General features: G+C 39.9%; 46 protein-coding genes, 2 tRNA genes and 1 other annotated feature (2 of these 49 only partly in view). Of the genes, 33 read left to right on the top strand and 15 right to left on the bottom strand.

What is annotated here, in order from left to right; translation table 11 throughout:
* Positions 1 to 95, top strand: the 3' end of a protein-coding gene (locus CGICJO_RS12105) for a recombinase family protein (RefSeq protein ID WP_486499092.1). Its footprint begins 1,408 nt before the window's first position; the window shows 95 of its 1,503 coding nt (coding positions 1,409–1,503); the start codon falls outside the window, past its left edge; its stop codon occupies positions 93 to 95.
* Positions 96 to 189: 94 nt separating this feature from the next.
* Here CGICJO_RS12105 and CGICJO_RS12100 read toward each other — a convergent pair whose 3' ends face one another.
* Positions 190 to 435, bottom strand: coding sequence for a DUF378 domain-containing protein (locus CGICJO_RS12100; protein WP_204245164.1), 246 nt, complete (start codon positions 433 to 435; stop codon positions 190 to 192).
* Positions 436 to 512: 77 nt separating this feature from the next.
* Entirely contained in the window at positions 513 to 1,973 is a 1,461-nt protein-coding gene (locus CGICJO_RS12095; RefSeq protein WP_087377646.1) for a helix-turn-helix domain-containing protein, read from the bottom strand.
* Positions 1,974 to 2,436: 463 nt separating this feature from the next.
* On the opposite strand from CGICJO_RS12095, the gene CGICJO_RS12090 reads away from it, so the two are divergent.
* The 10 genes from CGICJO_RS12090 to CGICJO_RS12045 all read left to right on the top strand — a co-directional run bounded on the left by CGICJO_RS12090 (position 2,437) and on the right by CGICJO_RS12045 (position 16,961).
* Positions 2,437 to 2,520: transfer RNA gene (locus tag CGICJO_RS12090), tRNA-Leu, on the top strand.
* A 124-nt stretch (positions 2,521 to 2,644) separates the two neighbouring features.
* Positions 2,645 to 3,529, top strand: coding sequence for a dockerin type I repeat-containing protein (locus CGICJO_RS12085; RefSeq protein ID WP_486499091.1), 885 nt, complete (start codon positions 2,645 to 2,647; stop codon positions 3,527 to 3,529).
* A gap of 299 nt (positions 3,530 to 3,828) precedes the next feature.
* Positions 3,829 to 4,299: a YbaK/EbsC family protein gene (locus CGICJO_RS12080; RefSeq protein ID WP_486499090.1), complete on the top strand. Its 471-nt coding sequence runs from the start codon at positions 3,829 to 3,831 to the stop codon at positions 4,297 to 4,299.
* 60 nt (positions 4,300 to 4,359) lie between these two features.
* Positions 4,360 to 6,012 (top strand): putative polysaccharide biosynthesis protein, encoded by a 1,653-nt coding sequence (locus CGICJO_RS12075; protein ID WP_486499089.1) that lies wholly within the window; start codon positions 4,360 to 4,362, stop codon positions 6,010 to 6,012.
* Between the two features lie 300 nt (positions 6,013 to 6,312).
* The gene (locus CGICJO_RS12070; protein ID WP_486499088.1) at positions 6,313 to 7,368 is read left to right on the top strand and encodes a peptidylprolyl isomerase; all 1,056 of its coding nucleotides are present in this window, start codon (positions 6,313 to 6,315) and stop codon (positions 7,366 to 7,368) included.
* 22 nt (positions 7,369 to 7,390) lie between these two features.
* Positions 7,391 to 9,823 carry a discoidin domain-containing protein gene (locus CGICJO_RS12065; protein ID WP_486499087.1) on the top strand — a complete coding sequence of 811 codons (2,433 nt, stop codon included), beginning with the start codon at positions 7,391 to 7,393 and terminating at the stop codon, positions 9,821 to 9,823.
* Between the two features lie 18 nt (positions 9,824 to 9,841).
* Positions 9,842 to 12,478 carry a discoidin domain-containing protein gene (locus CGICJO_RS12060; protein WP_486499086.1) on the top strand — a complete coding sequence of 879 codons (2,637 nt, stop codon included), beginning with the start codon at positions 9,842 to 9,844 and terminating at the stop codon, positions 12,476 to 12,478.
* A 587-nt stretch (positions 12,479 to 13,065) separates the two neighbouring features.
* Positions 13,066 to 15,702: a discoidin domain-containing protein gene (locus tag CGICJO_RS12055; RefSeq protein ID WP_486499085.1), complete on the top strand. Its 2,637-nt coding sequence runs from the start codon at positions 13,066 to 13,068 to the stop codon at positions 15,700 to 15,702.
* A gap of 346 nt (positions 15,703 to 16,048) precedes the next feature.
* Positions 16,049 to 16,174, top strand: coding sequence for a hypothetical protein (locus CGICJO_RS12050; RefSeq protein WP_486499084.1), 126 nt, complete (start codon positions 16,049 to 16,051; stop codon positions 16,172 to 16,174).
* A gap of 121 nt (positions 16,175 to 16,295) precedes the next feature.
* A complete protein-coding gene (locus CGICJO_RS12045) occupies positions 16,296 to 16,961 on the top strand; it encodes a zinc ribbon domain-containing protein (RefSeq protein WP_486499083.1) in 666 nt (221 codons plus the stop codon).
* A gap of 58 nt (positions 16,962 to 17,019) precedes the next feature.
* Here the strand turns inward: CGICJO_RS12045 and CGICJO_RS12040 are convergent, their stop codons facing one another.
* Complete coding sequence (locus tag CGICJO_RS12040) at positions 17,020 to 18,375, bottom strand: MATE family efflux transporter (protein ID WP_486499082.1); 1,356 nt, start codon at positions 18,373 to 18,375, stop codon at positions 17,020 to 17,022.
* A gap of 119 nt (positions 18,376 to 18,494) precedes the next feature.
* On the opposite strand from CGICJO_RS12040, the gene CGICJO_RS12035 reads away from it, so the two are divergent.
* Positions 18,495 to 19,385, top strand: a complete 891-nt coding sequence (locus tag CGICJO_RS12035) for a LysR family transcriptional regulator (RefSeq protein ID WP_087376009.1) — start codon at positions 18,495 to 18,497, stop codon at positions 19,383 to 19,385.
* On the opposite strand, the gene bioA is transcribed toward CGICJO_RS12035, so the two are convergent.
* Genes bioA through CGICJO_RS12015 form a run of 4 tightly spaced genes read right to left on the bottom strand, consistent with a single transcriptional unit; the run spans position 19,382 to position 22,934 of the window.
* Positions 19,382 to 20,725, bottom strand: coding sequence for an adenosylmethionine--8-amino-7-oxononanoate transaminase (bioA, locus tag CGICJO_RS12030; RefSeq protein WP_486499081.1), 1,344 nt, complete (start codon positions 20,723 to 20,725; stop codon positions 19,382 to 19,384). The genes CGICJO_RS12035 and bioA overlap by 4 nt on opposite strands.
* A 1-nt stretch (position 20,726) precedes the next feature.
* Positions 20,727 to 21,404, bottom strand: a complete 678-nt coding sequence (gene bioD / locus CGICJO_RS12025) for a dethiobiotin synthase (protein WP_486499080.1) — start codon at positions 21,402 to 21,404, stop codon at positions 20,727 to 20,729.
* Complete coding sequence (bioB, locus tag CGICJO_RS12020) at positions 21,397 to 22,368, bottom strand: biotin synthase BioB (protein ID WP_087376012.1); 972 nt, start codon at positions 22,366 to 22,368, stop codon at positions 21,397 to 21,399. Before bioB ends, bioD begins: the two co-directional genes overlap by 8 nt.
* A 5-nt stretch (positions 22,369 to 22,373) precedes the next feature.
* Positions 22,374 to 22,934, bottom strand: coding sequence for a biotin transporter BioY (locus CGICJO_RS12015; protein ID WP_486499079.1), 561 nt, complete (start codon positions 22,932 to 22,934; stop codon positions 22,374 to 22,376).
* 225 nt (positions 22,935 to 23,159) lie between these two features.
* Here CGICJO_RS12015 and CGICJO_RS12010 point away from each other — a divergent pair, with 225 nt between their 5' ends.
* The 3 genes from CGICJO_RS12010 to CGICJO_RS12000 are packed head-to-tail and all read left to right on the top strand — an operon-like array spanning position 23,160 to position 24,798.
* Entirely contained in the window at positions 23,160 to 23,474 is a 315-nt protein-coding gene (locus tag CGICJO_RS12010; RefSeq protein ID WP_486499078.1) for a hypothetical protein, read from the top strand.
* A gap of 24 nt (positions 23,475 to 23,498) precedes the next feature.
* Entirely contained in the window at positions 23,499 to 23,984 is a 486-nt protein-coding gene (locus CGICJO_RS12005) for an RNA polymerase sigma factor (protein WP_486499077.1), read from the top strand.
* The gene (locus tag CGICJO_RS12000; RefSeq protein ID WP_486499076.1) at positions 23,977 to 24,798 is read left to right on the top strand and encodes an anti-sigma-I factor RsgI family protein; all 822 of its coding nucleotides are present in this window, start codon (positions 23,977 to 23,979) and stop codon (positions 24,796 to 24,798) included. Before CGICJO_RS12005 ends, CGICJO_RS12000 begins: the two co-directional genes overlap by 8 nt.
* A 47-nt stretch (positions 24,799 to 24,845) precedes the next feature.
* Here the strand turns inward: CGICJO_RS12000 and CGICJO_RS11995 are convergent, their stop codons facing one another.
* Entirely contained in the window at positions 24,846 to 25,595 is a 750-nt protein-coding gene (locus tag CGICJO_RS11995) for an EFR1 family ferrodoxin (protein ID WP_486499075.1), read from the bottom strand.
* A gap of 158 nt (positions 25,596 to 25,753) precedes the next feature.
* Between CGICJO_RS11995 and CGICJO_RS11990 the strand changes: the two genes are divergently transcribed.
* From CGICJO_RS11990 to CGICJO_RS11970, 5 genes are all read left to right on the top strand, one after another.
* A complete protein-coding gene (locus tag CGICJO_RS11990) occupies positions 25,754 to 26,641 on the top strand; it encodes a YihY/virulence factor BrkB family protein (RefSeq protein ID WP_486499074.1) in 888 nt (295 codons plus the stop codon).
* Between the two features lie 125 nt (positions 26,642 to 26,766).
* Positions 26,767 to 27,552 carry a Cof-type HAD-IIB family hydrolase gene (locus CGICJO_RS11985; RefSeq protein ID WP_486499073.1) on the top strand — a complete coding sequence of 262 codons (786 nt, stop codon included), beginning with the start codon at positions 26,767 to 26,769 and terminating at the stop codon, positions 27,550 to 27,552.
* A 105-nt stretch (positions 27,553 to 27,657) separates the two neighbouring features.
* Positions 27,658 to 27,903: a binding site (T-box leader), on the top strand.
* Positions 27,904 to 27,958: 55 nt separating this feature from the next.
* Complete coding sequence (ilvB, locus tag CGICJO_RS11980) at positions 27,959 to 29,626, top strand: biosynthetic-type acetolactate synthase large subunit (protein ID WP_486499072.1); 1,668 nt, start codon at positions 27,959 to 27,961, stop codon at positions 29,624 to 29,626.
* 36 nt (positions 29,627 to 29,662) lie between these two features.
* Entirely contained in the window at positions 29,663 to 30,868 is a 1,206-nt protein-coding gene (ilvA, locus tag CGICJO_RS11975) for a threonine ammonia-lyase (RefSeq protein WP_486499071.1), read from the top strand.
* Positions 30,869 to 30,881: 13 nt separating this feature from the next.
* Entirely contained in the window at positions 30,882 to 31,265 is a 384-nt protein-coding gene (locus CGICJO_RS11970; RefSeq protein WP_442856047.1) for a RidA family protein, read from the top strand.
* A 123-nt stretch (positions 31,266 to 31,388) separates the two neighbouring features.
* On the opposite strand, the gene CGICJO_RS11965 is transcribed toward CGICJO_RS11970, so the two are convergent.
* From CGICJO_RS11965 to CGICJO_RS11945, 5 genes are all read right to left on the bottom strand, one after another.
* A complete protein-coding gene (locus tag CGICJO_RS11965) occupies positions 31,389 to 31,901 on the bottom strand; it encodes a CarD family transcriptional regulator (RefSeq protein WP_087376022.1) in 513 nt (170 codons plus the stop codon).
* Between the two features lie 216 nt (positions 31,902 to 32,117).
* The gene (gene nadE / locus CGICJO_RS11960; protein WP_087376023.1) at positions 32,118 to 32,864 is read right to left on the bottom strand and encodes an NAD(+) synthase; all 747 of its coding nucleotides are present in this window, start codon (positions 32,862 to 32,864) and stop codon (positions 32,118 to 32,120) included.
* A gap of 62 nt (positions 32,865 to 32,926) precedes the next feature.
* Entirely contained in the window at positions 32,927 to 34,369 is a 1,443-nt protein-coding gene (purF, locus tag CGICJO_RS11955; protein WP_486499070.1) for an amidophosphoribosyltransferase, read from the bottom strand.
* 20 nt (positions 34,370 to 34,389) lie between these two features.
* Complete coding sequence (locus tag CGICJO_RS11950) at positions 34,390 to 34,980, bottom strand: ANTAR domain-containing response regulator (protein WP_087376025.1); 591 nt, start codon at positions 34,978 to 34,980, stop codon at positions 34,390 to 34,392.
* A 42-nt stretch (positions 34,981 to 35,022) separates the two neighbouring features.
* On the bottom strand, positions 35,023 to 36,228 hold the full coding sequence (locus tag CGICJO_RS11945; protein WP_486499069.1) for a glutamine synthetase family protein: 1,206 nt from the start codon (positions 36,226 to 36,228) through the stop codon (positions 35,023 to 35,025).
* A 408-nt stretch (positions 36,229 to 36,636) separates the two neighbouring features.
* Between CGICJO_RS11945 and gltB the strand changes: the two genes are divergently transcribed.
* The 6 genes from gltB to CGICJO_RS11915 all read left to right on the top strand — a co-directional run bounded on the left by gltB (position 36,637) and on the right by CGICJO_RS11915 (position 47,973).
* The gene (gene gltB, locus CGICJO_RS11940; protein WP_087376027.1) at positions 36,637 to 41,160 is read left to right on the top strand and encodes a glutamate synthase large subunit; all 4,524 of its coding nucleotides are present in this window, start codon (positions 36,637 to 36,639) and stop codon (positions 41,158 to 41,160) included.
* An 11-nt stretch (positions 41,161 to 41,171) separates the two neighbouring features.
* Positions 41,172 to 42,659 carry a glutamate synthase subunit beta gene (locus CGICJO_RS11935; protein WP_486499068.1) on the top strand — a complete coding sequence of 496 codons (1,488 nt, stop codon included), beginning with the start codon at positions 41,172 to 41,174 and terminating at the stop codon, positions 42,657 to 42,659.
* Positions 42,660 to 42,776: 117 nt separating this feature from the next.
* The gene (locus tag CGICJO_RS11930; protein ID WP_087376029.1) at positions 42,777 to 43,214 is read left to right on the top strand and encodes a potassium channel family protein; all 438 of its coding nucleotides are present in this window, start codon (positions 42,777 to 42,779) and stop codon (positions 43,212 to 43,214) included.
* A 138-nt stretch (positions 43,215 to 43,352) separates the two neighbouring features.
* Positions 43,353 to 45,254: an ABC-F family ATP-binding cassette domain-containing protein gene (locus CGICJO_RS11925; protein ID WP_486499067.1), complete on the top strand. Its 1,902-nt coding sequence runs from the start codon at positions 43,353 to 43,355 to the stop codon at positions 45,252 to 45,254.
* A gap of 235 nt (positions 45,255 to 45,489) precedes the next feature.
* The gene (locus CGICJO_RS11920; RefSeq protein ID WP_486499066.1) at positions 45,490 to 47,778 is read left to right on the top strand and encodes a hypothetical protein; all 2,289 of its coding nucleotides are present in this window, start codon (positions 45,490 to 45,492) and stop codon (positions 47,776 to 47,778) included.
* Positions 47,779 to 47,897: 119 nt separating this feature from the next.
* Positions 47,898 to 47,973 (top strand) — tRNA-Ala (locus CGICJO_RS11915).
* 39 nt (positions 47,974 to 48,012) lie between these two features.
* Here CGICJO_RS11915 and CGICJO_RS11910 read toward each other — a convergent pair.
* Positions 48,013 to 49,341 (bottom strand): MATE family efflux transporter, encoded by a 1,329-nt coding sequence (locus CGICJO_RS11910; RefSeq protein WP_486499065.1) that lies wholly within the window; start codon positions 49,339 to 49,341, stop codon positions 48,013 to 48,015.
* Between the two features lie 88 nt (positions 49,342 to 49,429).
* Here CGICJO_RS11910 and CGICJO_RS11905 point away from each other — a divergent pair, with 88 nt between their 5' ends.
* Together CGICJO_RS11905 and CGICJO_RS11900 are read left to right on the top strand one after the other, a co-directional pair.
* Positions 49,430 to 50,251: a MerR family transcriptional regulator gene (locus CGICJO_RS11905; RefSeq protein WP_486499064.1), complete on the top strand. Its 822-nt coding sequence runs from the start codon at positions 49,430 to 49,432 to the stop codon at positions 50,249 to 50,251.
* Between the two features lie 75 nt (positions 50,252 to 50,326).
* The gene (locus CGICJO_RS11900; protein ID WP_486499063.1) at positions 50,327 to 50,701 is read left to right on the top strand and encodes a PH domain-containing protein; all 375 of its coding nucleotides are present in this window, start codon (positions 50,327 to 50,329) and stop codon (positions 50,699 to 50,701) included.
* Positions 50,702 to 50,795: 94 nt separating this feature from the next.
* Here CGICJO_RS11900 and CGICJO_RS11895 read toward each other — a convergent pair whose 3' ends face one another.
* A complete protein-coding gene (locus tag CGICJO_RS11895; RefSeq protein ID WP_486499062.1) occupies positions 50,796 to 51,341 on the bottom strand; it encodes a hypothetical protein in 546 nt (181 codons plus the stop codon).
* A 299-nt stretch (positions 51,342 to 51,640) separates the two neighbouring features.
* On the opposite strand from CGICJO_RS11895, the gene bcp reads away from it, so the two are divergent.
* The 5 genes from bcp to CGICJO_RS11870 all read left to right on the top strand — a co-directional run.
* Entirely contained in the window at positions 51,641 to 52,102 is a 462-nt protein-coding gene (bcp, locus tag CGICJO_RS11890) for a thioredoxin-dependent thiol peroxidase (protein WP_486499061.1), read from the top strand.
* A gap of 53 nt (positions 52,103 to 52,155) precedes the next feature.
* The gene (locus CGICJO_RS11885; RefSeq protein WP_486499060.1) at positions 52,156 to 53,085 is read left to right on the top strand and encodes an alpha/beta hydrolase; all 930 of its coding nucleotides are present in this window, start codon (positions 52,156 to 52,158) and stop codon (positions 53,083 to 53,085) included.
* Between the two features lie 11 nt (positions 53,086 to 53,096).
* Entirely contained in the window at positions 53,097 to 53,681 is a 585-nt protein-coding gene (locus CGICJO_RS11880) for a sugar O-acetyltransferase (protein ID WP_486499059.1), read from the top strand.
* Between the two features lie 189 nt (positions 53,682 to 53,870).
* Positions 53,871 to 54,959 (top strand): SpoIVB peptidase, encoded by a 1,089-nt coding sequence (gene spoIVB / locus CGICJO_RS11875; protein ID WP_486499058.1) that lies wholly within the window; start codon positions 53,871 to 53,873, stop codon positions 54,957 to 54,959.
* Positions 54,960 to 55,127: 168 nt separating this feature from the next.
* Positions 55,128 to 57,671: the 5' portion of a lamin tail domain-containing protein gene (locus tag CGICJO_RS11870; protein ID WP_486499057.1), read on the top strand. The gene runs 2,058 nt beyond the window's last position; the window shows 2,544 of its 4,602 coding nt (coding positions 1–2,544); it begins with the start codon at positions 55,128 to 55,130; the stop codon falls past the right edge of the window.

The raw sequence follows: 57,671 nt of genomic DNA, 5'->3' as shown, positions 1-57,671 counted from the left end.
ATTCATCAGCAATCGTAGAGCTGGTGGATGCAAAAAATGAAAATATTTTTTCTTGTGAAAAAGTTCGGATTAAATCTAAAAGGGTCGACCAGTAAAGACGGTACTTCGGTATCGTCTTTTTTATTTGTAATATAAAGCGAAAACGGGAACAGCTTCTGGCTGCTCCCGTATTTTGGTAAATCAAAATTATCAGTCTGTATATATGCCGTTGTTGTTATCGTCGGTATCATCTCCGCTGGACAAGGCGTTATCTCTGAACAATAGGGAGATGCACCACACGGCGCAAAGACCTACTATAACAAAGATAATTCTGCTGATTGCAGATGACTGTCCGCCGAAAAGGCTTCCGACTATGTCAAAGTTAAAAATTCCGATACTGCCCCAGTTTATGCCTCCGATTATAAGAAGTGCAAGGGCAATCTTGTCAATTATCATTTCAAAGCCTCCATACATTTATTGGTTCAACCATAGTATGGGATGATAATCTGTTTATATTCATGAATTGATAATTTTTATTTTTCAAAATCAAGTTTGCAGTTGAGAATTTTTTCGGTTTCATCAACTATTATCTGCATACTTTCTTCGGTGCTGAAAACCAGGTTTGTTTCCGGCAGACTTTGAACAAAATCGTAAAAATGCATCGATAATCCGCTTTCGTTCAAAGACAGTGTATTGAACATATCATCTTTGTCTGTAAGTGTAATAAAAAAGTAATCGTATATGGTTCCGGAACCACTGTACCTGAAATTTTTTGGGAAAGTAAAGTTTGCGCTGTTTATCAGATGTGGTGTATATATGCCCTTTTTGTATGCGCCGCACATATTTTTAATTATTCTGATTCTCAGTTCCTCGTTTAACGGAGTATAATAATCCTTTGGTATACCGAAAAGAATACCGGTATTCAAGAAACTTCTCAATCCGTCGAGGGTGAAATTTGATATTAAGTTTACATGATTTTGAGAATAAATAGAGCTGTACATTTCAATCAGCTTTACAGCCTTTGGATTTTCTTTGTTTATGGAGCTTTCCAGGATATACTGGTCTGTGAGAACTGTAACGCATGGTTCATAATCCATTGAATACAAAGTAAATGACTTGGCTTTATTCTGTTTAAACATAGAATCCAGAATATGTAAAATGCTTTCGTCAAGGTTTAATCGTGTTACGAAATTTTTTCCGTTTGGAAAAACATCGCAGAAAATCTGTTTTGTTGATTGTATTATTTTATTAGCCTTAGTAATGATTGCACTTTTTTTATCATGTGAAATGCTGATAAGATAATGTGAAGTGACTATGTTGTGGGGGAAAAGGGAGTTGCTGTTAGAAGTTACTTTTACATACTTGGCTTCTAAATTTTCTCCGATAAGCAAAAGCGGATAAATTTTAGAAATGGACAGAATACTGTCTGTGTAAAAGTTCTTCTCAACGGACTTTTCCGGAGATTTAAGGGAAATAAAAATCTTGGTTTCAAGTGAACGATTGTAGTTTATTTGAAATGCAAGCTCATCAAAAATGAAATCGAAAGACAAATCCGACTGAATATATATGAATCCGTTTGTAGCATTTTCCAGAGACATGACGTTTCTGATAAAATTGTTTATATTAGTTTTTCCCTGCAGGGTTGTGGATTCTTCGGTTAAATCGATTTCGCTTTTTGTCAGCATTACGACATTTTCGTTTTTGCTGTCGTAAATACTGCTCAGGGTTTCCAAAAACTCTTTGGTTCTCTCTCTGCTATAAAACTTTTCTTCACCGACACTTGAAATTTCATAGGCACGCCATAGCCTGTCCGCTGTTTCTTTGGTTATGGACAAAGCCTTTACAATTTTTGAAAATTCTTCAAATGTAGGTTTTTTAGTTCCGTCTTTAAGTCGATAGATTGCACGCCTGTCTATACCTGTGGTTTTTGCAAGGGTATAAATGGTGATGTTTGACTGTGCCAAGACGTTTGAAAACTCCTCAGAAAAATTCAAAATTATCTACCCCCTCTTGTTTTTAAACATTTAGGAATATATTATATAAAAATTCAGTGATATTGTCAATGAATTACTCAGTTATATGTGCGTTTTTTTTCACAAATAAGAAAAATTTCAGGCACAGAAAACCGCACATATTGAAAAAGTATTTCTTTTGTGTTATATTATGAAAAAACACGGAATAACGTAAAGACATGATATTCCTTGAAATTTTACAGGGTGTTTTCAAACCCGGAAACCTAACAATCTCTTTTTGAAAAACTTTAAAGGCAATAACTCATATGTCTTATGACACTCATCATCAATCATCATCAATCATCACAGTTTTTAAGGTTTAATAAGCAGTTTTGTTTCCGAGTTTGGAAATGCCCTGTAAATATTTTAAAAAACTATTGACAAACACTTTTTTTGGTGGTATAATACCAATCGTTGAGTTCGCAAGGCTCAAAATTAAATAAATGCGAGTGTGCTGGAATAGGCAGACAGGCACGTTTGAGGGGCGTGTGTCCATGACGTACGAGTTCAAGTCTCGTCACTCGCACCAGTATAAAATCCCAAAAAGATGTATAGTCTTTTTGGGATTTTTTCTTTTATATTCGGCTTTTGCGGCAGATATGTTTTGCCGATTTTTAATTATTATATTTTTTAAAGAGGAGAGGCGGTTAATCGTGAAAAACAGAACAAAAAAATTAGTGTCCTATTTGTTGTGTATGGCTATGCTTTCAGGCATGATGTGTTTTGCATCCACAAATGCAGGAGCTGTACCGGCGGAAGTGCAGGGAAATACCTTTGCGGAAGTTATAGGAATGGACCCGGAAGTCTATATGGACTGGCTTTATTCCCATGAAGATGACAACTATTATCTGGGTACTCCGTATAAGTCGGGAGATCACAGAAACCCCAACGGCGACTGCGAAGGAGCTAACGGCTCACTTGACTATTACGGTGTATCTTCTATGAACTGTACAGGCTTTGTGTGGCATGTTTTATCAACTGCTACAGATATGAGCGGTGGAAACTCTTCAATGATTCCGGCAATGAGCGGATGGGTTTCATTTTATAATAACAATAATATCTCAAGAAAATATTTTTCAACAAAAGAAGAGATGCTCAGTTCCGGTTATCTTGAAAAGGGCGATTTAATATGGATGTTTGAGGGTTCAGAGTATGCACTGAGCAACTATAACCATATTGGAATTTATTGGGGAGACGGTTCTTCCGATGTTCTGTGGCATTCTTCAAGTCAGGGCTATGTTGACGGAAACAGAATAAATTCAAATGTAATTTCAACCATAATTCCTGCGGCTCCAAAGGCAGAATTATATGTGGTGTTAAAAGTCGGAGTACCTCAGGAGGAAAAGATTGACTATGACTTCAACATGGACGGAGTTGTTTCCGTGTCGGATGTTACAATTCTTCAGGAGTATATAGCCAATCTGATATCCAAGGACGACTCATCCTATAACATGTCTGTAACAGATGTAAATAACGACGGAGTAACTGATATTGCGGATGTAACTTATATTCAGAATGTTATAGCAGGTACAGCGTAATACGTGGATTTTTTCTGATTGTTTTTAGTTTGTTTTTTGAAAAAAATTATTGCTCTAGTTACTTTTGGTACAATAGCTTATAAAAGAATTATAAGTAAAATATGTGTTTTAAAAATAGATTGCTGTTTTTAAGGTATAGATACTATTTTTGTCTGTTTTTTAAGAATACTATCTGTATTGAATTTTGCTGTGATTTTGAGAACAATCCTTACATAAATCAATCGGTGTTGAATAATTCTCCTGAATATGGTATAATTTCTAATCAAAGATTTTTATATTTATGTAAGGAAGTGATACCGATGTCCATAGAAAAGGTCAGAGAATATTTAAAGAAATATGACGCTGACAACAGAATATTGGAGTTTGATTCTTCAAGCGCAACTGTAGAATTAGCCGCAGTTGCAGTAGGCTGTGAACCTGCAAGAATTGCAAAGACTCTTTCTTTCGATGTAAACGGAAAGTGTGTTTTAATTGTAGCGGCAGGGGATACAAAGATTGATAACAGCAAATACAAGGCTCAGTTTCATACAAAGGCAAAGATGCTCAGCTTTGATGAGGTTGAGGAGAAAACAGGCCATAGAGTCGGCGGAGTTTCCCCATTTGCGGTAAATCCGGGAGTTGAAATCTACCTTGATGCATCATTAAAAAGATTCGATACCGTATTTCCTGCATGCGGAAGCAGTAACAGCGCAATAGAGCTTTCCTGCGACGAGCTTGAAAGGTTTTCTGAAACGGACAAGTGGATTGACGTCTGCAAAGGCTGGCAGTAATATTACGCCCAAAACTACAAAAAACAATACTGTAAATAAATCGGAAGAAAAGGGAATGCAATGAGTAAAAAGATTAAAAAGGATACCTTCGTGCAAGGTACAATGATTGCATATTTGGCTATCATAATTACCAAGGTTATGGGTGCGCTTTACAGCATACCTTTTTATGCGATAATCGGTGAAGAAGGAGGAGTTATCTACTCCTGTGCCTACAACGTATATAACCTTTTTCTAAACATTTCCACCTCGGGTATACCGGTGGCAGTAAGTATTATAATCAGCGAGTACAACTCTCTGAGAATGTTCAAGGCTAAAGAAAAGACTAACCGAGTTGCTACAAAGGCGGTTTTCCTGTTTTCGGCGTTTGCGTTTTTAATAATGTTTATATTTGCCGAATCTATAGGAAGATTTTTCATGACCGATTCAGGCGGCGGAGTTTCCGGCTCAGATATGGCTATTGCTATAAGGACTGTTTCATTCTGTCTTTTGGTAATTCCGTTCTTGAGTATGAAGAGAGGTTATCTCCAGGGACATGAGTTTATCTCTATATCCTCATACAGCCAGGTTATTGAGCAGTTTGTAAGAATATTCGTGGTTCTTGTGGGTTCATACCTTGTTATAAATGTATTGGGAATGAACATAACTCTCGGTGTTGCAGCGGCTTTGTCGGGAGCACTGTTCGGAGGAGCGGCAGCTCTTTGGTATCTTTCAAGAAAGATAAGCAAAAACAGAGAGGTTTTTGATACTGCCGACGGCCCTCTTGATAACAGAAATGTCAGCACAAAGACAATACTTAAAAAGATATTAAAGTGCTGTATTCCTATTATTATAGTATCTATTGCCAGCAACCTTTATGATCTTACAGATATGAAGCTGGTTATGATGGGACTTGAGCAGCTTCATTTCCCGGGAGCAGAAAGCCAGATTATCGCCAGTGTAAAGGCTACATGGGCACCTAAAATTTGTATGATAATCAATTCCTTGGCTATAGGACTTTCCTCCAGCGTTGTTCCTTATATAGTAAGCAGCTACGTTAAGAAGAGAAAAAGAGAGGTAAACAAAAAGTTTAACCATGCCATAAATACGGTTATTATAGTTACTGTTCCATGTGCAGTAGGCATAATGATGCTTTCAAATGAAGTTTATTATGCATTCTATGGTGAGAGCGCATACGGCGGTCCAATTCTTGCCTTGCAGGTTATTATAAATGTTATAAGCAGTATTACAATGGTTGCAAGTATGGCTCTTCAGAGTATCAACAGGGCAAAGCTTGTGTGTGTAACAACTGTTATAGGACTTTTAATCAACGCAGCGCTTGACTTGCCTTTTATGTATCTGTTCAGCTTCCTTGGATGGGAACCATACCTTGGAGCTTCTGTTGCAAGTATAATCGGATATTCAATCTCATTATATATTATGTTCAGAAACCTGAAACACACAATGAAGTTCCGCTATACTTCAATATACAGACTTCTTCTCAGAATGGCGATACCTCTTGTTGCTATGATTGCCGTTGTATGGCTTTTGGGATTTGTTCTTCCGGGAACAAGCAACGGATACTTCATGCTGATTGTTTCCTTGGCGGTATACGGTACAGTAGGCGCAGCGGTTTATTTGTTCCTTTGCTATAAAATCGGATGCTTGCAGGATGTTTTCGGCGATGGAGTTGACAAAATATTGATAAAGTTCCATTTAAAGAAAAAGAAAAACTGAAAGATATAAACATTATTTCAGCTATATAAATAAAAATTGCAAATCTACAAAAAAAGGAAAAAACTTCAGGAAACATCTTGAGGTTTTTTCTTTTTTGCTTTAAATTGCATGTCATTTCTAAAATGTATATTTTATTCTTTTTTATTTTGGGAAGTATGGTTAAAAATAGCTCATGGTTTTTGTAACTATTATTGTATTGTTTTATGTTGTATTTTGTGTTAGTATTGTTTAGGAATAGCTATTTAATGCTGGACGTATAATAATTTTTAATGAATATTTTGAAAAACAAAGGTGTTTGTTATGATTATAAAAAAAAGAAATAGAGCGAGATTATTAGTTGGCCTGACGGCACTTTTAGTTGTCTCGGCATTGATTTTTACCGGATGCAGCAAAAAGCTTGAACTTTCAATAGGAAGTGAAAAAATTACAGATGAAGAATTTTTAAATACTATGAATAGTATAAAGTTGGATGTTGCCAATGAAATTACCAAGGGAAGCAATGTAAATATTGATGAATCCTTTTGGAAAACCGAGCAAAACGGAGAGCTTCCTTATGAGGTTCTTGCCGATAGGGTTATTGAAGAGTTAAAGCAGGTTCATGCAGTGTATGAATTGGCAATGGAGTATGGTTATATAGATTCTGCTTCTTATGATGAAATATATAAAAGAATGGAACAGGAAAATCAAAGCCGCTCAGAGGCCATTGAAAACGGCGAGGTTGTTTACGGTCTGTCATCATTCAGCTATAACGTATATTTGGAATATGAGATGGACAGTCTTCAGAAGGCCTACTGTGAGGATTTGACCAATCCAGGTATGGAGGTTACCGAAGAGGAAAGCAAGGCCTACTATGAAGAAAACAAAGACACAATGTTTTATATGTATGACGACTTTACAATTCAGTATGTAAGGGTTCCATATGACGGCTATCTTACCGACGAAGAGAAAAATGAGATATATTCCCAGATGATGAGTCTTTACTCAGAAGCCGATACAAATATTGGAGATTATATAGACTCATATCCGGAATTAAAAGAATATTACGGAGAAGAGGAGATACTCTCCGACGAGGCTGACTACATGTCCAAAACCATAGGTGATGTTATGGAAATCGGATATGACCTTGATGCAGGAGAGAAAAGTGCTGTAATTGACCAAAACGGATATCTGTTTTTAGTTCAGTGTCTTTCAAAAACAGAGCATGACTACAAACCCTTTGAAGATGTAAAAGCAAATATTGAAAAAATCCTCCGTGAAGAACATTACGACCAGGTTGTAGAAGAAAAAGCGGAAAGTTTGCAGGTTGATTGCAATTATGAAGACATTTATAGTTTCACTCTTGAAAATATAAATTAAATCTAAGAAGGAGGTTAAAAACATGACCAAAACCAGAAAAGGAGGAAAAACAATGAAACGCTTGCTGGTTATGCTGCTCAGTATTAGCATGATTTCAGGGTTGTTCACTTTTGGACTCGGAAATGCATCAGCTGATGAAGTTGACACAACGGCAGATGTAGGAACAACTTACTATATCAGCTCATTGAACGGCGATAACAACGCAGACGGAACATCACCTGACACTGCATGGGAATCAGTTATGAAGATTAACGATATCACATTGCAGCCGGGCGATAAGGTATTGCTTGAAAGGGGTTCTGTATTTAATTATCAGTATCTCCATATTAAGGGAAGCGGCTCCGCTGAAAATCCAATTATCATTGGAACATACGGCGACGAGGATGCTGCTAAGCCTGTAATCGATGCAAAGGGCCAGGGCATCTGGTATCAGGATTACGGTGTAACCCTTGACAATGCACAGCATGTAAACAAAGGATATGTTTCATCAACAATCCTGCTCTACGATGTAGAGTACATCGAGATTAGCGGTCTTGAGATTGTAAACAATGTAAGCTTCGAAAATGAGGACTACAGCCTCAGAGAGAAGATGAACAGAACAGGTGTGGCAGTTGTAGCACAGAATGCCGGTACAATCGACCATATTGTTCTTGATGACCTTTATATCCACGATGTAAAGGGTAATGTTTACGACAAGCACATGAACAACGGCGGTATTTACTTCACAGCATTTATGCCTGAAAATGAAGCAGAAACAGGAATTGCAAAGTACGACGATGTAATTATCAAGAACTGTACTGTTGAGAATGTAAGCAGATGGGGTATCGCTCTTGCTTATACAGCTTATCATGCTCAGTTTAATGCAGCAGAAATTCCTGACGATATCTGCCAGAAGTACGGAGCTACAAATGTAATTATCAGAAACAATTACATTAAGGACGTAGGCGGCGACTCTATCACAACAATGTACTGCTTCAGACCTGTTGTTGAGTACAACGTTTCCGACGGAGCTGCAAAGGAAATCAACGAGGAAATCTATAATGCTACAAGCTTCGGACGAGTAGCAGCTGCTGTATGGCCGTGGAAATGCAAGGACGCCGTGTTCCAGTACAACGAAGTATTCGACACCTACTATAACGGTGACGGACAGGCATGGGACGCAGACTGGGGCGACGGCGTAATCTATCAGTATAACTACAGCCATAATAACGAAGGCGGCTGCGTAATGATTTGCGGCGTACAGGCAGTTAACACAATATTCAGATACAATATCAGTTATAAGGATCTTATAGGTGCTTTGGATCTGCCGGGTAACCCGAGAGCAGATTTCTATAACAACGTATTCTACATGGCAGAAGGAGTTCCATTTATCAGAGAGCGTTCTTCAGGCGGTGTAGCAGTTCTTACAAATAACATTATCTATAATGCAGGCGAAACAAAGACAGAAGACTGGAGCAATAACTGCACAGTTACTTATGACCATAACCTGTATTACAACTACAATGAAATACCTGCTGATGATGAAAATGCAGTAACAGGCGATCCTATGTTTGTAAATGCAGAGTCTGCACCAACATCTACAACAGGTGTTGTACACGACAGAACTGCTTTTGACGGATTTAAGCTTCAGGACGGCTCACCTGCAATCAATGCCGGTGTTTATGTATCAGGAAGCACAGGATATGACTTCTTCGGAAACAAAGTAGGTCTTGTACCTGACATCGGTGTATACGAGTCAAGCGTAGAAGATACAATGGTTGAAGGCGTATTCTCAAATGTATATGAAGTTACCGACACATGGATTAACGGAATTGCAAAGGGAACAACAGTTGAAACATTGCTTTCAAACCTCATCTATGATGAAAGAACAACTGTAAAGGTATACAACGAGGACGGTACAGAAGTTACCGAAGGCGTGCTTACAGATACAATGGTATTGAAGGCAACATATAATGATTCCGTTAAGGAGTACAAGCTTGGAATTGAGAAAGTTTACACAGAGTACTCACCAGAGGGAATGACGGCTACAGTAGGAAGCTACCAGCCAAATAATGCAACAGAAGGCGGCGGCGACTTAGCACTTGACAATAACTTGTCAACTATGTGGCATACAAACTGGAACGGCTGCGCAGAGAATGAGAGATGGATTGCAATCGATATGGGAACAAAGCAGGATGTAGCCATGCTCAAGTATGTACCACGCAGCACCGGAGGAACAAACGGAATTATCACAGAATATGAAATATATGTAAGTGATACAGGCGAAGACGGCAGCTGGACAAAGGTAGAAACAAGAAGCAATACATGGGCAGGCGACAGCACTGTTAAGTATGCTGAGTTTGACACTGTAAATACAAGATTTGTAAAGCTTGTTGCAACAGAGTCTTTGTCACAGAATGCAGGACTTATATTTGCCAGCGCAGCTGAGATAAGACTTGGCTACGAAGCAGAATGATAAGGAGGTGCTGAAATCATGACAAAAAAATTAGTATCAATAATCTGTTGTCTGACATTAGTATTAACAGCATTTTCTTCTTTGTTTTCTGTATCAGCTGTTGAAGGTGAAACAGATACTAATGATGTAGGAACTACATACTATGTCAGCACATTGACAGGTAAAGACACAAATAACGGTACAAGTGAGGACACACCTTTTTACAGTCTTTCAAAAATCAATGAAATTACATTGCAGCCAGGCGACAAGGTGTTGCTTGAAAGAGGTTCTGTATTCGATTATCAGTACCTCCATCTTAAGGGAAGCGGCTCCGCTGAAAATCCAATTATAGTTGGAACATACGGCGATGAAAAAGCTGCAAAGCCGGTAATCGACGCAAAGGGCCAGGGCATCTGGTACCAGGATTACGGCAAGGCTCTTGACAACTCACAGCACGTTTACAAGGGATATGTATCCTCAACAATTCTGCTTTACGATGTAGAGTACATCGAGATAAGCGGTCTTGAAATCGTAAACGATGTTTCTTTCCTCAACGAGGACTACAGCCTCAGAACAAAGATGAACAGAACAGGTGTGGCAGTTGTAGCACAGAACGCAGGTACAATCGACCATATCGTTCTTGATGACCTCTACATCCACGATGTAAAAGGTAATGTTTATGACAAGCACATGAACAACGGCGGTATTTACTTTACAGTATTTATGCCTGAAGATGAAGCATCAACAGGAATACCAAAGTATAACGACGTAACAATTCAGAACTGCTACGTAAAAGACGTAAGCAGATGGGGTATTGCCCTTGCATACACAGCATACTACAACCAGTTCAATGCAGCTGAAATTGACGACACAGTATGCCAGAAATACGGCGCTACAGATGTAGTAATCAAGAATAACTACATTGAAAGCGTTGGCGGAGACGCAATCACAACAATGTACTGCTATCAGCCTCTTGTTGAATACAACGTAGCTGATGGAGTAGCAAAGGAAATCAACGCAGACATCTACAGCGCTACAGCTTTCGGACGAGTAGCAGCAGGTATCTGGCCATGGAAATGTAAAAATGCAGTGTTCCAGTACAACGAAGTATTTGACACATGCTACAACGGAGACGCTCAGGCATGGGATGCAGACTGGGGCGACGGAACAGTTTACCAGTACAACTACAGCCATAACAACCAGGGCGGTGCAGTTATGGTTTGCGGTATACAGGCAATCAATACAGTATTCAGATACAACATAAGCTATAAGGATCTCACTTGTGCTCTTGACATTCCGGACAATGCACCAAAGGCAGAGTTCTACAACAACGTATTCTATATGGCAGAGGGAGTTCCATTCCTCAGAGTAGCTGACAGAAACAACGGCGCAAACCAGACCGGTACAGCAGTTGTTAGAAACAACATCATCTATAATTCAGGCGCTGAAAAGTCAGAAAACTGGAGCGGTAAGAACAGCACAGCAAATATGACATACAGCAACAACCTGTATTATAACTACACAAATACACCAACAAGCGATGCAAATGCTGTTACAGCAGATCCTCTCTTCTGGGGAGCAGAAGCAGCACCTACTACAACAACAGGCGTAGTACACGACAGAGCAGCATTTGAAGGCTTTAAGATTTCCAAAGATTCACCGGCAATCGACGCAGGTGTTGTAATCGACGGATTTACAGGAACAGACTTCTTCGGCAACGAAGTTACAGGAACACCTGATATCGGTGCTTACGAGTATCAGGAAGGCGACGTTCCATCAGGCGAAGTTGACAAGACAGAACTTTTGGCTGAAATCGCAAAGGCAAAGGCTCTTGAGGACTACACAAATGCCAACGGAACATACACAGAGGCAAGCTACAGCAAGTTCAACGAAGCTTTGACAAAGGCAATCGAAGTTTCCGAAAGCGAAACAGCTACACAGCTTGATGTAATAGCTGCTAAGAACAATCTTACATCCGCTATTGAAGGACTTGTAAAGGTTGACCCGAACTTCTATATGTATAAGGAAGACTTTACAGTAAATACATCAGGCGCATGGCTCCAGTGGTCATCCTCTGACGGACAGTCATCAGGCGTTGCTTCTCAGGAAGCTGCAAACGATATTATGTTTGACGGAAAAGAAGCAGGCTTCTGGCTTTCACAGAAAGATATTCCAAACGTATATATCGATGTAGTATTCGGCGATACAGCAAAGACCGTAAAGGGATTTGAGTACGTAGCAAGAGAGAACGGCAACAATAAGATAAAGACTGTAGAAATTCTTGTTTCAGAAAACGGAACAGAATTCACATCTGCCGGTACTTATACAGCTGAATATGACGGACAGACAGCTGAGATCATCTTTGATGAGCCTATAACTGCAAAGTATATCAGAATTAAGCCAACAGCAATTCAGAACGACGCATCTACAGGCGATCCAAATAAACTTGCAGTAAGCGAACTCAGAGTTATGAAGGTTCAGCAGCCGACATTTGAAAAGGGTGACGTAAACCACGATAATACAGTTGATATTGAAGACGTTACACTTATTCAGAAGTATCTCACACGTATGGAGATTACCGGTACATTTGATGAGAAGCTTGCTGATGTTGACGGCGACGGAAAGATTTTGATAAACGACGCAACACGTATCCAGATACAGCTTTCTAATAAATAATAAAATTAAGAAAATTATGTATCCTGATTAAAATGGGAACTCCTGTGGAGAATTCTCTCCACGGGGGTTCTTGTTTTAGATTTACTTTTTGAAAAAAACTGAAATTTAAAATCCAGAAGACAATAGGTATTCAAAAAAGGAATACACGAATATTGTGATAAATTTGTCTTTTGATTTCTTTTGCAAGTTGAATTTATTTGTGGATTTACAAAAATAAGAATTTAAAGATTAAATATTTTCCTTTTTTGTCTTATACAGTGTATAAAATTTTAGTTTAATAAAATATAACGAATACATTTTGATATTCTACATTATATATTAGATAAATTTATAGTTTCTTAATTTTATATTTTGTTCCTTTATCTTTTGGGAGATTGGTTTAAAAATTATACATCTTTTTTGTTATATCTATGTATTGTGTTATGGTTTTGTTTGTGTTAATATTATAAAAAAGAGAAATTTGTTCGTTACACCTGTAAAGAATATTATTAAATAGATATTTATTATTACGTTTATAATTTCATGTTTGAAATATAAAAAATGAGGCTAATTAACAAATCACAAAAACCGGAAAAGGAGGAAAAACAATGAAACGCTTGCTGATTGTATTGCTGACTTTGAGTATGATTTCAGGGTTGTTTACTTTTGAAATAGGAAATGTATCGGCAGATGAAGTTGATAAAACAGCTGATGTGGGAACAACATATTATGTCAGCACATTAAAAGGCAAAGACACCAACAACGGAAAAAGCGAAGATACACCGTTCTACAGTCTTTCAAAAATCAATGAATTGACTTTGCAGCCGGGAGATAAAGTTTTGCTTGAGAGAGGTTCTGTATTTAATTATCAGTATCTCCATATCAAGGGAAGCGGTTCTGCCGAGTATCCTATAATTGTGGATGCTTATGGTGACGAGAGCAAAAATATGCCGGTTATCGATGCAAAAGGACAGGGAATATGGTATCAGGATTTCGGAAATACTGAAAGCTCTCAGCATGTAAGAAAGGGTTATGTTTCTTCAACTGTTTTGCTTTATGATGTGGAATACATAGAGCTTAATAATCTTGAAATTGTAAACAATGTAAGTTTTCAGAATGAAGACTATAGCCTTCTTAGAAAAATGGATAGAACAGGTGTCGCTGTTGTATCACAGAACAAGGGAACAGTTGACCATATAGTTCTTAACAATCTCTATGTTCATGATATCAGAGGTAACGTATATAATAAGCAGATGAACAACGGCGGAATTATTTTCACAATGTTTGTTCCGGAAAATGAGGAAGCAACAGGCACTCCTACTTATAACGATATTCTTATAGAAAACTGTTTTGTAGAGAATGTAAGCAGATGGGGAATTTCCGTTGCTGTTACTGCATATGCATATATGTTTAACGCATCAGCAGAAGTTCCTGACGACCTCTGCAAAAAATACGGATGTACAAATGTAGTTATCAGAAACAACTATCTCAAGGACATCGGAGGAGACGCAATAACAACAAAATATTGTCTTACTCCTCTTATTGAGTACAATGTTTCAGATAACGCTGCAATGGAAATGAACAGCGATATTTACAGCGCAACAACTTTCAGTAATGTTTCAGCGGCTATTTGGCCATGGAAATGCAAGAATGCTGTTCTTCAGTACAACGAAGTATTCGATACTGCACATAATGGCGACGGACAGGCATGGGACGCTGACTACGGCGACGGAACAGTTTATCAGTATAACTACAGCCATAATAACGGCGGCGGATGCCTTATGGTTTGCGGTATAAATGCAATTAACACGACATTCAGATACAATATAAGCTATAAGGATTTAGTATGCGCTTTGGATTTACCGGACAATGCTCCTTTATCTCAGGTTTACAACAACGTATTCTATATGGCAGAGGGAGTTCCATTCCTCAGAGTAGCTGACAGAAACAACGGCGCAAACCAGACCGGTACAGCAGTTGTTAGAAACAACATCATCTATAATTCAGGCGCTGAAAAGTCAGAAAACTGGAGCGGTAAGAACAGCACAGCAAAGATGACATACAGCAACAACCTGTATTATAACTACACAAATATACCAACAAGCGATGCAAATGCAGTTACAACAGATCCTCTCTTCTGGGGAGCAGAAGCAGCGCCAACAATTTCTTCAATGAATGTACATAACAGAACAGCATTTGAAGGCTTTAAGATTTCCAAAGATTCACCGGCAATCGACGCAGGTGTTGCAATCGACGGATTTACAGGAACAGACTTCTTCGGCAACGAAGTTACAGGAACACCTGATATCGGCGCTTACGAGTATCAGGAAGGCGACGTTCCATCAGGTGAAGTTGACAAGACAGAACTTTTGGCTGAAATCGAAAAGGCAAAGGCTCTTGAGGACTACACAAACGCCGACGGAACATATACAGAGTCAAGCTACAGCAAGTTCAGCGAAGCTTTGGCAAAGGCAATTGAAGTTTCCGAAAGCGAAACAGCTACACAGTTTGATGTAATAGCGGCTAAGAACAGCCTTACATCCGCTATTGAAGGTCTTGTAAAGACAGATCCTAATTTCTATATGTATAAGGAAGACTTTACAGTAAATACATCAGGCGCATGGCTCCAGTGGTCATCATCTGACGGACAGTCTTCCGGTGTTGCTTCTCAGGAAGCTGCAAACAATATAATGTTTGACGGAAGTCCGAACGGCTTCTGGCTCTCACAGAACGATGCTCCAAACGCATATATCGATGTGGTATTCGGCGACACAGCAAAGACTGTAAAGGGAATACAGTATACAGCAAGAAAGAACGGCAATAACAAGATAAAGACTGTAGAAATTCTTGTTTCAGAAAACGGAACAGAATTCACATCCGCAGGTACTTATACACCTGAATATGACGGACAAACGGCTGAAATTATCTTCAATGAGCCTATAACTGCAAAGTATATCAGAATTAAGCCTACAGCAATTCAGAACGACGCATCTACAGGTGATCCTAATAAACTTGCAGTGAGTGAACTGAAAATTATGAAAGCTGAAAAAGTGCCGGCATATGAAAAGGGCGATGTAAACCACGATAATACAGTTGATATCAATGATGCAACCCTTGTTCAGCAGTATGTTGTCTGCATGGATATTTCCGGAATATTTGATTTGGAACTTGCAGATATGAATGAAGACGGAAAAATAACCATTAACGACGCAACACTTATTCAAATTAAGCTTCTTGACTCTTAACTCAAAATATATTATCCGCTAGCCTTATTTTTCGGATAATAAGAAAAACCCGTGGGGATAATCTCCACGGGTTTTTTGTGTCAAAAATCCATAGTACGGTATATTATGTAATATAAATAAAAGAAAGGGGTGAAAATATGGCAGATGAGCTTCAGATGACCGGACTTGTCCGGCAGTTGGATATCAGTCTGCGTCAATCTGCGTTCCGGTAACTGTAAGACCTTTTGCAAAAACAGGGACAACCTTTACAAAATGCTGTGGAACACCTATAGTAGTTTCAGGTGCTGAAGAGTGCGACGGACAGATAGACGGTTCATGTGTATTTACAATCCGTCAGGATATCTGTGTGGCAGTTCCTGTTGAATTCGGAGCTGTTGCTTCTGTTGGCGACACTTATGTAAACTGTAACGGAGCTTCAGCAAGTGATATTTGTACTGACTGTAAGCCTGTTGTTGACCCTATTGTTCCTTAAATATAAATCTTTGCGCCCCGTGATTAAGCGGGGCGCAATTTTATACTGTTCTATTGACAGCTGTGTAAATGAACAATTATAATTAAATAAACATTAAAAGTAAAAGGGGAAGGGATTTATAATGTATTGCAAAAATTGCGGAACACAGCTGCCGGAAAACGCCAGATTTTGTCCCAACTGCGGAACAGATTCTTTTGCGGCCAATGGTCAAAAGATGGGATATCAGAGAAGTTATCAGCAAATGAATATGAACCAACCACAGTACAGCGGAGAGGGTTTTTATAATGTGGGAGTCCGCCCGTTAAATCCCGGTGAGGTCAGAACATATTATGCTACAAAATTCCATAGAAAATTCATTATATTTGCTTTGTGCATTGGTTTGTGTGCTGATTTGTTTTGGGTATTTACATTATTTAGACTTATGTCGTCGTATAAGCCAAACAAAGGCGACATTACAGAGGCTGTATTTTGGATTGTTTTGTTGTTTGTTTTAATGGTAGCGGTTGTAATAAATCTTATGGTCTATAATAAGATAGTTCTCAATATAAGCGACCAGGGAATAAGCGGCAGGGGAGGAAAGTGCCTGTATCTGTGCAGTGTACCTTTCAACGCTTCATACAGCGATATTGACAGTGTAAAGCAAAAATTCTCCGGAGTGGTTTCCAGAAATAACAGAATAGTGATCACTATAAAAGGTAAAAAATACGACTTAACAATAGAAAACGGTGAAGAAGCCAAAAAGCTTATTGAAATGGGAATGGCGAGAACACGCCAGGTTTATTACTGATTATACATAAAAATAAAAGCTTCGCAGTTTTATTTCTGCGAAGCTTTTTATCTGTAATTTAATTGGTTTCTTTGTGTAGGTGAGAGCTTTTATGCTTGTACCAAATTCCTGAATAGTAGAAGAATGCGCTCATTGCGGTGGAGATTATCCAGCCAACAGGCCATGAAAGCCACAAGCCCTCAACTCCGATTATTGCGTTAAAGATATAGCAGAGGATAACTCTTATGAGCAGGTCTGCGAAAGTTGCCGCCATAAACGGTATCATACTTTCCGTACCTCTCAGAACTGCGTCATACATGAGCTTTAATCCTACAACCACATAGAATGGAGCAACGATAGTCAGGAAGTTACTGCCTGTGCTCAAAGCCATTGGACTTAAATCCTGAGCGAAAATCTTGAGAGCAGGTTCCTGGAAGAACACATAAAGCAACGAAAAGGGAATTGCAACTGTCAATACCATGAAAATTCCGGAAGTCATACCTTTTTTGATTCTGCCAATTTCTCCTGCACCCATGTTTTGCGCCGCAAAGCTTGAAAGTGCTCCTGCAACTGTTGTCAGTGTTGTGACAACAAAGGTGTTAAGCTTGATAGCTGAAGTATATCCGGCGATTACCTGAGAGCCGTAACTGTTTACAAGACCCTGGATGAAGAGATTGCCTACAGAAACAAAGCTCTGCTGTAAAACGCTTGGGATTGCCACAACGCACATTTGAACAAGAAGAACCTTTGAAAAGAATTTAGCTGTACCCTCAAATGTGAGCTTTTTAATTGCATGAAACAATCTAAATATGCAGAGTATAGCGGCAATGCCCTGTGCTATAAATGTCGCCCAGGCAAGGCCGGCAACACCCATGTTAAAACAGATAACAAAAACAAGGTCAAGGGCGATGTTTCCCAGACTGGAAGCAATCAAAAAGTACAGCGGTGTTTTTGAGTCACCCAAAGCTGAGAAAATACCTGTGCATACATTATAGAGAAGAACAAAGAGGAAACCTCCGATGTATATATAAAGATATGCAAGGGCGTCATCAAAAATATTTGCAGGTGTCTGCAAAACATTCATAATTGGAACGCTGATGAGAATTCCCACTATTGTGAGGAAAATTCCGACTGCTGAAATTGCTGTGAGAATTGTAGTTACACATTCTCTAACTTCTTTGTAATGCTTGGCGCCGAAGTGTCTTGAGATTACAACAGAACAACCTAAGTTGCATCCCAAAGCCACAGCCATGAAAATCATGGTTATAGGATAGGAAGAACCTACCGCCGAAAGGGCGTCCTCACCGATAAACTGACCGGCTATTACTGTATCCGCCATATTGTACATTTGCTGGAATATTACACTGCCCAGCAGGGGAAGAGCAAAGAGCCACAAAATTTTTCCTGTACTGCCTTTTGTCAAATCCTTGACCATTTCCAAACCTCCATTGACTTTTAATCCGCTGTCTATTATACTACAGTTATGGTTATCTGTTTTATATGTATTTTAAAAATTTGTTATATGATAATTAGATAATAAAAGGACGATATAAAATGAATATAGAGCACATGAAAAATTTTTTGATAATGGCGGACAGCGACAGTATTTCCCATGCCTCCAGAAGACTTTTTATAGCTCAGTCAGCACTGAGCAATCAGCTTAAAACCCTTGAAAAAGAGGTGGGAGCCCAGCTTATAAAAAGGGACTATCACAGCTATGAGCTTACGGAAAGCGGAAAGACGTTTTTAAAATATGCCAGAAAAATTGTTGAAACAATGGAACAGGCAGAACTTGCAGTATCCGACTTGCAGGACGGAACAACAGGAACCTTGAGAATATCCTCTACACCGTCAGTGGCAACAGGTTTTCTCATGGAATACATAAGCGAAAATACAAAAAAATACCCCCGGGTAAAGCTCAGAATAAACGAGTGCAATACACCGGAGGTTATTGAAAAGATAAAGGACGGGATTTCGGAGGTGGGATTTATCAGAACACCTTTCGGAAATCATGGAGAATTTGTCACAAAATTTCTTGTAGCAGACCAAATGGCTGCGGTTTATAAAAAGGGCAGTTATAGTTTTGAGGACAATTTCAGTTTGGACCTTTTGCAAAACATGCCCCTTATATCAATTTACAGATATACAGAACTGCTGGACGCAATAGCGGAACACAGAAATTACAGAATATACTATGCCGCCCAATGTACAGAGGTTTCCACAGCCCTTTCCTTGGCTCAGTTAGGTATAGGTATTGCCCTGGTTCCTTATTCCGCATATAAAAATAATATGGGACTTTTTACAGGATTGGAAGCAAAAATTATCGGCGACAGTGAATGCGGAACAAAATGTCTTATGATTTATCTTAAAAACCGTTCTCTTTCAGCCACCGCTCAAAACTTTATAAAGCTTATAGAAAATATAATTGAAAGCAAAGAAATTTAATTTCCGAAATATTCCTCAATGGAGCTTACACACCTGTCAACGGCGCAGTCGATTTCCTCTTTTGTTATTATAAGGGGAGGATTGAAGTAAAGCACATTTCCCAAGGGACGCAGAAGCAGTCCCTTTTTTAATGCAATTTTGTAGATCTCATATCCCACACGCTTTTCGCTTTCAAAGCCCTCCTTGGTTTCCTTGTCTTTCACAAGCTCAATTCCGTTTATAAGTCCTATGTGTCGGATTTCACCCACGTAAGGCTTTTGCAAAAGCTTTTCCGTAAGCTTTTGGTGGAGATATTTTCCGGTTTCTGCGGCGTTTTCCAAGATATTATCTTCTCTCAATATTTTTTGGACGGCTAAAGCGGCGGCACAGCCTAAAGGATTTCCGCTGTAGGTGTGGCTGTGCATAAATGCCTTGCCTTTGTTGTATTCGTCGTAGAAAGCGTCGTAAATTTCCTGGGTGGTTATGGTTATAGCCATTGGCATGTAGCCGCCGGTAAGTCCTTTGGAAATGCACATAATGTCCGGTGATATGCCGGCGTGGTCGCAGGCAAACATTTTTCCAGTTCGTCCGAAACCGGTAGCGATTTCATCTGCAATAAGTAAAACATCGTACTTATCGCAAAGCTCTCTAAGCTTTTTAAGATATACAGGAGGATAAATTCTCATGCCTGCGCTGCCCTGAAGCAAAGGCTCCACAATAAGTGCACAGCATTCCTGGGCATGTTCCGCAAAGGCTTTTTCCGCATGACAGATACATTCGCCGCCGCAGCTGTCTCTGTTTTTTCCTAAAGGACAGCGGTAGCAGTCCGGAGCTTCAATGTGAATTGTGTCCATAAGCATTGGTCGGTAGATTTTAGCGTACAAATCCATGCTTCCCACGGATAATGCTCCGATTGTTTCACCGTGATAACCCTCTGTAAGGCACATGAATTTTGTTTTTTCGGCTTTGCCCCTTTGGTATTGATATTGAAAAGCCATTTTCAAGGCACATTCAACAGCGGCAGAACCGTTGTCGGAAAAATTAAATTTGCAAAGACCTTTAGGAATAATCTCCATAAGCTGCTGACAAAGCTCTATTGCCGGCTTGTGGGAGAAATTCGCAAAAATAACATGCTCAAGTTTATCAAGCTGATTTTTAATAGCTTCGTTAATTTTGGGATTGCAGTGTCCCAAAAGATTGCACCACCAAGAGCTTACAACGTCTATGTACTCGTTTCCGTGGATGTCGTAAAGATGAACGCCTTCGCCGTGGTCGATAATAATGGGGGGAAGTTCCTCATAATCCTTCATCTGTGAACAGGGGTGCCATATATATTTTAAATCAAGCTCTTCCAAAGTCATTTCATTCATCTCCAAAATATAATTTTATAGGGTCGCAAAGGTAGTCTATATTTTCAGCATTGATTGAAACAGTGCCTATAACCTTTACATCTGTGAGCTTTTCAATCATAAAAAGATTGTCTTTGTGCATAAGGCTGTTTTCATTGTAATTGTTGAGAATAATTCCTCTTACCTTTATGCCTTTTTCACGGAGATAAGAAACGGTGAGAACAACGGCATTGATTGTTCCCAAGCCTGCGTCTGCCACTATAATTGTGTCAAGCTCTAAAGATTTTACTATGTCCTCAAGCATAATAAAGCACTTATTATCAAGCCTAATGGGACAGACAATTCCTCCGCTGCCTTCAACAAAAACATATTCATGGGATTTTAAAACAGTTTCAAAATCCTTTTTGACTTCCTCAAGCTCCACAGGATTTCCCTCTATCCTTGCGGAAAGATGAGGGGAAAGGGGGTTTTTGTAGAGATAGGATAAAAGTGTTTCGGTTTCCTGATTTATTCCGGAAATCTTTTTAACATAGCCTGCGTCGCTTTCCTCAATGGACTCTGCGCCGCTTATGGCGGCCTTGTAGTAGCCTGCGTTTATTCCCTTTTGTACCAAGCTTTTTGCCAAAAGGGCGGTAACGTAGGTTTTTCCTATGTCAGTTCCGGTTCCGGTGATAAAAATTCCCTTAGCCATTGCATAACCCCCTTTCATAGCCCAAAGCTTCAATAGTTTCAATGTCCTTTTTTATGGTAATTCCGGCAGTTGTCAGCATATCTCCGGAAATTGTGGCGTTTGCGCCTGATTTAAAGCAATCATATCCTTTATGCTCCATAAGTCCTCTGCCTCCAGCAAGTCTTATGGAAGCGTCGGGGAGAATAAATCTGTACACAGCGGCAATTCTTCTCATGTCGTCTTCCGTAAGGGGTGAAAGATTTTCATAAGGAGTGCCCTTAATCGGGTTTAACATGTTGATTGGAATAGATTTAATTCCCAGTTCCTTTAATGAAAATGCCATGTCGATTCTGTCCTCAGGGGTTTCGCCGATTCCCATAATACCGCCGCTGCACACGGAAAGACCTGATGACTGCGCCGCTTTTATTGCATTGACCTTATCTTGAAAGCTGTGGGTTGTGCATACATTGCTGAAATTCTTTTCTGAGGTTTCAAGGTTGTTGTGCACTCTTGAAGCGCCAGCCTCTTTCAGCTTTGAGAATTGTTCTTTATTCAAAAGTCCGCAGGATATGCAGACCTTAATATCACATTCATTTTTTATGGCTTTTATAATTTCGCAGACCTTTTCAACTTCGCTGTCGCTGAGTTTTTTTCCTGATGTGACGATAGAAAATCTCAGCACACCTCTTTCAAAATTTTCTTTAGCCTGTTTTGCTACCTCCTGGGGTGAAAGCAGTGGGTATTCCTGAACACAGGTGCTGTAAAAGGATGATTGGGCACAGTATTTGCAGTTTTCCGAGCATTTGCCGCTTTTTGCATTTATAATTGTGCAGATATCAAATTTGTTGGAGCAAAAATGATTTCTTATTTCATCGGCACATTGGCACAGTTCATCTAAAGGTGAATTGTAAAGATTTAAAGCATCCTCTTTTGTTATAGCTTTACCGGAGAGGATTTTTTCCATATAGTCACGGGGACTTGTCATTTTAATCAGACCTTTCTTTTGTTAAAAACAGGAATAAGACGTTTTCCAAGCATTGCCGCAAAGAAGCACATAACAATATCGCCTGGAACAACCAAAAGGAAGCAGTAAAGAAACAGCGGCCAAAGTCCTATTCCGGTTCCCAAATAAAAGTTGCTTATTATGTAGTAGTAAATCATTCCGAAAAGATAAACCATAGCAAGTCCTGCAAAACAGGCGAATAACAGTTTACAGTAGGAGGGATTTGCTTTCTTGTGGGCTATTGTTCCGGTGAGAAGAGCTCCCACGGCAAAGCCTATTATATAACCGAAGCTTGGCTGGAAAATATATCCGGGACCGCCGCCGGAAGCAAATATAGGAAGTCCTATCAAGCCTAAAATCATATAAACAAAAACACAGAGAAAACCTTTTTTGCCGCCTAAAAACAATCCGGCAAGGGTTGTGAAAAGTGTTTGCAGAGTAAAGGGAACAAAAGGAACGGGAACTTTTATAAAAGCGCCGATTGCGATAAGAGCCACAAAAAGTCCGCATATAACAATGTCGTTGATTTTAAGGGTATTTTTTGTCATAAGCCACCTCTTAGAATTTATTTCATATGAAAGTATAACAGACTAAAAGAAGATTGTAAACCTAATTTTAAAATAAAGTTTACAATAGCGTATAATTGTTGAATTAGAAAAATATCGTGGTATAATAAAAAATAAATTCTTCAAAGTGAAAGGAAACGACCTTCTAAATCGTATTGTATATGAAAGGACGTTGATAAGTCCTGAAAATACAAGGAGGTTTTTATTATGAAGAAAAAGATTATGGTTATTATAGCTGCTTTATTTGTGATTACAGCGGCAGTTGCAACAGTAGGAGCGGCAGGAAGAGGAAAGGTTGGCAATCCTTCAGCGGCTGTATCCGGTATATGCGACGGAGTACCGGCACAGGACGGAACAGGAATGCAGTACGGTAAAAATGAAAACGCAGGTCAGGGAAATGGAACAGGCGACTGTATCTATAATGAGGAATGCCCAAACGATGGAGTGCCTGCCCAGGACGGAACAGGTATGCAGTACGGTAAAAATCAAAACGGTGGAAACGGCAAAGGTAACAGAGGATAATTGAGGTAAAAGAAGGTTGCATAGATGAGAAGCGAACACGAGGCAAATCTTGCCATAGAAAAATACGGTGATATGGTAAAGCGTATTTGTTTTCTGCATTTAAAAAATGAATTTGATACAGAGGATATATTTCAAAACGTCTTTATAAAATATCTGGTATATGAGGGTGAATTTGAAAATGCCGAACATGAAAAAGCGTGGTTTGCCCGTGTTACAATAAATCTGTGCAAAGACTTTTTAAAAAGTGCCTTTAGAAAAAATACAGTTTCAATGGAGTACCTTTCAGAAAATACATCTGCGGCTCAGGATGAAGAGAAAAGAGAAGTGCTGAGGGCGGTTTTGTCCTTGCCGGATAAATACAAAAACGCCGTGTATCTTCACTATTATGAAGGATACACAGCGGGAGAGATAGGAAAAATAATAGGCAAGAAAGAAAACTCGGTTTATACATTGTTGGCAAGGGCAAGAGAGAAACTGAAAAAAATTCTGGGAGGTGATGACTTTGAATAAAATCCACGAAGCCTTTGAAACCGTAAAGGCGGATGAAAAATTGAAAGCATCTGCCATGGAGGCAGTAAGAAAAAAGCTAAAGGAAGAGGAAAAAAAGAAAAGTTTTGCAGGCAGACGACTTGTTTACAGCATGGCTGTATTTTGTGTTCTCATATTGGCGGCGGGAATCTTTGGTTTTTATTCGGTTTATACATCACCTGTTTCCTATGTGAGCATAGATATAAACCCGTCAATAGAGCTGGTGCTGAACAGATTTAATGTGGTAATAGAAACAAACGCATATAACGACGACGGTTCCAAAATAGCAGAAGCTGTGGACGTTAACAATATGAGCTATGAAGAAGCCATAGAAAAGCTTGTAGAAAGCGAAGAATTCAGCAGTTATTTTGAAAATGATTACGAACTTGTTTTTACAGTAATTTCGGATAATCAGGAAGAAATTATCACAGGAATAGAAAACACACAGTGTTATCAAAAGTACGGCTCAGCCTGCGTGGGCGCCGGATATGAAACAAGGGAAGAAGCCCGGGAATACGGAATGTCCTTCGGAAAATACAAAGCCTATCAGGAGCTTTTAAAATATTATCCCGACATAACACCTGAGGAATGTAATGAGCTTTCCATGAACGAGATAAAAAATCTTATTTTGGAAAACGGCGGAGAATGGATTGGAAATTCACAAAATAATTCCCAGTGTACAAACTCAACCGACGAAACAAAAGGACAAAACAGCGGAAATTCCGGTAAAGGAGAAAATTCCGGAAACGGAAAAGGGAACGGCAATAAATCCGGAAATCAAAAAGGAAAAAACTAAAAGAAAAAGCGTATTACTGACTGAACTCTAGTAATACGCTTTTTGCTTTATTTATAAAAATATCTTCCGGAAGTTTTGCTCTTTTTTCCGTACTGTATTGCCTCTTTAGGACAGCGGTGCAGGCATCCAAGGCAGATGTTGCACTGCTTTTTTACCCATACAGGTTTGCTCTTTTCGATTTTTATAGCTTCCGACGGACAGATTTTTTCACATAATCCACATCCTATACAGCTGTCCTCAACATAGAACTTTTTTGTAAAACGTCTGTGCTTGTAAAAAGGATAGGAGAAAAAAGTTACCGTTTTCGGGAAAAGACCGGGATTTTTATTTTGATTTCCCGAAAGCTTTTCATCAATGGCGTTTTTAATTTTTTCAAGCTCAAGGTCAGCCTTGCTGTTTATTTTTTCCTGTTCAGCCTTATCTGCTATTTTAAACAAAGGCACATATGTGTCCACCATTTTTACAGAATAAACTGCATTTACGGAAATCCCCTTTTTTTCAAGGGCTTCTTTTACAAATTTATCTGCATTGGCGGTAGAAGCTCCGCAGGTCATAAGTATATACACATAGGTTTTTTCTTTAAGATTTATAGCTGCGCTGTTGATAAAATCCATTACAGCCTGAGGCACTCCGAAAAAATAGACCGGAAAAACTATTCCCAGCTTTCCGTCGTGAATATTAAATTCTGTGTTTTTTGTTTTTAAAGCTTCAGAAATCGAAACAATATTTTCGTTAAAATCCGCTGTTTTATGGGCGGCGTGCTGGCTGTTTCCTGTGGCGGAAAAGTAAAAAATCATTTTATCACCTGATTTTAAATAATTTTACACATAGAGTATAAAATATATTAGCGGTACAGTCAATAGATAAAAATGGTTAAAGATAGCTCTTTGATGTTGTTTTATGGTCGTTATTGTGGTAAAATTTATTTATATTTGAGAAAAGCGGGCGGTGATGTATGAAAAATAAATTTTTATTATTGTTTATAGAAGTAAAGGAATTTATAGACATCTTTTTCGGCTATAAGGTTATGAGGGCAGCCGCCGCAATTTCATATTATCTTACCCTTTCGTTTTTCCCGTTTCTTATCTGTCTTAACTGGCTGATAGCCACAATAGGAATTGACATGGGAACAATAGTGAGCCTTACGGAAGGTTTTATTCCTCAGCCGGCTATGGACTCTTTAAACCAGTATTTGGAGTATATTGTGAACCAGCAGTCGCCAATATTGCTGATAACGGGAATTACATTCCTTGTAACCAGTGCCTCGGCGGCGTTTAGAAACCTTGTAACAATTATGGGAGAAATCCACGGCAAACAGAGATTTAACGGCATAATAAAATATATTCTAAGCTTTGCAGGTTCTACGCTTTTTCTTTTTGCAATCTACTTTTTTATGCTTATTTCGGTTATTGCAAAGTCGATTATTTCCATAATTGACCAGTGGCTAAACACAAATCTTTCTATTTTATTTCAGTTTGAATGGATGCATTCCTTTTTGATTTTAATATTCCTTACAGTTATGCTTTACGCATTGTACAGAACCTACAATATCAAAGGCAGAGCCTTTAAAGCACTTATTTTCTCATCTGTGGGAGCTGCATTTCTCCTGGTTGTGGTGAGCTATGTTTTTTCTGAAATAATGAAATTTTCGGCGAAATATTCACTGGTTTACGGTTCTCTTACTTCCGTAATCTGTCTTATGATGTGGATTTTTATCTGTGCCAATATAATAATCGGCGGAAGCGTTTTGGGAAGAGTAATAGGTTATCACTGTGAGGACGAATCAGAGGAAGAAAAAAAGTATGAAAACGCAAGAAAAAAGAAAAAACTAAAAAAGAAATAATTTTACGGGACAGGATTGTTAACAACCTGTCCCTAATTTTTTTCACAACGGATATTGACAAATTGCAGTTTTACATGTTTAATTAGGTTGGGAGAAATCCTAAAAGAGCAGGGAGGAATTTCAAAATGATTAAAGCTGTATTTTTTGATATTGACGGAACTCTCGTACCATTCGGCGAAAAAAGAATGCCGAAAAGTACCGTTGAAGGTCTTGACAAGCTTAGAAGCAACGGTGTTAAGGTGTTTATTGCCACAGGAAGATCTCCTGGAAATTTAAAATATCTGCAATCAATACTGGATTATGATTTTGACGGTTTTATTGCAATGAACGGACAGTATTGTTTTACAAAAGATTTGGTTATACGTGAAAAGTGTTTTGATACGGAAAGTTTTCCAATGCTGTTAAAATATCTTGAAGAAAACGATGTTTCCTGTAGTTTTGTGGAGCTAAACTATGTTTACATAAACAGAATAAGCGAAAGGGTTATGAATATTAGAAGGTCTTTGGGCGCTTCTGTAATTTACGAACCAATAGATAAACCGGAACGTGCATTGACCCATAAAATATACCAGCTCAGCGCATATACAGACAAAGAGCAGGAAAAGGAACTTGTAAAACATTTTCCGGGTTCCAAGGCTGTGCGCTGGTCTCCGGTTTTCGCCGATATAATCCCCGAGGACGGCGGAAAAGATGTGGGAATAAGCAAGGTTATCGAGCATTTCGGTATTAAAAGAGAGGAAACAATGGCTTTCGGCGACGGCGGAAACGACATGGATATGCTGAAATACTGCAACATAGGCATCGCTATGGGCAATGCCGGAGATGAGGTAAAAGCCATTGCAAATCATGTTACAGACAACACAGATAAGGACGGAATTTACAAGGCATTAAAGTATTTTGAACTTATATAAAATATATGGAATGTATAAATGTGAATATTCGGTGAATAAAAAATGTAAAAAAATTCACTTGACAAAGAGAAAACTTTGTATTATTATATGTTGCAAAGAAATAAAACAAATGCTTTGACAGGGACAGCTGATACATAAAGCAATTTCAGAGAGTCGTCGGTTGGTGCGAGACGATAGGCAGTGTTGATAGAATCACCCTCGAGCAGACTGGTGAAATTTTCTTTTTGGAAAAACTAATCAGTTCCGGAAGCTCACCGTTATCATGGGGCGCACGTTGTTAGACGTGGCAGAGTGGCCGTTTTTCGGCAATTAGAGTGGTACCGCGGAGTATATTTATACCTCGTCTCTTTTTTGGAGACGAGGTTTTCTTTTTATATTTGACTTAATTGAATGGAGGCTTTTTATTATGAAATTGACAGGAGCGCAGATAATAATGGAATGTTTGCTGGAACAGGGGGTTGACACTGTTTTCGGTTATCCGGGCGGAGCGGTTTTGAATATATACGACGCTTTGTATGAATATAAGGATAAGATAAGACATATAACCACTTCCCACGAGCAGGCGGCTTCCCATGCTGCTGACGGATATGCAAGATCAAGCGGAAAGACAGGCGTATGTATTGCAACATCAGGCCCGGGAGCCACAAACCTTGTTACAGGTATCGCTACAGCCTATATGGATTCAATCCCAATGGTTGCAATTACAGGAAACGTAAACAGAAACCTTTTGGGAAAAAGCAGTTTCCAGGAAGTTGACATTGCCGCAATCACAGCGCCGGTTACAAAGAAAAGTCTTATTGTAATGGATATTGCAGACCTGGCAGACGCAATCAGAGACGCTTTTTATGTTGCAAATAAGGGAAGAAAAGGTCCGGTTCTCATAGATATTCCAAAGGATATTACAGCTTTGACCTACGACTTTGAGAGAAAGCCATTAAAGAAGCAGAAACACAACTTTGACCACAATGAAAAGCAGTTTAAGAAAGCAGTAGAGCTTCTGCTTAAATCCGAAAGACCATTCCTCTATGCAGGCGGCGGAGTTGTGGCTTCGGAGGCGGAAAAGGAATTTGCAGATTTTGCAGAGAAGTTTGACGCTCCTGTTTCAGCTTCACTTATGTGTCAGGGCGCATACGACCAGAAGCTTCCAAGATATCTGGGAATGCTCGGTATGCACGGAACAAAGGTTTCCTCAATGGCATTAAAGGAATGTGATTTGTTTATCGCAGTCGGTTCAAGATTTTCCGACAGAGTTACCTGTGATACCGGTGTTTTTGCAAGAAACTGTCCGGTAATTCATATTGACATAGACGCAAAGGAATTTAACAAAAACATCAAAGCCGCAGCAGCATTGAGAGGAAACGCAAAGGATGTGCTTGAAGAGCTCAGCAGAAGAATTCCTCAGCAGAACCACAGCGAGTGGATGAATAAAATTTACGGCTGGAAAGAAAAAAATCCTTTCCTTAAAAAAGACGACGGAATGTATGTGACACCTCAGTATGTTATGGAAACACTGGGACGTCTTACAGACAATAAGGCTATGATTACCACAGAGGTTGGACAGCACCAGATGTGGGCGGCACAGTATTTCTATTACCGTTATCCACGCCAGCTGTGCACCTCAGGCGGTTTGGGAACAATGGGATACGGTCTTGGAGCGGCAATAGGCGCAAAGCTTGCAAATCCCGACAAAACGGTTGTAAACATTGCAGGCGACGGAAGCTTCCACATGAATTGCAGTGAGCTTTCCACACTTTCAAAATACAACATTCCTGTTATAGAGCTTCTCTTTAACAACGAGGTTTTGGGAATGGTAAGACAGTGGCAGAAGCTTTTCTACGGCGGAAGATTTTCCGAAACAGACCTTGATAAGGTTACAAATTATGAAAAGCTTTCAGAAGCATTCGGTGTAAAAGCCTATACAATCAGCAAGAGCAGTGATGTTGAAAAGGTTCTCAAAGAGGCAATCGAGTCCGGAAAGCCTGCATTTATCAACTGCATCATCAATAGAGATATGAATGTTCTGCCGATGGTTCCGGCAAACGGAGCAGTAACAGACCCGATAATGGAAATGTAAAGAAATTTGTAATATAAACAGGAAGGATGAAAAAAGATGTTGACCCTTGATAAAATCTACCACGCTTCATATGTGCTTAAAAATGTTGTGAGATGTACAGACCTTATTCATGCGCCACTTATCAATCCTGAGGCACAGGTATTTTTAAAGGCTGAAAACCTCCAGATTACAGGTTCATTTAAGGTGAGAGGTGCTTACTATAAAATATCCCAGCTTTCCGACGAAGAAAAGGAAAGAGGTGTTATCGCATGTTCAGCAGGAAACCATGCACAGGGCGTGGCTTTGGCGGCTACTAAAAACGGCATTAAATCACTTATCTGTCTGCCTGACGGAGCTCCTATTTCAAAGGTTGAAGCTGCTAAAAGATACGGCGCAGATGTGTGCCTTGTTAAGGGTGTTTACGACGATGCATATAACATGGCTGTAGAGCTTCAAAAGGAAAGCGGCGCAACATTTATTCATCCTTTCGACGATGAAGAGGTTATTGCCGGACAGGGTACAATCGGTCTTGAGCTGCTGGAGCAGCTTCCGGAAATGGACGCGGTTATCGTTCCAATCGGAGGCGGCGGACTTATCTCCGGTATCGCATATGCGGTTAAATCCCTTAATCCAAGATGTAAGGTGTACGGTGTACAGGCACAGGGCGCACCGTCTATGTATAATTCCGTAAAGCACCACTGCAACGAAACACTGGACAGCGTTTCAACCATTGCAGACGGTATCGCAGTTAAGAAACCGGGCGATATCACATATGATATCTGCTGTAAATATGTTGACGACATCGCAACAGTTACAGACGACGAGATTTCCTGCGCAATTCTTTCCCTCATGGAGAAGCATAAGCTTGTTGCAGAGGGCGCAGGTGCGGTATCCGTTGCGGCGGCAATGTTCAATAAATTCGACATCAAGGGCAAAAAGGTTGCCTGCATAGTTTCCGGAGGAAATATCGACGTTACAATTCTTTCAAGAGTTATCACAAGAGGACTTCTCAAGGGCGGAAGAAGCGCAGATATCACTGTTGCTTTACAGGATAAGCCGGGACAGCTCAAGGAAATTTCTGCAATTATTGCTGACCTGGGCGGAAACGTAACATCAGTACAGCACAACAGAGCCAACGAGGGAATGGATGTAACAGGATGCTTTTTGCATATTGTTATGGAAACCAGAGATTATAACCATATAGAAGAGATTAGAAAAGCGCTGACAAACGCAGGATTTAAGATAATTAGGTCTATGAATTGAGATATAGGAGGAAATGAAAATGAAATATGTAAAGACAGATAAAGCACCGGCAGCTATCGGCCCGTATTCCCAGGGAGTGGTAGCAGGAGGATTTGTATATGTATCAGGTCAGATTCCACTTGACCCTGCAACAGGAGAGCTTGTTGGAGGAAGCATAGAGGAGCAGACAGAAAGAGTTATCGCAAACCTCAAGGCAATTCTTGAGGCTGCGGGAACAGATATTTCAAAGGTGGTTAAAACCACATGTTTCTTGAAAGATATGGGAGATTTTTCAAGATTTAACAGTGTTTACGAGAAGCATTTTGTTTCAAAGCCGGCAAGAGCCTGCGTTTCTGCGGCGCTTCCTAAGGATGCGGCTGTAGAGGTTGAGGTTATCGCTTTGGCTCAGGATGCGTAAGATTTGATAAAAAGCCTTCAAAATTATTATTCTGCAAAACAAAAAACACCACGGTATAAACTGTGGTGTTTTTTGTTTATCTTAGTCTTTTTCAGAAAAATAAAATCATCATACTTTTTTAGATTATGCGCAGAAAATACGGCTTTCAACCTTTTTTCTGACTTCTTCCTTTGAAATGTGCAAAACAACTGCAAATTCACCGTATACAATATTTTCCGCATTTCGAAGAAAGTCCATGTCCATCTGACTGAATTTTTTATGATTTTCTTTTGCGTCCTCAAATTTGCCGTTAAGTGATTTAATAAGCAAAAGTATATTTATGCAGTTGCATGACTTGATAATTGCTTTATACTTTTCGGCAAGCTCTCTTTTGTTTCTGCAATTAAGTCCCTCTGTCTTTTTATGAGAAACGGTTTCTATGCAGTCTTCAACTTCACTTGGAGAAATAAGATTGCGTATAAACACATTTGTATCAACAGGGGAATAGATTTTCTCGCCCTCTTTTCCAAAGAGAGGTGAGAGTGTGTAATAAAGCTTGTCTGTAGCAAGACCGTCTGATACCGATAAATGTCCTACACTTTCAACACGGCAAACGCCTTTTGTTCCGTAAATAATGATATCTCCCGCACTGTACATTTTTATCGCCTCCAATTACTTTGATTTAGAGAGAGCAATAAATTTTAATTTTAAAATATTGTTCTTTCGTATCTCTATATTAGTATTTTAACATATTTAAAAGAAAAAAGTCAAAGGCAAAAGTACACAAATTGTAAATTTGTGTACTTTTGCGCAGGCGATAGGGGAGATTTTTGGAATTTTTATATAGTTATAAATTTTTAGAAGTAAAAAAGATTATTTTAAATCTTCTTCAAAGCAGGCGTAAACCTCAGGCATTTTTCTTTTGTGAAGATTTCTCAGATGATATCTGTTTATAGTTTCCACATCCTCGGGTTCTCCTTTGCCTTCGGTGATGTATTTGTCAATGGCTTTGTAGGTGACGCCCATTTCTTTTTCGTCTGTCTGACCCTCAAAAAGACCTGCTGAAGGTGCTTTTTCGATGATTGAAGAAGGAGCGTTCAGGTATCTTAAAAACTCAAAAACTTCTGTTGCAGTCAAATCTGCGATAGGGTTAAAGTCGTATGCGCCGTCGCCCCATTTTGTAAAATAGCCCATGTAAGCTTCGCTTCTGTTGCCGGTTCCGGCAACAATTCTATTTTCAGAGGCGGCAATGGTGTAGAGAGTTATCATTCTAAGACGAGGAGCTATGTTTGCTGAAGCGGCGTCGGTAATGGTTGTTACATTTTCCAAAACCCCAAGCTCTTTGTTTTTAACATCGGTAAGGTCAACAACCCTTGTTTCTATGTTGAACTGCTGGCTCAGCTCTTTGCCGTCGTCCATGTCTTCGCCGAAGTTTCTCTGTGAACAGCAGGGCATGATAATTCCAACTGTGTTTTCGCAGGCGGCTTTGCAGAGAATGCCCACAAGTGCGCTGTCCTTGCCTCCGCTGTTTCCGAAAACAATACCTGTTGCCTTTGTTTTTTCAAGCATATTTTTGATAAATTCAACTCTGTTTTTAAATTCAAGTTCATAGTTACGCATAATAATACCTCCCGTTTGACTGTATAATTGACAGTACTTTATTTGTTTAAACATAAATGTTTTTATATGCGCTCACTGAGTTTTTTGGAATAGTCAGAAACCGCTTTGTATTCGTCCTTTGTCTTTGTGGGATATTTTCCGCCGAAACAGGCTGTGCAGTAGCAGTTTGTGTTTTTGCTTCCGTTAAGATAGGTGACATATTCCGGATTTAAAAAACCGAGGCTGTCTGCACCAATCATTTTGGCTATTTCCTCAACTGTGTGATGGTTGGCAATAAGATTTTCCTTTGAGTCCACATCGGTTCCGTAATAGCATGGATTTATGAAAGGCGGTGCGGAAACTCGCATGTGAATTTCCAATGCGCCGGCTTCACGGAGAAGCTCAACAATCCTGCGTGATGTGGTTCCTCTGACGATTGAGTCGTCTATAAGAACAACCCTTTTTCCTTTTACCACAGAGGGGATAGGGTTTAATTTAATGTGAACCTTGTCCTCACGGGATTCCTGACCCGGTGAAATAAAGGTTCTTCCGATGTATTTATTTTTTACAAGTCCTATTCCGTAGGGAATACCGGACTTCCTTGCATAACCTATGGCGGCGTCAATTCCCGAATCGGGAACACCGATAACTATATCTGCGTCAACGCTGTGTTCAAGTGCAAGAAAAATTCCCGACCTGATTCTTGCCTCGTGTACTGAATATCCGTCAATAACGGAATCCGGTCTGGCAAAATAGATGTATTCAAAAATACATTTTGAATGTTTTTCCTTGCCGCAGTGGTCTTTAATTGAAGAAACACCGTTTTTGTCTATTACCAGAATTTCGCCCGGCTCAACATCACGGATAAGCCTTGCTCCCACTGCGTCAAGAGCGCAGCTTTCTGAAGCCACAATATATCTTCCGTCAGGGGTAATTCCGTAGCAAAGAGGTCTGAAACCCTTTGGGTCTCTGACGGCTATAAGCTTTGAGGGCGACATAATAACAAGGGAATAAGCGCCCACCAGCTTGTCCATGGCTCGGTTTATAGCTTCTTCAATGGAAGCGGCGGTAAGCCTTTCCTTTATAATAAGGTAAGAGATAACCTCTGTGTCGCTGGTCATGTGGAAAATTGCTCCGTTTAATTCCAGCTCCTCTTTAAGGGTATCTGTGTTTACAAGATTTCCGTTGTGAGCTAATGCAAGCCTTCCTTTAATATGGTTTACAACTATGGGCTGTGCGTTTATTCTGTCGCTGTCCCCTGTGGTGCTGTATCTCACGTGACCTATAGCCATGTTTCCGTTTCCCAAGTCCTGTAAAACCTGAGGTGTGAAAACATCGTTTACAATTCCTGTGTCCTTGTAGGTTCTGAAAATGCCGTCATCGTTTACAACTATTCCGCAGCTCTCCTGTCCTCTGTGCTGTAGTGCAAAAAGACCATAGTAGACAGTGGAGGCGACAGCTGTAGGTTTGTTTGAATAAACGGCAAAAACACCGCATTCCTCATGTATTTCTGAAGAAAAATCCATGTATATACTCAGCTCCTTGATTACTCTTTATCCAGTTCATCTATAATTTCCAGCGCAATAACTTTTTTTCTTACACATCTGTCCATTGCGTTTTTCTCAATATATCTGTGGGCGTCAGGCTCGCTCATTTTCTTCTTGTCAACCAAAAGCCATTTAGCCCTGTTCAAAATTCTTACCTCTTTCATTTTTTCCTGCAAGTCGGAGTTTTTTTCATAGAGATTTTTAAGCTTAGCCCTTGTGGCGATAATAAGCCTTAATGACTGTGAAAAAAGCTGGGGAGAAACAGGCCTTGACATTGTTAAAACTCCCGCCGACTCAACCTTATATGAAACAGCTTCATAATTTTCGCTTTTTACAAATAAAAGAACTCCTGTGCCGCTGTTGTTTGCCACATCGAGGGCAAACTGAGTTCCGAATTCATCGGAAAGAGGGGTATTTATAAGAAGAATATCTATGGGAATATCCGAGAGAATTCTCCTCGCTTCTCCTGCGCTGCTGCCGACAAATATCTGAGAAAACTGATTTTTTTGTAAAAGACTTTTGATTGATTCGCAGGTTTTTGGGGAAGAGGATACGACCAATGCGTTCATCGGTTCAGGTCCGGCAAACAAAACTATCACTCCTTCATTTTTGTCTTTGCAAACTGCTTAGTTTCAGATATAGTCAAATTCAAAATAGCAGGCGGGAAGAATCCTTTTAAGCCAGCTGCTGCTCTTTGCGATTGATACCGCCTGGTCTAAAGAATAGGGCAGAGCTTTAAGCTTGTCGGTAACCGCTTTTTCCGCAGTGAAAAGATTTATATTTTCCGGTATACCCGGCTTGAGATTTCTTCTTATTCCGTCAAGTCCGGCATTTATAAGTAATGTATATGCGATATATGGGTTTGTCATTGGGTCTGGAGAGCGCAGCTCAATTCTTCTGTACTCGCCGTGAGCCGCAGGAATCCTGATAAGCTGGGAACGGTTTTCCGGTGACCATGTGATGTATTTAGGAGCTTTTTTCTCACCTAAACGGAGATATGAGTCCTTGCATGGGTTTAAAAATGCTGACATTTCTTCCACATGCTCCAAAACTCCTGCCATAAAGCTTTCCCAGTAATCGTTGTTGTCATCACTTCTTATAGACATATTTATATGCATACCGTTTCCGCTTTTGTCCTTTAATGGCTTTGGTGAAAAGTCGGCGTAAAGACCGTTGCCCATGGCGATAGCTTCAACCACGGATTTAAAGGTTGTTGCATTGTCGGCGGCGGTGAGAGCGTCGCTGTAACGAAAATCTATTTCATTTTGACCCGGGCCTTCCTCGTGATGAGAGCTTTCCGGTTTTATTCCCATGTCAAGGAGAGTAAAGCAGATTTCTCTTCTCACATTTTCGCCCTTGTCCAGAGGGGCAATGTCCATGTATCCGGCTTTGTCAAATGGGGTGTCGGTGGGGTTTCCTTTTTCGTCGGTATGGAAAAGATAAAACTCAAATTCTGCGCCGAAGTAGCAGTCAATGCCCATTTCCTTGGCTGCTTTTATTGATTTTTTCAAAATATATCTGCTGTCCTTTTCAAAAGGAGTTCCGTCAGGGTAGGAGATATCGCAGAACATTCTGATAACCCTGCCGCTTTGGGGACGCCATGGGAGAATTGCAAGTGTTGACGGGTCGGGGTGAAGAAATAAATCGGATTTTACTTCATCTCCGAAACCGTTTATTGCAGAAGCGTCGAAAGAAATTCCGTGAGAAAAAGCTCTGTCAAGCTCGTCGGGCATAATGGCAATATTTTTTTGTACTCCGTTTTTGTCGCAGAAAGCCAGTCTTATAAACTTTACATCCTCTTCCTGCACAAATGTTTTTACTTCTTCTAATGAATACATTGCATAAACCTCCGTATTTAAGGAAAATAAGTAAATAATTTTCTTCCCGCTGTCAACAATACAATTATTATTGTTTGTATCAGCGATAAACCTGTAAAAAGAAAACGCTCATAAAAAAAGGGCATAAAAACCCCTTTGTATGAACGCCTTTGCTCAACTTTTATTATTACTATTATACATCCGGCAATAGAAATGTCAAGAATTATTCTGTTATATGCAGGATTAAAAAGGAAATTATTCATAATTATTATTTTTATATTGACAAACAGGGGATAATGGAGTAAAATATGCAAAGTGAAACGGCAAAGGTGTCGCAGATAGTATCTGTATACCTGTGCCGTTTTTTGTTTTTTAAAAGTAAAATTACAAAGTATCTAAGAAAAATGCACGAGAAATGAGGTTGTTATTATGGCAAAAACCGGTCAGACTCTTTACGACTCACGTTTTGAACATGATGCCTGCGGTATCGGTGCGGTTGTAAATATAAAAGGAAAAGCGTCACACAAAATAGTTGACGACGCTTTAAAGATTGTTGAAAGACTGGAACACAGAGCCGGCAAGGACGCATCCGGAGAAACAGGAGACGGCGTCGGCATTATGGTCAATGTTTCCCATAGCTTCTTTCAGCCTGAATGTAAAAGCCTTGGAATAAATCTTCCGGAAAAGGGAGATTACGGAGTGGGAATGTTTTTCTTCCCACAGGAAAAGCTCGAGAGAAATCAGGCTAAAAAGATGTTCGAGGTAATCGCAGTCAAGGAAGGCTTGGAGTTTTTGGGCTGGAGAGAGGTTCCCGTATGTCCGGAGATTCTCGGAAACAGAGCAAGAGACTGTATGCCTTTTATTATGCAGTGCTTTATCAAACGCCCTGAAAACACAAAAAGAGGTATTGAGTTTGACAGACGCCTTTATATTGTGAGAAGGGTTTTTGAACAGAGCAACGACAACACATATGTGGTTTCACTTTCCTCAAGAACTGTAGTTTATAAGGGAATGTTCCTTGTAAATCAGTTAAGACTTTTCTATCCCGATTTGCAGAGGGAGGAGTATCAGTCCGCTATAGCAATGGTTCACTCAAGATTTTCCACAAACACAAACCCAAGCTGGGAAAGAGCACATCCAAACAGATTTATTCTCCACAACGGAGAAATCAATACAATAAGAGGCAACGTGGACAGAATGCTGGCTCGTGAGGAAACAATGTTTTCACCGGTTATGCCGGAAGAGGACATGGACAAAATTTTCCCTGTTGTAAACGCCTGCGGTTCTGACTCTGCAATGCTTGACAATACAATAGAATTCCTTGTAATGAACGGTGTAGAGCTTCCGTTGGCTATGATGATGACAATTCCGGAGCCTTGGAGCAAAGACCAGATGATGAGCAGAAGCAAAAGGGATTTGTACTGCTACTACTCAACAATGATGGAGCCTTGGGACGGCCCTGCCTCAATTCTTTTCTCCGACGGTGAAAAGGTTGGCGCAATCCTTGACAGAAACGGTTTAAGACCATCAAGATATTATATTACCGAGGATGACGAGCTTATTTTGGCTTCCGAGGTTGGAGTTCTTGATATCCCGGAGGAAAAAATTCTTTTGAAATCACGTTTGCAGCCGGGTAAAATGCTTTTGGTTGACACAAAAGAGGGCAGACTTATTTCCGACGACGAGTGCAAGGAGTATTACGCCCAGAGAAATCCATACGGCGAATGGATTGACATGCATCTTGTGCGCCTTGAGGATTTGCCTATTCCAAATAAAAGAGTTGAAAACTACAGCCAGCAGGTGAGAGACAGACTTTATAAAGCTTTCGGTTACACCTATGAGGACATCAAAAACATGGTTCTTCCAATGGCTAAAGACGGAATTGAGCCAACATCCTCTATGGGTATCGACACACCTCTTGCAGTGCTTTCTGACAAGCACCAGCTTCTTTTCAATTACTTCAAACAGCTTTTCGCACAGGTTACAAACCCGCCCATAGACGCTATCAGAGAGGAAATCGTAACCGATACCACCGTTTACGTTGGTTCAGACGGAAACCTTTTGGAGGAAAAGCCTGAAAACTGCACGGTTGTAAGCATTAAAAATCCAATCCTTACAGCCGTTGACCTTATGAAAATAAGAAGCATGAACAAGCCGGGCTTTAAGGTGGCAACTTTGTCACTGCTTTACTATAAAAATACTTCCCTTGAAAAGGCTTTGGATCATCTTTTCATAGCCTGTGACAGAGCCTATAAAAACGGTGCAAATATTATGATTTTGTCCGACAGGGGAGTTGACGAAAATCATGTTGCTATACCGTCACTTTTGGCAGTATCCGCAATGGAGCAGTATCTTGTAAGAACAAAAAAGAGAACTGCAATTTCCATTATTCTCGAAAGCGCAGAGCCGAGAAATGTTCATCACTTTGCCGCTTTGCTGGGTTACGGCGCAAGAGCTATAAACCCATACCTTGCCCATGAGAGCATTACCGAGTGTATAGAAAAGGGAATGCTCGATAAGGATTATCATACAGCTATAAGGGATTACAACCTTGCAGTGCTTCACGGAGTTGTAAAGGTTGCCGCAAAGATGGGTATTTCTACCTTGCAGTCCTACCAGTCCTCACAGATTTTTGAAGCTGTGGGAATTGAGAAAAGTGTTATAGATAAGTACTTTACCAACACAGTAAGTCGTGTGGGCGGTATCGGTCTTAAAGATATAGAGGACGATGTGGAGTACAGACACAACCACGCCTTTGACCCATTGGGACTTGGCGTTGACACAACCTTGGATAGCCTTGGACTTCATAAGTTCAGAGGCGGCAGTGACACAGAGGAACACCTCTACAGTGCAGAAACAATAATTGCCCTGAGAGAAGCCGCAATGACAGGAAATTACGAGAAGTTTAAAGATTATACAGATAAAATCGATAACACTGAAACACCATTTAATCTCAGAGGTCTTATGGAGTTTAACTTCCCTGAAAACGGAGAAATCTCAATAGATGAGGTTGAGCCGGTTTCTGAGATTGTAAAGAGATTTAAAACAGGCGCAATGTCCTACGGTTCTATTTCTAAGGAAGCCCACGAGTGTATGGCAATAGCCATGAACATGCTGAAAGGCAAATCAAATTCCGGCGAGGGCGGCGAAGAACCTGAAAGACTTGGAACAGAGCGTTCAAGCGCAATTAAGCAGGTTGCCTCAGGACGTTTCGGCGTTACCAGCGAATATCTGGTAAGCGCAAAGGAAATACAGATTAAAATGGCACAGGGCGCAAAGCCGGGCGAGGGCGGACACCTTCCGGGCAAAAAGGTTTATCCATGGATTGCAAAGACAAGATATTCAACCCCTGGCGTGTCCCTTATCTCACCTCCTCCTCACCATGATATTTATTCCATCGAGGACTTGGCTCAGCTTATTTACGACCTTAAAAACGCCAACAGAAAGGCGAGAATTTCCGTAAAGCTTGTTTCTGAGACAGGTGTAGGAACAATCGCCGCAGGTGTTGCAAAGGCAGGCGCACAGGTTGTGCTTATCTCCGGCTATGACGGAGGAACAGGTGCAGCTCCTCAGACTTCAATTCACAATGCAGGACTTCCTTGGGAGCTTGGTTTGGCAGAAGCACACCAGACACTTATCCAGAACGGCTTGAGAACAAAGGTTGTCCTTGAAGCCGACGGAAAGCTTATGAGCGGAAGAGATGTTGCCATTGCCGCAATTTTGGGCGCAGAGGAATTTGGTTTCGCTACAGCTCCTCTTATCACAATGGGATGTCTTATGATGAGAGTCTGCAACAAAGACACCTGTCCTGTGGGAATTGCCACACAGAATCCTGAGCTTAGAAAGCGTTTCTGCGGCAAGCCTGAGTATGTTGTAAACTTTATGACCTTTATCGCAGAAGAGCTGAGAGAGCTTATGGCAAAGCTTGGAGTGAGAAAGGTAGATGAGCTTGTGGGACGCACAGACCTTATAAAGGTAAAGGAGAACATGAGCAGTGAAAAATCCAGAAAGATTGATTTGTCCGCAATCCTTTACAAGGGCGAGGAAAACGCTGTGCATTTCAACCCGGAAGATGTTTACGACTTTAAGCTTGAGGAAACATTGGACGAAAGCGTTATTTGCAAGAAGTTCAAAAGATCAATTAAAAACGGAAATCCCGATAAAATAGATATAAAGGTAACAAGTATCAACAGAACCTTGGGAAGCATCTTCGGTTCTGAGATTACAGAAAAGTATAAGAACACATTGCCTGACGACACATATGTTGTAAACTGTCACGGCGGCGGAGGTCAGTCCTTCGGAGCATTTATTCCAAAGGGACTTACAATGGTGCTCGAGGGCGACAGCAACGACTATTTCGGAAAGGGACTTTCCGGCGGAAAGCTTGTTGTAAAGCCTCCAAAGGAGAGCAAGTTTAAGGCAGAGGAAAATATTATTATAGGAAACGTAGCTCTTTACGGAGCAACAAGCGGCGAAGCATATATAAATGGTATAGCCGGCGAAAGATTCTGCGTAAGAAATTCAGGAGCTTTTGCGGTTGTAGAGGGCGTGGGCGACCACGGCTGTGAGTATATGACAGGCGGCAGAGCGGTAATTTTAGGTAAAACCGGTAAAAACTTTGCAGCAGGTATGAGCGGCGGTATCGCTTATGTGCTTGATGAGGACCATACACTTTATCTCAAGCTCAACAAAGAGATGGTTTCAATGACAGCCGTTAAGGAAAAGCACGATATTGCAGAGCTTAAAACCCTTATTGAAAATCACGTAAGGGAAACAGGCTCAAGTATCGGCAAGAAGATTTTGGATGATTACGAGGGATATCTTCCTAAGTTTAAAAAGATTATTCCAAATGATTACAGTAAAATGATGAAAGCAATAGGAAAAATGGAAGAAAAGGGAATGTCAAGAGAACAGGCAGAGATTGAGGCATTCTATTCCATAGCAAACAACTGAGGAGGGATATTATGGGAAAGCCAACAGGATTTTTAGAGTTTGAAAGAAAGAATAATTCCACACGCAGTCCCCTTGAGAGAATAAAGGATTTCTCTGAGTTCCATCCTCAGCTTTCAAAAGAGGACAGAGAACAGCAGGGCGCAAGATGCATGAACTGCGGCGTGCCCTTCTGTCAGTCGGGAATGATGCTGGAAAGCGGTTTCACAGGCTGTCCGCTCCACAACCTTATACCGGAGTGGAACGACGAGATATACAGCCACAACTGGGAAAACGCATTGTCAAGACTGCTCAAAACAAACAATTTTCCGGAATTTACCGGAAGAGTTTGTCCGGCTCTCTGTGAAGCCGCCTGCACCTGCGGACTTGATTCAGACCCTGTAACAATCCGTGAAAACGAATTGGCAATTATTGAAAACGGCTACAAGCAGGGATATATCAAGCCAAGAATTCCAAAGGTTAGAACAGATAAAAGGGTAGCCGTTATCGGTTCAGGCCCTGCGGGACTTACCGTTGCAGATATGCTTAACCAAAGAGGTCACAATGTCACAGTATATGAAAAAGAGGACAGAGTGGGCGGACTTCTGATGTACGGTATTCCGAATATGAAGCTTGACAAAAAAATAGTAAACAGAAAAGCAAGACTTATGGCTCACGAGGGTATAAGATTTATTGTAAATACCGATGTGGGCAGAGATGTTTCCGTCCAGGAGCTCATGGATAATTACGACGCAATTGTGCTGTGCTGCGGAGCAAAACAGCCAAGAACACTGAATGTTTCCGGAATGGATGCAAACGGTGTATACTTTGCGGTGGACTTTTTGACTTCTGTTACAAAAAGCCTTTTAAACTCCAATTTGCAGGATAAAAAATGTGTAAGTGCATCAGGCAAAAATGTCGTAGTTGTAGGCGGCGGTGACACAGGCAACGACTGTGTGGGAACCTGTATCCGTCAGGGCTGTAACAGCGTTGTACAGCTTGAAATGATGGAGCCACTTCCAAAAACAAGAAGCAAAAATAATCCATGGCCTCAGTGGCCTAAGGTTTTGAAAACCGATTACGGCCAGGAGGAAGCTATAGCAGTTTTCGGAAAGGACCCGAGAGTTTACTGCACCACAGTTAAAAACATCATAGCCGACGAGAGCAATAATATAAAGCAGATTGTCACAGTAGAGCTTAAATGGGAAAGAAATCCGGAAACAGGCAGATTTTCACCGGTTGAGATTGAGGGAAGCGAAAAGGTTTTGGACTGCGATTTGCTTTTAATTGCCGCAGGCTTTACAGGCTGTGAGGAATATGTTTCACAGGAATTTGAAGTTGAAACAACGGAAAGAAACTGCATTAAAACAGGAAAAGGTTCCTATAAAACCGAAAACCCGAAGGTGTTCGCCGCAGGTGACGTAAGAAAAGGACAGTCACTTGTAGTATGGGCGATAGCCGAAGGCAGAGAGTGCGCCAAAGAGGTTGACCGCTGTCTTATGGGTTACTCAAATATGATTTGATGATTGATTATAGATTTAGAGAAAACAGGGGAAGCAACAATTCCTCTGTTTTTTCTTGCGTAAATTTGTTTTGTAAGCTATAATAAAAAACATTACAAATTTATTGGGGTGTTGATAATGAAAAAGGCAAAGGTTTTTTGGAAGATTATGAAATACACAAAGGCGGACAAAATAATTTTCGGATATCTTTTGTTTTTTGTTGCGGCGGCGTTTGTTATCTGGCTGTTCGAGCCGGAGATAACCAGAATTTGGGACAGCCTTTGGTATTGCTATGTTACATCAACCACAATAGGCTTCGGAGATTTTGTGGCTGTGACAATAGTGGGAAGAATAGCTTCAATAGCCTTGAGCATTTACAGTATAATAGTAATAGCCTTGGTTCCCGGAATTGTAGTTAGCTATTTTCTGGAGTACACAAAGGTTAGAACAGACGAGAGTATGCTTCTTATTACAGATAAGCTTGAAAACCTGGATAAGCTGTCAAAAGAGGAGCTAAAGGAGCTTTCTACCAAAATAAAAAAATTCAGAAAGAACAGAGGAAACGAAGCTAAATAAATATGTAGAAAAATCGGGTATTGTTTAATATCCGATTTTCTTATACATCGGCATAAAAACGGGAAAAATAAAACAACTTGCTAAATTTATCCTTATATTGTAAAATATAAATAGAAATATAAAGAAGGAGTAACAGACATGGCTGTACTGAGTGTTCATAATCTGGAAATGAGTTTTTCTGAAAGGGTCTTGTTTTCCCAGGTTAGTTTTGATATTGAAGCTTCCGACAAGGTGGGTTTTATCGGTGTAAACGGAGTGGGAAAGACCACACTGTTTAAAATTCTTTGCGGTAAAATGGAGCAGACCGGAGGAGACTTCTTTACATCCAAAAATCTCAAAATAGGATATATGGAACAGCATGCCTGTTCAAATTCGGAAAATACGGTTTATAACGAGCTTTTAAGCGTGTTTCCTCACCTTATAAGAATGGAAGAGGAGATAGACAGACTCAATCTTGATTTGGAAATGGGCAGGTCAGATGAGAAAACTATTATGCGTCATACTGAACTTTCGGAACAGTTTGCGGCTATGGACGGACTTGTTTATAAAAGCCGAACAGCCTCAGCTCTCACAGGCTTGGGATTTAAGCAGGAAGATTTTAATATGCCTGTAAAAAAGCTCAGCGGAGGACAGCGTTCAAAATTAAGCCTTGCAAAGCTTCTGCTTTCCGGTTCTGACATAATACTTCTTGACGAGCCTACAAACCATTTGGATATAAATTCTGTAGGCTGGCTTGAAAGCTTTATAAGGGACTTTAAGGGAGCGGCGATTATAATAAGCCACGACAGATATTTCCTTGATACGGTTACAAATAAGACAATGGAGCTTGAACACGAAAAGCTCCAGATGTACAAAGGAAACTACACCGAGTTTATAAGAAAAAAGGAAGAGGCAAAAAAGGCCGCTGAAAATAAATACAAAAAAGACATGGCGGAAATAAAGAGAATAGAGGGAATCATCGAACAGCAGAAAAGATGGAACCGTGAGAAAAATATAAAAACCGCCGAAAGCAAACAGAAAGAAATAGACCGCATAAAGGAAAACCTTGTTGTACCTGAAAGCGAACTGGAAAACATAAAGTTCAAGTTTCAGCCAAACACTGAAAGCGGAAACGACGTTTTGATGTGCGAGGGAGTTTCAAAGACCTTTGGAGAAAAGAAGATTTTTGAAAATGTGAACATGCACATAAGAAAAGGAGAAAAGGTATTTATTGTGGGCAGCAACGGCTGCGGCAAGACCACACTTTTCAGAATAATAATGGGAACCGTGCCTGCGGACAGGGGAGAAATAGATTTCGGAGCAAAGGTTGAAACGGAATATTTCGACCAGATGCAGGAAAACCTAAATATGGAAAAGACCGCAATGGATGAAATATGGGACGAATATCCTAAAATGACCCAGACACAGGTTAGAACCTCCTTGGGGGCTTTCCTTTTCAAAGGCGACGAGGTATTCAAGCCCATAAATCAGATGAGCGGCGGCGAGAGAGCCAGAGTTTCACTTTTAAAGCTTATGCTGGGAGGAGGAAACTTCCTGCTTTTGGACGAACCTACCAACCATTTGGATACAACCTCAAGAGAGGCGCTGGAAGAGTCCTTGAAGTCTTATGAGGGCACAATGCTTATCATAAGCCACGACAGATATTTTATAAACAAGCTTGCAGACAGGATTTTAGAGTTAAAGCCCGAGGGCATGACGGAGTATCTTGGAAACTATGATTATTACATGGAAAAACGCCTTGAGAAATCCGGACAGGACAGCGGCAAAACTCATACAGAAACAAAAAAATCCACAGGTGCTATAGATTATAAAATGAAAAAGGAAATGCAGGCACAGGAAAGAAAACGCCGTTCCATGCTAAAAAAGACGGAACAGGAAATAGAGGAAACCGAGCTTGAAATGGAAAAGGTAAATGAACAGCTTGCAGACCCTCAGGTAACAAGCGACTATCAAAAGCTTATAGAGCTTTCCGGAAAGCTTGAGGAGCTGAAAGCAAAGCAGGAACAGCTGTACGAGCAGTGGGCGGAGCTCAGCGACTGATTATTTGTGTTTTGTGCATTTTATAACTTATTGGCTTTGAGTTTACTGCATGTGTGTTTCTAAGGTGAATTGAAAATACAATACAAAAGGATAATTTACCAAAATAAGTGAAATAATGGGATTTTCTATTGTAAAAAAAAAGAATTGCAAAAAAAACGTCGAAATGTTAATATGTTAGTGTAAGCAAGTATAATAATAAAGTGTAATAAAAAGGGTAGGAAATGGAGGAATGACGATGTTTTGTCATAAATGCGGCAGAGAACTCAACGACGATGTTTCCAGATGTCCTTTTTGTAATGCAGATACTTCCGCATATTTAAAAGATGATGACAGCTCACTTCGTGAAATTTTAAGACTAAGTGAAGAATTGAACGAAGAAAGCGACACTGCCACAGACTCCTCTGGGGTTGAGATTGATACAGACGGCGAAGGTTTTACCGAACCTTTGACACAGCCTCTGGATACTCCAGACGATGAGGAAGAGGAATGGCATGACTGTTCTGTTACAGAGAGTTTAGAGGAAGATGCTCATCAGCTCAGAAAAGAGTTTGACACAAGCGACGGTTTCTATATTCCTAAAGTAGCAGCCATTAAAGCGGGAATTTTGCCCAGTGAAGAGGAGCAGACAGAAGTTCTTCAGGAGGAAACTGCTGAAGTTGTTGATGACAGCCAGGAAGAAATTCAGGAAGAACCGGAACAGCAGGAAGATATTCAAGAGATTGAAACTATCGACGCTGAGGAAGAACCGGAAGAAGAGGAATATGTTGATGAGACAGAGGAATTTATCAGCAACTATGTTCCCATAAATGAAATACCGGAGGAAGAGCCGGAAGAAGAAAGAGAAATCGACGAAGATATAGATTACGAAGACGGATTTGTAGCAAGCTATGATGATGGATTTACAGATAACGGCTACAGCGAAGAAAGAGTTCCTGAAGAAGAATTCTACGATGAAGAGTTTGAAGAAATCGAAGAGGAAGAACCTGAAAAGCCGAAAAAGAAAAGCGGTTCAAAAAAGAGATATGTAGTTATCCCTGTTTTGATAGTAATAGTAGCTGCGGCAGGATGGTTTGGACTTTCAGAGTTTGTTATAAATTCCTCAGCCAGCGAAGCTATATCGGCCTTTGCAGATAAGAAATACGACACAGCGGCGAGCATTTATAATGAAAGCGTAAAAAATTCACCTATACAGATGTGGATTTTTGAGGGCAAAATGAACTCCTATATAGATCAAGTTTTAAATGAACATCGTGATAAGGTGTTAAGCTATGATGAAGCTAAAATTGCTTTGAACAGCGTTATTGCCCTTGATGACGACAGATTTATCGAAAAGGCAAAAGAAGCCCTTGAAACTATAGAGGCTTTGGAAGAGTCAAGAGCGGCTTATGCGGCAGGACAGAAGTATTTCACAAACGGTGATTATATTGCCGCTGCAAAGGAATTTGACAAGGTAATTGAAAGCGACCCTGACTACAGCAAGGCGGTTGCGTCAAGAGACCGTTCATATGAAAAGTATAAGGAAGAAATTCTTTCAAGAACCAGCGGATGTGAAACAGTTGATGAATACAGAGCGGCTATTGAACTTCTCAATGAAGCAGTTGAAAATCTTCCTAATGATACAGAGTTAAAGACAAGACTCGACAACTGTAAAGAGGGTCTGGAAGAGGCAGTTATTTCAGAAACAGTTGAAAGCGCAAATTCTCTTATAGATTCAGGAAACTATAAGGATGCATTGAGTTTGATTGATGAAACTCTGAAAGAGTATCCGGACAACAGCACACTTTTGAATCTCAAGTCAAGCTGTACAGACAGTTATATTTCATCTTCGGTATCTCAGGCACAGCAGCTTGTAGCTTCTGAAAAATATATGGACGCTATTGACCTTATAGATTCAATGCTTGCCCAGTTCCCGGACAACGAAACACTTACAAATTGCAGAAACGAATGTGTTAACGCATATGTAAACGCAGCAGTAAGCAGTGCCGATGAGTTTATGGATGCAGGAAATTATGAAACTGCCCTTACTGTAATAAACAAGGCATTGAATGATTTGCCGGACAATTCAACGCTTCTCAATAAGAAAGAAGAAATTGAAACCAATATGCCGGTGAGCCTTATGGAAGAGTGTCCGCCAACTGACGGCACAAACCTCAAGACCTTTACAAACAGCTCAACCAGCAGCTTCAAAATTGACGGCAAAACCTACCGTGAAGGCTTTACCCTTTACAGTTCAAACGGTTGGTTTGCAAGCGGAAACGGTGTAGCTAATATGAAAATAGGCGGCGGCTATTCAAGACTTACTTTCAATGTGGGTAAGGTTGACGGAGGAAAAGATGTAAACGGTGTTCTCAATGTTTATGTTGATAACGAGCTTGTGGACACAATCACAATTTCCAGTGACAGCGGTTTGCAGTCCTTTGAAATACCATTAAATTACGGTTCAAACCTTAAATTTGAACTTTCCCCAGAAAGCGGAAGCTCAACGCCGACTTACGGATTTACAAACCTTACTTTGTACAAGTAATTAAAAAACGGGATGCGGATTATCCGTGTCCCGTTAATTTTTTCATTTAAAAAGTCAAAAAATATATTAAAATAGCTTGCAATTTTTTTATCTGTATGATATAATAATCAACGTCTTATGGGGGCGTAGCTCACCTGGGAGAGCGCTTGAATGGCATTCAAGAGGTAGTCGGTTCGATCCCGATCGTCTCCACCAAGAAAAAAGGACTTCGTTTTGAAGTCCTTTTTCTTTTGCCTATTTTTCAAACATGGTTTTTTGTTTTGCTTTTAAAAATATAATGCTGATAATAAATGCGCACAATTCGGCGAATGGTATAGACAGCCACAAACCGTCGATTCCTAATATGGCCATCATAAGATAAAGACCGGCTATGATAAATAAAAAGGTTCTTGAAAAAGAAACAATAGCGGAGGTTAAGCCGTCTGAAAGTGCGGTAAAAAACGCCGATGTGAATATATTAAAGCCTGAAAAGATAAATCCCACAGAAAACAGCATCATTCCGTGCTTTATAAGCTCGTGTACATTTTGATTGTTTTCGGAAAACAAACTTGCCAGCGGATTGCTCATGGAAAACGCCAGTACAAAGGACAACACCGATGTGGCTAAAACAAACTTATAGCAAATTCTTTTCAGTTTATTGAGATATGCGCAGTTTCCTGCCCCGTAGTGATAGCTTAGAATAGGTGCAACTCCCACGGAAAATCCCAGATACAGCGCAGTCAAAAGAAACTGACTGTACAAAACAGCTGTAATAGCCGCAACACCGTCGTTTCCCAGGTGTTTCATCATTGTGATGTTAAAAAGCATTGTGGTGATGCTTGTGGAAAGGTTTGTGACCATTTCAGAAGAGCCGTTTGTACAGCTTTTTAATAAGGCTTTAAAGTCTGCCTGCGGAAGAGAGAAGCAAAGGCCATTTCTGTTTTTAAGGAAAAATATCACTCCGCCTATTGCAGGAATAAAATATCCTGCCGCAGTGGCAAGGGCGGCTCCTGAAATACCGCTGTTGAAATGAGCCATAAAAACATAGTCTAAAATCATATTTGAAATACCTGCGGAAACAGTTAAAATCAGACCCAAAGCAGGTTTTCCTGCGGCAACAAAAAAGCTTTGAAAAAGTATTTGAAGAGTAAGCACGGGAGCAAACACCAAAAGAACCGACAAATAGCTTTTGCATAAGGGCATAAGTGTTTCACTGCATCCCAAAAAGGTGAGAAGTGGTTCTAAAAAAATAAAACTGACAACTGCTAAAGCCGCAGTGACCACAAGAGCTGACAAGGTAATAAAAGCAAAGAGCCTGTTAGCTTTTTTGGAATTTCCTTCACCAAGCTGGATTGATACAACTGCGCATCCGCCTGTAGAAAACATAATGCTTATGGCATAAAAAAGACTTAACAGGGGATAGCATATGTTTATTGCCGACAGTGCGTCGGTGCCTACAAGGTTAGAAACAAAAATTCCGTCCACTATTGTGTAAAGAGATGTAAATACCATCATTGCAATGGACGGAGCAGAAAATCTGAGCAGAGATTTTAAATCAAACTCCTTTGCAAGACTGTTATTCATGTCAATACCTCCGACAATTTATTTGATTTTTCTCTTTGCAGATGATATTATAAAGTATAGGGTAACACAATAGTCAATAGGTGATTTGATGAAAAATAAAAAAGTATACTTTACAACAGGTGAATTTGCAGCCCTTTGCAATGTAGGAAAGGATACGCTTTATCATTACGATAAGGTGGGAGTTTTTTCACCTCAGTACATAGGCGAAAACGGGTACAGATATTACCATGCAATGCAATACGATACTTTTCTTGTGATAGATGCGCTCTGTGATTTGGGAATGACCTTAAAGGATATAAAGGAATATTTAAACAACAGAAGCCCCGAAAATTTTGCAGATCTTATGGAACGTCAGATGCCTGTTATAGACGAAAAAATTAGAAAGCTTGAGAATATAAAGAAAATCTTCATAGAAAAGAAAACCAATATAGCCTCTTTTGAAGAAAAAAGAGGAGTGGTGTTTGAAACATATCAGGAAGAGGACGAGGAGTATTTCTGTTCGGAAGAGCTGGGTTCCTTTGACGATGTGGAAATGGTTACGAAGATATCACGTCTTATAGATAAAAACCTGCTTACGGCAACATACAACACAGTGGGTTTTGTAAGCGAGCCGGTTTTTTCTGAAAATGAAATCAGATTTGAAAACAGCAGATTTTATCTTAAACCCATAAACAGAGCTTTTCACACAGGTTCCGAAAAGCTTGTAAAGAAAAAAGGAAAATACCTTTCCGTGTATCACACAGGCGGTTATGAAAAAATAGAAAAATCATACAGTATATTATATAATTATTCTCATGAGAATGGTTTGGTGTTAGAAAAAGAATTTTTTGAAGAGGAAACCGTGGATTTACTGGCGGTAAAAACATATAAGGAAACAGTGGTGAGAATTTCGGTAAAAGTTTTGGAATAAAAATAAATATTGACTTTTTATTTCTAAACTGATAACATTTGATTATAATATTAAGATTTAAGGAGGGTTTATTGAATGATAGACTTTGAAAACGGCGACGTGTTTAAGCTTAGAAAAGTCAAAGATGAAAAGGTAGACAATAATATCTTGACTTTGCTTGTACCAAAGGAAGAGATAATAGGAGTTTATAAAAGCGTCCGTGACTATGTAGTATTTACAAACAGAAGATTTATCTCTGTAAATATTCAGGGGGTAACAGGAAAGAGAAGAGATTACACAATAATGCCTTACAGTAAAATATCTGTTTTTTCAATAGAAACCTCCGGTGTTCTTGATATAGACAGCGAATTGCAGCTGTTTTTCAGCGGAGTGGGAAAGGTTACATTTGAATTTACCGGAAACTCTGACATAGTTGAAATAGGACAGATGATAAGCAGACATATGCTTTGATACAAAAAAGACACGGTTTATTCCGTGTCTTTTTCTTTATGAGTCAAAAAGAAATGCGGCTGAAAACAGCCGCACGAATTATCATATTATTTAATTAAACTATAGACAGAACGATTGTAATTCCTGTGTCAGGGTCTGTAGCTGTAAGTGTATTTTGAGCATTATCGTATGTATACTGAGTTTCAACTCCGTCAAAGGTTGTTGTTAAAGAGGAGTTGCCGTCAAACACATATGTGCCGCTGTTTTCCTGATCGCCCATTGAAGCTGTAACTGTGCCGTCATCGTTAAACACATACTTGGCCTCGCTTGAAGATACAAAGGAGTTGTAATCCTCTGAGCCTTCTTCAAAACCCTGAGCGATTGCCGCCTGAGACACATATTCCTCGTAGGTCATTTCAGTACCTTCTGAATCGGTAACGGTCTTTGGAGAATATGTACCTGTGAAAGAAGCGGAGTCAGCGTTGCTTTCGGAAATATTCTCTGCTGTTTTATCTTCGGTTGTATCGGTTGTAGAAGCTTCGGTTGAAGTGATTTCTGTAGTGTTTTCTGTAGTTTCTGTATCATTGCCTGAGCAGCCGGTGAAAGCGAACATAGCGATAGCGCAAGCACAGAGAACTGCAAAAATTTTCTTAGCCTTCATAATAATTACCTCTCTTTAAATTTAGTTTGAATTTGTTTTTGTGGCAAACACTTATACATATGTAAAAAAGCAGTGTTTAATCACAGGGTGGATTATATCATCTGAAAACATGGCAGTCAATTAAGTTGTGGCTAAATGCATTTTGATGTGGCGAAACACTTGTATACGACAAATAAACATAATTTTCTCAAAGGCTTTCAAAAAATAAAATCTGTTAATTTTGTTTTATTTTTTAATAAAATACTGTACGTTTTTGGATATTTATGATATAATAAAAAACAAAAACGGAGGAGATAATTATGCTTCAAGCGGGAATGAAAGCACCTGATTTTACTTTAAGCGATAAAGACGGAAACATGGTTTCACTGTCAGATTTTATGGGCAAAAAGGTAGTAGTTTATTTTTATCCAAAGGACAACACACCGGGATGTACAAGACAGGCATGCGCCTTTGCTTCATCATATGATAAATATACCGAAAACGGGATTGCCGTTATAGGAATAAGCAAGGACAGTGTAAAATCTCACGGAAACTTTGCATTGAAGCACAGTCTGCCTTTTATTCTTTTAAGCGACCCTGAGCTTTCCGCCATAAAAGCATACGATGTATGGAAGGAAAAGAAGCTCTACGGAAAAGTTTCCATGGGTGTTGTCAGAACAACTTATCTTATAGATGAGAAAGGTGAAATCGAAAAGGTTTGGGAAAAAGTAAAACCTGACAACAACGCCACAGAAATTCTTGCATATTTGGGAATAGAATAAATTATAATAGATTATCCTTGCGGTTTTAATGCTGCTGTTGGGAGTGACATAATTTGAAAATTGAAAGACTGTATTTTACTGTTGAATCACCCTGCGACGGGCTTCCCCTTTCGGCTATAATGACAAAGCCGGAAAATCCAAAAGCACTGGTGCAGATTTCTCACGGAATGTGCGAACACAAAGAGCGTTATCTGCCCTTTATACGCTTTCTCAACGAAAACGGTTTTGCCTGTATAATACATGACCACAGAGGACACGGAAAAAGTGTCCGTGGATATGACGACCTTGGTTATTTTTATGAAAACGGAGCGGACTCTTTGGTTGAAGATATCCACGCCGTGACAGAATACGGAAAAAATTCTCTGCCCGGTTTTAAGGTTTTTCTTTTGGGTCACAGTATGGGTTCTTTGGGCGCAAGATGTTACCTGAAAGAATATGATAAGGAACTGTCGGGTCTGTTTGTATGCGGCAGTCCAAGCAATAACCCCTGGGGAAGATTCGGTAATATGTTTGACGATTATCTCATAAAAGCACACGGAGATCACGGAAGAAGTGTTGTTGTAAATAATGTGTTTGTAAATGCCCTTCAAAGGAATTTCAGAAAGGATAACATTCCGAATTCCTGGATTTGCAGTGATTTGGATGTTGTGCATGAGTATAACGAAGACCCTCTTTGCAATTTTTCCTTTACCTTTAACGGATACAAGGCATTGCTTGAACTGCTTTCAAAAACATATTCTAATGATGGCTGGAAAGTTCAAAATCCTCATTTGCCAATACGCTTTTTGTCCGGCAGAAACGACCCGTGTATGGTAAACGAAAAGCTTTTCATCTCATCCATTGAACATCTGAAAGCCATGGGATATGAAAATATTACATACAGAATATTTGAAGATATGCGCCATGAGATAATCAACGAAAAGGGAAAAGAAGCTGTTTACAGTGATATTCTCGATACGCTGAACCTGTGGCTGAATGAATAGGAGAACTTTAAATGACTGAAAGAGAAAAAATGCTCGCCGGTGAGTTTTACGACGGCTCAGATCAAGAACTTTTGGAAATGTGGCATAGAGGAAAGAACCTGGTAAGAAAATACAATAATACCGATTCAGAGAAAAGAGAAGAAAAACTTAGTATATTAAAAGAGTTGCTGGGTGGTTTTGGTTCTAATCTATGGATTACATCTCCTTTCTATGTGGATTACGGAAACAATATTTTCTTTGGTAATAACTGCGAAGTCAATATGAACTGCACGTTCCTCGATGATAATAAAATAATTATAGGAGATAATGTGCTTATAGCTCCAAACGTACAGCTTTATACCGCTTTTCATCCGTTAAGCGCAAAAGAACGCTTCGGCGAGATGAAAAACGACGGTTCTGTTGAGTTTTGCAAAACCCAGACGGCGCCTATTGTTATAGGAAATAACGTGTGGATTGGCGGAGGAGCTATTGTTCTTCCGGGAGTGACAATAGGTGATAATGTTGTAATCGGCGCAGGCAGCGTCGTTACAAAGGATATACCGAATAATGTCATAGCATACGGAAATCCTTGCAGAGTTGTAAAGGAAAATAAGTGATATCCGTGCAATAATATATTAACCGCTAATATGAAAAACTTGGTAATGAAAAACAAATAAAAATATAAAAGATTTTAGAAAAGCTGATGATTATTTTCATCGGCTTTTTTCATTTTAAAAGAAAATAATACTAAGAGACAATTTCCTTTTCTATTTGATTTAAAAAGGGAAAAATATAATTGAAAGAAGGTGATTAAAATTTTTAATAACGAAAAAATTAAGGATGCGAGAAAACTAATTGCTGCCATGTACCTTGTAATAGCTTTTTCATTTTTTCCTGTTTTTTATCCAATGGAAAATCAGGCTGACCCGGTGGGAAAAAATGTAATAGCCGAGGAAACATCCTCAAGACAAGTGATTCTTGGAGGAGATGCTTTCGGAATTAAGCTTTATTCAAAAGGGGTGATGGTGGTTGAAATATCAGAGGTTGAAACCGACTCAGGCAAGAAATCTCCGGCAAAGGAAGCCGGAATACAGGAAAGCGACATTATAACCTATGCAAACTCCCAAAAGCTTCAGTCCAATGAACAGCTGTCGGAAATTATTTCCCGGTCGGATGAAAACGGTATAGCTTTGCAGATACAGCGTGGAGATGAAGAATTTGAAACAACACTGTATCCGGTAAAGGACAGCCAAGGTATAACACGTGCCGGAATGTGGATAAGGGACAGCGCCGCAGGACTGGGAACTATAACCTATTATGATACGGAAAACTCATCCTTTGGTTCATTGGGTCACGGTATCTGCGACAACGACACAGAGGAGATAATACCTGTAGAAAAAGGTCAGATTATGTCAGCCACAATAACCGACGCTGAAAAATCCGTAAAAGGAGAAGCCGGAGGGCTTAAAGGCTATTTTAATTCCGACATAATAGGCGAGGCCGCAGTAAACTGTGAACTTGGACTTTACGGAATATGCGAGATAGACCCCACATATAACAGACAGGCAATAGAGATTGCAGGTAAGGAAGAGGTACAGCAGGGACAAGCTCAGATTTACTGCACCATAGAGGGAACAACTCCCCAATACTATGACGTATATATTGAAAAGGTAAACTCCGGTGATGAAAAGACCAAAAACATGGTTATAAAAATAACAGATAAAGAGCTTTTGGAAAAGACCGGAGGAATAGTTCAGGGAATGAGCGGCAGTCCAATTATTCAAAACGGGAAGCTTGTGGGCGCAGTAACCCATGTGTTTGTCAACCAGCCGGAAAAAGGCTATGGAATATTTATAGAAAACATGCTTAAAATATCCGATGAAGTAAATCAGTAAAAAAAGTTTCCGTGGAGAGTCTGCGGAAACTTTTTTATGTTAATAAAATTTTTCAAACACTTTACAGTAATTGGATAGATGAAAAAAATTCACTTTGCTAAAATAATAAAGGATTGAATATCCTGAGAAAAATGATATTAAGAACTGAAAGGAGAGTAAACAAAGGCTATGAACCTGATGTTTGCAAAGAATATTAAACATCTGAAAAGAAGATTTGTAAGCTGCGTGTTGGCTGTTCTTATGGCTTCAACTTCAGCTACAGTTGCGGTATCTGCCAATGAAACAAAAGATACCGGTATGCGCACACCTTTGATAATCACAGAGGTAACGCCGGATACAGACAATGTAAATTCATCCGACGCTTATGAGTTTTTCGAGATTTACAATACATCCGATAAAACTCTTTCAATGGACGATTTTACAGTTAGGTACAACAACACCGACATATGGACTCCCGACCAAAGCGGTCTTAAAATCGAGCCCGGTGAAACACTGGTATTTTGGATTTTAAACGGAAAAAATTCAGAGCTTACAGCAGATGATTTTAACGCTTACTACGGCACATCCTTTGTATTGGGTGAAAATCTCGCCACAATTCACAGCGACGGTTTCCACAACAGCAAGGAAAGAGTTTTAGAGCTTCTCACAAAAACCGGAACACAGCTTGCAAGCGTAAAATACAACGACAATAATGTAAAGCTTGTAGAGCTTAACAACGGTATAACCTTTGCCTATGATGAAAATGGCATAGAGGAAACAAGACTTGGTTACAGCACAAAGGCAACACCCGGAGAAATATCAAAGGAACAAAAGCCTGATGTATCCTATAGCTTTTCCGAAAACTTCAGCGTGACTGTATCTGCTTCCAATGTACAGGAATTTAACAAGGCATGGCAGGCAGAGGTTGTTTCTGAAAATAATGAAGCGGTATTTTCAGCAGAGCTTTTTGTAAAAGCGGATGACTGGGAAGAATATAAATCCTATGATGTAAAATATCAGGACAGCAAACTTGTGGGAGAAGTTCCTTACACAGATGTAAACGGATGCGCTTCTTTCAGTTGGTATGTACAGTGCAGCAACGGTATTGAAATCGTAAAAACCGATAAAAAAACAGTAAAGGTTCTTGACGGAGAGATAGACAAAAGTACAATCCCTGTACTTACAGTTACAGAGATTCTTCCGGACAGCTCCAATGTTGACGGCGCCGACGCATACGAGTTTATAGAGATTTACAATAACTCCAATGAAAATGTAAATCTCAAGGATTATATCCTCTACTACAATTACCCGGACAACGGCGACGAAAGCGATGTTCAGTGGGCAAGCTTTGATGAGGATACAATAATAAAATCCGGAGAATGTGCTGTTCTTTGGGTTAAAAACGGCAAGAATGACAGCCTCACCGCAGACGATTTCAACCAGAAATTCGGAACAGATTTAAAAGAAAATGAAAATCTCTTCTGCATTGAAAGCGGCGGTATGGCAAACAGCGGAGCACGTGCTTTGCGTCTTACCTCAGCTGTACATGATGAGCTTGACTTTGTAGCATACAACATGAACGGTGAGGACAACACAAACGCCGACAAAACAATAACCTTTAAATACGACATTTACTCAGGTGAAAGCGTAATGACAGCAGATGACGCTGTACCGACACCGGGAACAGTTGCAGACGACCAGAAGCCGGAAATGGCAGAGGTAAAGGTTCCTGAAAATGAGCCTTCATACACAGACCTTACACCTGACACATTTACAGACGAAGAAGCCCTTACATTCGCAGTTGAAGCAAAGTCAGAGGAAACAACAATAAAATCAGTTTCCCTTTACTATCATGACAACACAACTGAAAACTTTGAAAGATACAATCTTTTCAGAACAGAGGGCGACAAGTTCACACAGACTCTTGAGTCTATCGACCTTACAGCAAAAAGATATTTTGAATACTACTTTGTAATCAGCGACGGATTTAACACAGTTACAACACCTGTTGCAAAGACAGTTTCAACCTCAGTTTCACAGGAAAGCTTAAAGTTCAATGTTGAGGACGGGGAGTATATCTCAGGCACAAAACAGGTTATAACAACAGGTACAAAGATGACTGTTGACGGCGAGGACGTTACTTCACTTGCATATCCGTCAATAGAGAACAATGCAAAGTTTGTCTTTGAAGTAAGTCAGACAGATACATTCTTCAAAAATGCAGTTGCAATAGGCGACGATGTTCTGGGAATTTTCAACGAGGGAACATATGAGAACTGGCAGACAATAGTTTACGATGTAGACCCTCAGTATTTCACCAAAGGCGAAACAATTCAGATTGACATTCACGCAGGAAACAAGGCAAATGCCCTTGAGCACAACGAGGAAAACAACGACGACTTTGTTGTAAAGAATATAAGACTTATTCTTCCTGACGGAAAGACACTGAGAGCGGCAGGCTTTGAAGAACCGGCAAAGGTTATAAGCATGGGCGACTCCTCAGGCAAAATAGAAATCCTCAATGCAGTGTTTACAGTGGATGACTCATCATTTAACAGCCTTGCATATGATTTCGATACAAAGTCCGCAGAGGACGGCGAGCACACAGTAACCGCCGAACTTAACGGAGAAACAAAGACAGTAAAAGTAAATGTTGACAACACAGCTCCTCAGGTTGACTGCAATATTGAGGACGGCAAGACATATAAGGGAAGCTTCACAATTTCCGCAGAT

The sequence above is a fragment of the Candidatus Limousia pullorum genome (genome assembly GCF_057405065.1).
The sequence above is the reverse complement of the archived record's forward strand: the minus strand, read 5'-3'. Positions and strand labels throughout refer to the sequence as shown.

Bases quoted from the DNA above. Each gene is read 5' to 3' on its own strand.
- CGICJO_RS12100 (WP_204245164.1), bottom strand. From the start codon at position 435: ATGATAATTGACAAGATTGCCCTTGCACTTCTTATAATCGGAGGCATA.
- CGICJO_RS12080 (WP_486499090.1), top strand. From the start codon at position 3,829: ATGTCCATAGAAAAGGTCAGAGAATATTTAAAGAAATATGACGCTGAC.
- CGICJO_RS12075 (WP_486499089.1), top strand. From the start codon at position 4,360: ATGAGTAAAAAGATTAAAAAGGATACCTTCGTGCAAGGTACAATGATT.
- CGICJO_RS12070 (WP_486499088.1), top strand. From the start codon at position 6,313: ATGATTATAAAAAAAAGAAATAGAGCGAGATTATTAGTTGGCCTGACG.
- CGICJO_RS12065 (WP_486499087.1), top strand. From the start codon at position 7,391: ATGACCAAAACCAGAAAAGGAGGAAAAACAATGAAACGCTTGCTGGTT.
- CGICJO_RS12060 (WP_486499086.1), top strand. From the start codon at position 9,842: ATGACAAAAAAATTAGTATCAATAATCTGTTGTCTGACATTAGTATTA.
- CGICJO_RS12055 (WP_486499085.1), top strand. From the start codon at position 13,066: ATGAAACGCTTGCTGATTGTATTGCTGACTTTGAGTATGATTTCAGGG.
- CGICJO_RS12045 (WP_486499083.1), top strand. From the start codon at position 16,296: ATGTATTGCAAAAATTGCGGAACACAGCTGCCGGAAAACGCCAGATTT.
- CGICJO_RS12040 (WP_486499082.1), bottom strand. From the start codon at position 18,375: ATGGTCAAGGATTTGACAAAAGGCAGTACAGGAAAAATTTTGTGGCTC.
- CGICJO_RS12035 (WP_087376009.1), top strand. From the start codon at position 18,495: ATGAATATAGAGCACATGAAAAATTTTTTGATAATGGCGGACAGCGAC.
- bioA (WP_486499081.1), bottom strand. From the start codon at position 20,725: ATGACTTTGGAAGAGCTTGATTTAAAATATATATGGCACCCCTGTTCA.
- bioD (WP_486499080.1), bottom strand. From the start codon at position 21,404: ATGGCTAAGGGAATTTTTATCACCGGAACCGGAACTGACATAGGAAAA.
- bioB (WP_087376012.1), bottom strand. From the start codon at position 22,368: ATGACAAGTCCCCGTGACTATATGGAAAAAATCCTCTCCGGTAAAGCT.
- CGICJO_RS12015 (WP_486499079.1), bottom strand. From the start codon at position 22,934: ATGACAAAAAATACCCTTAAAATCAACGACATTGTTATATGCGGACTT.
- CGICJO_RS12010 (WP_486499078.1), top strand. From the start codon at position 23,160: ATGAAGAAAAAGATTATGGTTATTATAGCTGCTTTATTTGTGATTACA.
- CGICJO_RS12005 (WP_486499077.1), top strand. From the start codon at position 23,499: ATGAGAAGCGAACACGAGGCAAATCTTGCCATAGAAAAATACGGTGAT.
- CGICJO_RS11995 (WP_486499075.1), bottom strand. From the start codon at position 25,595: ATGATTTTTTACTTTTCCGCCACAGGAAACAGCCAGCACGCCGCCCAT.
- CGICJO_RS11990 (WP_486499074.1), top strand. From the start codon at position 25,754: ATGAAAAATAAATTTTTATTATTGTTTATAGAAGTAAAGGAATTTATA.
- CGICJO_RS11985 (WP_486499073.1), top strand. From the start codon at position 26,767: ATGATTAAAGCTGTATTTTTTGATATTGACGGAACTCTCGTACCATTC.
- ilvB (WP_486499072.1), top strand. From the start codon at position 27,959: ATGAAATTGACAGGAGCGCAGATAATAATGGAATGTTTGCTGGAACAG.
- ilvA (WP_486499071.1), top strand. From the start codon at position 29,663: ATGTTGACCCTTGATAAAATCTACCACGCTTCATATGTGCTTAAAAAT.
- CGICJO_RS11970 (WP_442856047.1), top strand. From the start codon at position 30,882: ATGAAAATGAAATATGTAAAGACAGATAAAGCACCGGCAGCTATCGGC.
- CGICJO_RS11965 (WP_087376022.1), bottom strand. From the start codon at position 31,901: ATGTACAGTGCGGGAGATATCATTATTTACGGAACAAAAGGCGTTTGC.
- nadE (WP_087376023.1), bottom strand. From the start codon at position 32,864: ATGCGTAACTATGAACTTGAATTTAAAAACAGAGTTGAATTTATCAAA.
- purF (WP_486499070.1), bottom strand. From the start codon at position 34,369: ATGGATTTTTCTTCAGAAATACATGAGGAATGCGGTGTTTTTGCCGTT.
- CGICJO_RS11945 (WP_486499069.1), bottom strand. From the start codon at position 36,228: ATGTATTCATTAGAAGAAGTAAAAACATTTGTGCAGGAAGAGGATGTA.
- gltB (WP_087376027.1), top strand. From the start codon at position 36,637: ATGGCAAAAACCGGTCAGACTCTTTACGACTCACGTTTTGAACATGAT.
- CGICJO_RS11935 (WP_486499068.1), top strand. From the start codon at position 41,172: ATGGGAAAGCCAACAGGATTTTTAGAGTTTGAAAGAAAGAATAATTCC.
- CGICJO_RS11930 (WP_087376029.1), top strand. From the start codon at position 42,777: ATGAAAAAGGCAAAGGTTTTTTGGAAGATTATGAAATACACAAAGGCG.
- CGICJO_RS11925 (WP_486499067.1), top strand. From the start codon at position 43,353: ATGGCTGTACTGAGTGTTCATAATCTGGAAATGAGTTTTTCTGAAAGG.
- CGICJO_RS11920 (WP_486499066.1), top strand. From the start codon at position 45,490: ATGTTTTGTCATAAATGCGGCAGAGAACTCAACGACGATGTTTCCAGA.
- CGICJO_RS11910 (WP_486499065.1), bottom strand. From the start codon at position 49,341: ATGAATAACAGTCTTGCAAAGGAGTTTGATTTAAAATCTCTGCTCAGA.
- CGICJO_RS11905 (WP_486499064.1), top strand. From the start codon at position 49,430: ATGAAAAATAAAAAAGTATACTTTACAACAGGTGAATTTGCAGCCCTT.
- CGICJO_RS11900 (WP_486499063.1), top strand. From the start codon at position 50,327: ATGATAGACTTTGAAAACGGCGACGTGTTTAAGCTTAGAAAAGTCAAA.
- CGICJO_RS11895 (WP_486499062.1), bottom strand. From the start codon at position 51,341: ATGAAGGCTAAGAAAATTTTTGCAGTTCTCTGTGCTTGCGCTATCGCT.
- bcp (WP_486499061.1), top strand. From the start codon at position 51,641: ATGCTTCAAGCGGGAATGAAAGCACCTGATTTTACTTTAAGCGATAAA.
- CGICJO_RS11880 (WP_486499059.1), top strand. From the start codon at position 53,097: ATGACTGAAAGAGAAAAAATGCTCGCCGGTGAGTTTTACGACGGCTCA.